Consider the following 47267-nt stretch of genomic DNA (forward strand, 5'->3'; position numbering starts at 1 on the left):
AAGTACAACCTCGTCACCGACCTCGGCAAGCTGCTCGACCCGATCGCCGACAAGATCCTCACCGGCGCCGCACTGATCGGCCTGTCCATCCTTCTCGAACTGCCCTGGTGGGTCACCATCGTCATTCTGGTGCGCGAGATCGGCATCACGGTGTTCCGCTTCGCCATGCTGCGCGACAGGGTCATCCCGGCGTCCCGCGGCGGCAAGCTCAAGACCATCGCCCAATCGGTGGCGATCTCGCTGGCCCTGTTGCCGCTCTGGCTGGTTCTGGGTGACTGGATCAACTGGGTCAACACCATCACCATGACCCTCGCCCTGCTGCTCACCGTCTACACCGGCATCGAATACCTCGTCGCCGCCCGCCGGGAGAACCAGCACGCCAAGCCGTCGAAGAATTCCTGACGTGCCCGCTGACCTGCCCGCGGATGCCGCAGCCGCGCTGGTCGCCGCCCTCACCTCCCGGCACCTCACCATCGCGGTGGCGGAGTCATTGACCGGCGGATTGCTCGTGGCCGACCTCGTGCGCATCCCCGGCGCATCCGCGGTCGTGGCCGGGGGAGTGGTGGCCTATCAGACCCCGCTCAAGCACGCCCTGCTGGGTGTGGACGAGACCCTGCTGGCCGAGCACGGCGCCGTGCACCCCGAGGTGGCCAGGCAGATGGCCACGGGCGTGCGCACCGCCCTGGCGGTGGCCGGTCGTCCGGCCGATATCGGCATCTCGACCACCGGGGTGGCCGGTCCGGAGGAGCAGGACGGCCAGCGCGTCGGCACGGTCTTCCTCGGACTGGCGTTCGGGGATAAGGTGCGGGCCATACCGGTCCACCTCACGGGCGACCGGGCACAGATCCGGGCGCAGACCGTTGCGCTCGCCATCGAAGCTGTGAGTGAGCTGATGGAATCTATAAAGCCGGAGATCGCGGAATAGTTCGTGTTACCGGCGGGTTACAGAACACATATTCACAAGAAAAGTCCAGTCATTCTCGGTAATCTCGAGGTGTCGGATGGATAGAGTACTGTTGGCCATCCGCCACACGAAACTGACCGGTTGAGTGGGCCCCAGCAGTCTAGACAGCACGAAGAAGGAGGTTCCGATGATTCTTGTTCGTCAGGAAATCGGCGATGTGCTCAGGGACTTCCGCCTGCAGAAGGGTCGCACCCTGCGTCAGGTTGCGAGCAAGGCAAGCGTGGCCCTCGGCTACCTGTCTGAAGTTGAACGCGGTCAGAAGGAAGCCTCCTCAGAGATCCTTGCTTCGGTCGCAGACGCGCTGGATACACCGATTTCGGTGATCATGCGTGAGGTCGGCGATCGCCTGGCCGTCATCGAGGGAATCGATCGTTTCCCCGACACCGTGCCCGACGAGCTGGTCGCCAAGTTCGACGCCAGCATGATGGTGCGTTGATCGGCCATCACCCCAACCCCCAGGGTAGTCAGCGGCTGAGGTTTCAGTCTCTGGCTACCACCCGAGCGTCAACCGAGTGAGCACAGCATGCGATTGAGCGAATTTCGTCAGGCCCTGAAAGACGAGTTCGGCGAAAGCTACGGTCGGGTGCTCACCCGGGACCTCGTCCTCGGTGCGCTGGGCCGCACCGCCGATCAGGCTCTGGCCGGCGGGGTCCCCGCCCGCGACGTCTGGTTGGCCCTCTGCGCTGAAACGGATGTCCCGCAGGCGCGGCGACACGGCGCCGGGCTTCCCCCGGCCCGCAGCTGAACCGGCCGATCCGGCAGCGACACAGGCAGCAAGACCATGAACCGAACACGGCCCGGCCCTCCAGCCGGGCCGTTCGGTGTTTCACGACGAGTTTCCGACACACCGCGCCAGCGTCGAATGTCTGTTCGGTTGTTGGTAGGCTCCTCCACAGTAGTAGTCGAAGACGGATTGTCCACCGTCGCCGTGCCGCCCGGCCAGTGTCGGGGGTGCTGCGTACAGTCGGCTTCGTCAACGACAACAGCGCAACTGCCTTGTCGAGGGCGATCACCGGGGTCCTCCCGCTGATCGAAACGACAGCCTATAGGCGCCACGCGCACGACCCAAAGGAGCACACCATGGCATCAGCAGCAGACCGCGAGAAGGCACTCGACACCGCCCTCGCCCAGATTGACCGCCAGTTCGGCAAGGGCTCGGTCATGCGCCTCGGCAGTGACGAGCGCGCACCCGTTGAGACCATCTCCACAGGGTCGATCGCTTTGGACGTCGCGCTCGGCATAGGCGGGCTGCCCCGCGGCCGCATCGTGGAGATCTACGGACCGGAGTCCTCGGGTAAGACCACGCTCACCCTGCACGCCATCGCGAACGCGCAGAAGAACGGCGGCATCGCCGCCTTCATCGACGCCGAGCACGCCCTCGACCCCGAATACGCCAAGAAGCTCGGCGTCGACATCGATGCTCTCCTGGTCTCGCAGCCCGACACCGGTGAGCAGGCGCTCGAAATCGCCGACATGCTGGTGCGAAGCGGCTCGATCGACCTGATCGTGATCGACTCCGTGGCCGCCCTGGTGCCGCGTGCTGAAATCGAGGGCGAGATGGGTGACTCCCACGTGGGTCTGCAGGCCCGCCTGATGTCCCAGGCCCTCCGCAAGCTCACCGGTGGTCTCAGCCAGACCAACACCACCATGATCTTCATCAACCAGCTGCGCGAAAAGATCGGCGTGATGTTCGGCAGCCCCGAGACCACCGCCGGCGGCAAGGCGCTGAAGTTCTACGCGTCGGTGCGCCTGGACATTCGTCGCATCGAGACCCTCAAGGACGGCACCGAAGCCGTCGGTAACCGCACCAGGGTCAAGGTCGTCAAGAACAAGATGGCGCCGCCCTTCAAGCAGGCCGAGTTCGACATTATCTACGGCGTGGGCATCTCCCGTGAGGGCAGCCTGATCGACTTCGGTGTCGATCAGGGCATCGTCAAGAAGTCCGGTGCCTGGTACACCTACGACGGCGATCAGCTCGGCCAGGGCAAGGAGAACTCGCGCAACTTCCTGCTGCGCAACGCCGATATGGCCAACGAGATCGAGACCAAGATCCTCAACAAGCTCGGCGTCGGCGCCGAGGGCAAGGCCGCGAAAAAGGCCTCCGACGACGCCGCCACTGCCGCAGCGGCCGCCGAGGCCGCCGCAACCGGAGCGGCCACCGGTACCGACGGTGCCAAGGTTGCCTCGATCGCGCCCAAGGGTGCCGCACGCAAGGGCGCCTAGCCGTCATGGTCCGCTTCGAAGCCTCCCCGGAACGCACGCCCGACCGTGCCGACCTGGCCCCGGTGACCTACCTGCCCGGGGCCAGCCCCGCCGAGCAGGCGGCAGACGCCGTGGACGAGGCCGCAGAGGAACGCGAGCACGCGGAGAAGCTGCTCCTGCAGCGCCTGCGGGGTCGTTCCCTCTCGGTCTCCGAGGCCGAGAAGCTGCTGCGGTCCACCGATATCGACGAGGAGGCGGTGCAGGAGATCCTCGAACGCTTCGCCGAACTGCACTACCTCGACGAAGAGAAACTCGCCGATCAGATCATGCACAGCCACCACGAGCGCAAGGGGTTGGGGCGTAGCGGCGTCGCCGCCGAAATGCGCCAGCGTGGGCTCGACGCCGAACTGATCGCGGAGAAGCTCGACGAGATGCCCGACGACGAGGCCGAACGTGCCACGGAACTGGCGCTCAAACGGGTGCAGCAGCTGGACCGGTTCGACGACGCCACGATTGATCGGCGGCTCACCGGCTTCCTGATGCGCAAGGGGTACGCCTCCTCGGTCGTGCGCGACGCCGTCAAGGCCGCGCTCGCGTCCCGTCGAGGCTCCGGTCGCACGTCAACGGTGCGCTTCCGCTGATCTGAGCGGCCCGGCGCAAGCGTAAGCTGAGGGAACTATGAGCAGCGTCACCGCACCATCCCTCGCCACCCCGTCATCCCTCGACCCGTCGCCGCACGCGACCACGGTGATCGCACCGTCGGCGGCGGCGAGGGATGACGCCGGCCGGGCCCGCACCTACGAGGTGCGCACCTTCGGCTGCCAGATGAACGTGCACGACTCCGAACGGCTCAGCGGCTCCCTCGAGGCGGCCGGCTACGTGTCGGCGGCGGGCGCCGAGGCCGACATCGTCGTGATCAACACCTGCGCGGTGCGGGAGAACGCCGACAACAAGCTCTACGGCAACCTCGGCTATCTGGCCTCGGTCAAGCGCAAGCACGCCGGCATGCAGATTGCCGTCGGCGGCTGCCTGGCCCAGAAAGACAAGGCCACGATCCTCGCCAAGGCACCCTGGGTCGATGTGGTGTTCGGCACCCACAACATGGGCTCGCTGCCCAGTCTGCTCGAGCGCGCCAGGCACAACGGCGAGGCCCAGTTGGAGATCCTCGAGTCCCTCGAGACGTTCCCGTCCACCCTGCCCACCAAACGCGACTCCAGCTACAGCGGCTGGGTCTCGATCTCGGTCGGCTGCAACAACACCTGCACGTTCTGCATCGTCCCGGCCCTCCGCGGCAAGGAGAAGGACCGCCGCCCCGGCGAGATCCTGGCCGAGATCCAGGCCCTGGTCGACGACGGCGCCATCGAGGTGACCCTGCTCGGCCAGAACGTGAACTCCTACGGCGTGGAGTTCGGCGACAGGCTCGCCTTCGGCAAGCTCCTGCGCGCGGCCGGCCAGATCCCGGGCCTCGAGCGCATCCGCTTCACCAGCCCGCACCCCGCCGCGTTCACCGACGACGTCATCGACGCCATGGCCGAGACCCCCGCCGTGATGCCCCAGCTGCACATGCCGCTGCAGTCGGGCTCCGACCGGGTGCTCAAGGCCATGCGCCGCTCGTACCGGTCCACCAAGTTCCTCGGGATCCTCGAGCGGGTACGCGCCCAGATGCCCGACGCGGCGATCAGCACCGACATCATCGTCGGGTTCCCCGGTGAGACCGAGGAGGACTTCCTCGAGACCATGCGGGTCGTCGAGGAGTCCAGGTTCGCCACGGCCTTCACCTTCCAGTACTCGATCCGGCCCGGCACGCCGGCGGCCACCATGGCCGACCAGGTGCCCAAGGCCGTCGTGCAGGACCGCTACGAGCGGCTGATCGCCCTGCAGGAACGCATCTCATGGGAGGAGAACCGCAAGGTGGTCGGCCGCGAGGTGGAGCTTCTCGTCGCCAACGGTGAGGGCCGCAAAGACGCCGACACCCACCGGCTCAGCGGGCGCGCGCCCGACAGCAGACTCGTGCACTTCGACGTGCCGGCCGGCTCTGACCTGCCCCGCCCCGGCGACGTGGTCACCGTCACGGTCACCCAGGCCGCCCCGTTCCACCTCATCGCCGATTCCCTGGACGGCACACCGCTCCGCATCCGCCGCACCGTCGCCGGGGACGCCTGGGACCGGCAAGAGGCCGAATCCTGCGGCGTGCCCACCCCGGCCGGCTCCACCGGTGGCGCCGTCTCCCTCGGTCTGCCGACCCTGCGCGTCGGCGGTCCGTCCGCGCCCAGCCTGAACCTGGCCAACCTCAACCAGCACGGCGGGGCCACCACTATTCCGATCTACCCGGTCGACGACGCGGAACGCTAGAACCCGGTGCTCGTTGTCATCGTCGGTCCCACCGGTACCGGCAAGTCCGAGTTGTCCCTGGACCTGGCCGAACGGCTGATCCGCTCCGGCCGGCCGGCCGAGATCGTGAACGCCGACGCCATGCAGCTCTACCGGGGCATGGACATCGGCACCGCCAAGCTGCCCATTCACGAGCGGCGCGGGGTGCCGCACCACCTCCTGGACGTGCTGGACGTGGCCGACGAGGCCACCGTCGCCCGCTACCAGGTGGAGGCACGAGCCGCCATCACCGGCATCGTCGAACGCGGGGCAGTGCCGATTCTGGTCGGCGGCTCCGGCCTCTACGTGTCCTCCGTCGTCTACGACTTCCAGTTCCCCGGCACCGACCCCGTGCTGCGCACCCGCCTCGAGGCGGAGCTGGTGGAGCAGGGACCCGGCCTGCTCTACGAGCGGTTGAAGGCCGTCGATCCGGAGTCGGCTGTACGTATCGGCGCGAGCAACGGGCGCCGCCTCGTGCGTGCGCTCGAGGTCGTCGAGCTGACCGGCGCACCGCACGTGGCCGTGCTGCCCGGCGACCCGGTCTATTGGATGCCCGCCGTCACGTTCGGGCTGCGTCTGCCGCGCGAGGTGCTCACCCCGCGGCTGGACGCCAGGGTCGACCGGATGTGGGCGGCCGGTCTCGTGGACGAAGTGCGCGGGCTCATCCCGGCCGGACTGGAAGGCGGTGTCACCGCCAGCCGGGCGATCGGCTACGCCCAGGCCCTCGGCCAGCTGCGCGGCACCCTGTCGCAGGCCGACGCCGTCGAGGCCACCCAACAGCTCACCCGACGGTACGCCCGCCGGCAGGTCAGTTGGTTCAAACGCGACCCGCACACGCACTGGATCGACGCCGACGACACCGACCGGGTCGACCAGGCCGACAGATACCTGCCCTGACGGTCGAGGCCCTGTCGAGTCCCTAAACTGAGGGCATGGGCATCGATCTCCACTTCACCAAGGGCCATGGCACCGGCAACGACTTCGTGCTGATTGCCGACCCCGACGGCCTTCTCGACCTCAGCCCGGAGCAGATCCAAGGCATCTGCGACCGTCGGTTCGGCGTGGGCGCCGACGGCATCATCCGCGCCGTGCGCTCGGCCAACCTCGACGCCGGTGCAGCAGCCCTGGCCGAGGACGAGCACGCCGAATGGTTCATGGACTACTGGAACGCCGACGGCACGGTGTCGGAGATGTGCGGCAACGGCATCCGTGTGTACACCCGCTTTCTGCTCGAACAGGGCCTGGTCGAACTCGGCCAGGGGGAGACCCTGCCGATCGGTACCCGCAGCGGCGTGCGCGACCTGCAGCGCAACGCCACCGGCTACCAGGTAGACCTGGGCCGCTGGCGCCTGGAACCCGGCGAAACCCTCGTGCGCGCCAAGAACCTCGCCGTAGCCAGGCCCGGCCTCGGCATCAACGTGGGCAACCCGCACGTCGTGGTGGCTCTGGCCGACGAAGACGAGCTGGAGAGCGCCGATCTCACGTTCATTCCCCAGCTGGATCCCGAGCCCGCCGAGGGCGCCAACGTGGAGTTCGTGCTTCCCCACGACCCGCTGGTCGTCGACGGTGTCGGCCGCATCCGCATGCGCGTGCACGAACGCGGCAGCGGCGAAACCCTCTCCTGCGGCACCGGTGCCGTCGCCGCAGCACTGGCGACCCGGCACTGGGCCGGCCAGGGCGCGCCGAATCAGTGGCGGGTGGAGGTGCCCGGCGGCGTTCTCGGCGTGCGGATGTTCCCCACCGAAGACGGCGAACACGTCTCCCTCTCCGGCCCGGCGGACCTCGTCTTCGACGGAACCCTCAAACTCGCCTGATCGCACCCCTGCGTTGCTCGGGCCGGATGCTGTGACTGGTCAGGCGGGTTTGTGCGCCTGCAGGATGCGGAAGCCCTTGTCGGTGGCGTAGCGGGAGACCTCGAGAGCGCCGGGCTGGCCGGCGCCGGGGAACTCCTCGGCGAGCCAGCGGTGCAACGAATCGGAGCCGAGGTTGCGCTGCACGACGAGCCAGGCATCCGTACCCGGCGCCAGACGCGGCAGCCAGCGCTCGAGCATCGAGTGCAGCTCGGACTTGCCCACCCGAATGGGCGGGTTCGACCAGATGCCCGCAAAAGTCAGCGTGTCGGGAACATCCGCCGGGAGGACGGCGTTGATGTTGGTGAGCCCCAACTTGGTGGCGTTCATCCGCACCAGTTCGAGGGCTCGCTCGTTGACGTCGACGGCCCAGACGGTGGCGGACGGGTCGGCCAGCGCCAGGTGCAGGCTGATCGGTCCCCAGCCGCAGCCGAGGTCGAGAACATCGCCGCCGCCGGAGGGCAGGGGCGCCTCACGCATGAGCACCTTGGTGCCGGTGTCGATGTGTTCGGGGGAGAAGATCGCGTTAGCGGTGGTGACCTCGCGGATCTGGCCGGCGATTTTTACGGTGATCTGCCGCAATTTCAGGTCGCTGCCCGGAGCTGACGAGAAATAGTGTTCGGAAGCCATACAACGAACTTATCGAAAGAAGAGGAACTAGAGTTAAAGCAATGACTGATATAAACGCTCCACACGATGGCGATGACGATGTAGTTGCGCGCGTGCTGGCCAGTGCCGAGAGCCGGTCGTCCGGCTACTCGTTGTTCGCGAGCGGATCCGCCCAGGCACTGCAGGCCCGCCCGGCCGGCGGCGGTTTCGACGGTAACGACCACGACGGCGAACAGACCGAGCGTGAAGACCGCAACGCCCTCCGCCGGGTCGGCGGCCTCTCCACCGAGCTTCAGGACGTCACCGAGGTTGAATACCGCCAGCTGCGCCTCGAAAACGTGGTGCTGATCGGCGTCTACTCCGCCCGCAGCCTGCTCGACGCCGAGAACTCCATGCGGGAGCTCGCCGCCCTGGCCGAAACCGCCGGAGCCACCGTGCTCGACGGCCTGCTGCAGCGCCGCGCCACCCCTGACCCCAGCACCTACCTCGGCAAGGGCAAGGCCCTCGAACTCGCGTCCATCGTGGCGGCGCTCGGCGCCGACACGGTGATCGCCGACTCCGAACTCGCGCCCAGCCAGCGCCGTGCCCTCGAAGACGTGGTCAAGGTGAAGGTCATCGACCGCACCGCCGTGATCCTGGACATCTTCAGCCAGCACGCCAAGAGCCGGGAGGGCAAGGCGCAGGTCGAACTCGCCCAGCTGGCCTACCTGCTTCCCCGCCTCCGAGGCTGGGGTGACTCGATGTCCCGCCAGGCCGGTGGCCAGGTCGGTGGCACCGGAGCCGGCATGGGTTCGCGCGGACCCGGTGAGACGAAGATCGAACTGGACCGCCGCCGCATCCACACCCGGATGTCGCGCCTGCGCAAGCAGATGCTTGAGATGAAGCCGGCCCGCGAGGCCAAGCGCGCCAACCGCAAGCGCAATGCCGTGCCGAGTGTGGCGATTGTCGGCTACACCAACGCCGGCAAGTCCAGCCTGCTCAACCGCATCACCAAGGCCGGCGTGCTGGTGGAGAACTCTCTCTTCGCCACCCTCGACGCCACCGTGCGCAAGTCCACGACGGCCGACGGCCGGCTGTACACCTTCACCGACACTGTCGGTTTCGTGCGCAACCTGCCCCACCAGTTGGTCGAGGCGTTCCGCTCCACCCTCGAGGAGGTCGCCGACTCCGACGTCATCATCCACGTCGTCGACGCGTCCCACCCCGACCCGGCCAGCCAGCTGGCGACGGTGCGCGAGGTCATCGGCGAGGTCGGGGCCAGCGACATCCCCGAGCTGGTCGTGTTCAACAAGAGCGACCTGGTCAGCGACGACGACCGTCTGGTGCTGCGGGGCCTCGCGCCCAAGGCGATCTTCGTATCGGCACGCAACGGCGAGGGCATCGACGAGGTGCTGCAGATTCTCGAAACCATGCTGCCCCGTCCGGAAATCCGTTTGGACCTGTTGATTCCCTACGACCGCGGTGACCTCATCCCGATCTTGCACGAGCAGGGCAAGGTTCTGGCGCTGGACTACTCCGAGACCGGCACCCAGGTCACGGCCCTCGTGTCGCCCGGCATCGAGGCGCAGTTCACCCCGTTCGTCGTCGCCCCGGCCATCGCCGGCTGACACCGAACCCCGCGAAGGCGGCCCCCGCATCCTGATTCAGGAGCAGGGGTCGCCTGCGGTCATTAAGGCGGCGGGCCGAGGAACGTAACAATCGGCCATGCAGAAGCGCGCGAGGAATCCGCGTTGTTAGAGTCATCTCATTCGTTGTCGGCAGGCTATTCTGCCCGGCATGGAGCGACAGCCGAGCCCGGCACCCGCCCGCGAGCAGCCGCCTGGTTTCCCTGGCGGTCCGCGGCCGCCAGGCCTTCGAAGTGAACCCACCATGCCGAATGAGGAACCATGACCGCGAGCCCAGACACAGCGCCGACGGACCCGGCCTGTCCAGAGAACACCCCGTTCTCCTTCGAGCTGTACCCGCCCAAAACTGATGCCGCCGCCACGGCGCTGCACACCACCATCGACGCCCTCGCCGCGGCCGGACCCGACTTCATCTCGGTCACCTATGGTGCCAGCGGCTCGTCACGCGTCTCGTCCCTAGACGTGCTGCGCTACATCCGCCGGACCACCCGGGTGGACCCGATGGCACACCTCACCTGCGTCGGCTCGTCGCACGCCGAGGCGAGCAGCCTGATCCGCGAGTTCCTCGACGCCGGCGTGCGCAGCTTCCTCGCCCTCCGCGGCGACCCGCCGGAGGGCCTGACCGAGAACGACGCCTTCCTCGGCGACCTGCACAGCGCCGGCGAGCTGGTGCAGCTGATCCACCGGGTGCAGGCCGAGCGGGTGCCGTACCAGGAGACCCCCATCCCGGGCCTGCCGCGGGCGCGGGCGGTGAAGACCGAGCGTGAGCACGTGCGTATCGCCGTGGCCGCCTTCCCGAACGGTCACCCGCGCTCCCGCTCCACCGCGCAGGACATCGACACGCTGCTGGCCAAACAGGCCGCGGGTGCCAACCTGGCCATCACCCAGCTGTTCTTCCATGCCGACCACTACCTCAGCTTCATCGAGCGGGCCAGGGAGGCCGGGGTCGAATTCCCGATCCTGCCCGGCATCATGCCCGTGACCAGCCCCGGCCGGCTCCGGCGCATCCTCGAGCTCTCCGGCGAGGAGCTGCCCGCCGAGCTCTCCATTCAGCTCGAGGTGGAACCCACCCCGGAGGGCCAGCGCGAGATCGGAATCGAGCACGCCACCACCCTGGCCAAGAAACTCATCGCCGGCGGGGCTCCCGGCCTGCACCTCTACGCCTTCAACCAGCACGAAACCGTGCTCGCGGTGCTCGACCGGGCCGGCGCGCTCGCACCGGCACAACCCGTCGTCTCCGCCCGCATCCCGCCGTCTACCCGCTCCGCGACCCCTCCCTCGACCAGCCCCACCAGCACCCCTGCCGGTATCTACTCCACGAAGGACTACAACTGATGACCACCACCGTCCCCGCCTTCCCCACCGGAACGATCCTCGGCTACCCCCGGATCGGCCGGCGCCGCGAGCTGAAGAAGGCCGTCGAAGCCTTCTGGGCCGGCCGCATCGACGCCGCCGAGCTCGAGACCATCGCTGCCGCCCTGCGCAGCACCACCCGGGAGCGCCTCGTGGGCCTGGGCCTCGGCCGCTCCGACTCGTCAATCCCCGAAAGCTTCTCGTTCTACGACCAGGTGCTGGATGCCGCGGTGACCGTGGGCGCCATCCCGGCCCGCTTCGCCGGCCTCGTCGACGCCGACGGCCACCTCGACCTCGCCGGCTACTTCACCCTGGCGCGCGGCGCCGGCGAGAACCTGCCCCTCGAGATGACCAAGTGGTTCGACTCCAACTACCACTACCTGGTGCCCGAAATCGGCCCGGAGACCAGGTTCCACCTGGCCAGCGACCGCATCGTGCGGGAGTTCGAGGAAGCCGTCGCCGCCGGCTTCCTCACCCGGCCGGTCATTGTCGGCCCGGTCACCTTCCTGCTGCTGGCCAAGCCGAGCGAAGCGGCCCCGGCCGGCTTCCACCCCCTGGACCGCCTCGACGACCTGCTGCCGGTCTACGCGGCCCTGATCGAACGCCTCGCCGCGGCCGGCGCGGAGTGGGTGCAGCTGGACGAACCGGGTCTCGTGAGCGAGAGCATCGACATCCCGCGGGACCGCGCCCTGGCCGCCCTGGCCCAGGCCTACGACACCCTCGGCGGGCTCGACACCCGACCGGGACTGTTCGTTGCGGCCCCCTACGGCAGCCTCGACGACGCCCTCCCGGTGCTGGCCAACACCCCGGTCGAGGCGATCGGCCTGGACCTGGTGCGCGGCACGGTGCCGGCCGGCATCCCCGGGCTGGAGGACACGACTCTGGTGGCCGGCGTCATCGACGGCCACAACATCTGGCGCGGCGACCTCGCGGCGGCATTCGACACGGTCGGCCAGCTGAGCAGGCTGAGCGAGAACGTCGCGGTTTCCACCTCCACCTCGCTGCTGCACCTGCCGCACGACGTCACCGACGAGACCAAGCTGGGAGCCGACCTCACCAGCTGGCTGGCCTTCGCCGACCAGAAGATCGGCCAGGTCGCCACCCTCGCCCGCGGCCTCTCCCACGGTCAGGCAGCCATCCAGGCCGACCTTGACGCGGCCACCGCGGCACTGGCCCAACGTCGCGTGTCGCCCGGCGTGCGTGATGGCGCCGTGCGCGCCCGGCTCAACACGCTCACCCCGGCCGACTTCAGCCGGGGGGACTACGAGAGCCGGGTCGCCGCCCAGGAAGCCGTGCTCGACCTGCCGCCGCTGCCGACCACGACCATCGGTTCGTTCCCGCAGACCACTGAGATCCGCCGCGCCCGAGCCCGCCTGGTCTCCGGTGACCTCGCGCCGGCCGACTATCGGGAGCTGATGCGCGCCGAGATCGGCCGGGTCGTGCAACTGCAGGAAGACCTCGGCCTCGACGTGCTCGTGCATGGCGAACCCGAGCGCAACGACATGGTGCAGTATTTCGCCGAGAACCTCGACGGCTTCACGGTGACCGAAAACGGTTGGGTGCAGTCCTACGGCAGCCGGTGTACCCGACCGTCCATCCTCTGGGGCGACGTGTCCAGGCCGGCGCCCATCACCGTGGAATGGTCCAGCTACACCCAGAGCCTGACCGAGAAGCCGGTCAAGGGCATGCTCACCGGGCCGGTCACCATCCTGGCCTGGTCGTTCGTGCGTGACGACCAGCCGCTGGGGGAGACCGCCCGCCAGGTGGCGCTCGCCCTCCGCGATGAGATCGGCGACCTGGAAGCCGCAGGCATCCAGGTCGTGCAGGTCGACGAGCCCGCGCTGCGGGAACTGCTGCCGCTGAAGAAGAAGGACCACGCCGACTACCTCGACTGGTCGGTCGGCTCGTTCAGGCTCGCCACGGCGGGCGTCGCGGACCAGACGCAGATCCACACCCACCTCTGCTACTCCGAATTCGGGGTGGTGATCGACGCCATCCGCAACCTCGACGCCGACGTGACCAGCATCGAGGCCGCCAGGTCGAAGATGGAGGTCGTCGCCGACCTGCAGACCAGCGGGTTCGACCACGGCATCGGGCCGGGCGTCTACGACATCCACTCACCGCGCGTGCCCGGTGTCGCCGAGGTCACCGAGCTGCTCGAGCGGGCACTCGAATCCATCCCGGCCCGCCAGATCTGGGTGAACCCGGACTGCGGCCTCAAAACCCGTGGTTATGCCGAGACCGTCGACTCGCTGCGCAACATCGTAGACGCCACCCGCGCCGTTCGGGCCGCACTGGTCTGAACCGACAGCTGACGCAGAACAGGCCCGGTCCCTTGGGGGACCGGGCCTGTTCCGTGTGTGGAACCGGGCGGGGATCAGACCGAGCGCAGCACCGCGACGACCTTGCCGAGGACCTCGGCGTAGTCGCCCAGAATCGGCTCGAAGTTGGTGTTGCGGGGGAGCAGCCAGGTGTGGCCGTCGCGCTGCCGCAGCACCTTGACCGTGGCTTCACCGTCGAGCATCGCTGCCACGATCTCGCCGTTTTCAGCTGTCTTCTGCTGACGGATGACCACCCAGTCGCCGTCGCAGATGGCGGCGTCGATCATCGACTCACCGACCACCTTGAGCATGAACAGCTCGCCCTTGCCCACCAGCTGGCGGGGGAGCGGGAAGATCTCATCGATCTGCTGGTCGGCCATGATCGGGATACCGGCGGCGATACGGCCGACGAGCGGCACCATCGCCGCGTCACCCACCTGAATGCCGGACTGGTAGTCGTCTGCGGCGCCGGGGGTGACGTCGTCACCGGACTGGGGCAGCTCGATGAGCACCTCGAGCGCGCGGGGGCGGTGCGGGTCACGACGCAGGTAACCGCTCAGCTCGAGCTGGTGCAGCTGGTGGGTCACGCTCGACAGTGAGGACAGGCCGACGGCATCACCGATCTCGCGCATGCTCGGCGGGTAGCCGCGGTCGCGGACCGAACGCTGGATGACGTCCATCACCGCGCGCTGTTTGTCGCTCAGGCTCTTGCGGCGTCGCGTGCCGCCCTTGTCCCGAGGTGTGCTCTGTTGTGCCACGTTGTCGCTCCTCTGGTTAGTCGGTCGGGGCTGGTGCTGGTGCTGGTTGAAGGTGTCACTGGCCGGCTGCGGGAAGCCCGCCGGCGGCAATGTCGGAGGTGTCTGTTTGAGTACAGCTACCCGATCGAAACTGTAGCCACTGAGCAGCGATTCGTAGACACGCATTCGAGTGTGTTGCGGAATATCTCTCCATAATATCCGGAAACAGGGTTGATTGTTCGAACACTCGAAGATATATTCGGAACATAGATTCGCATCTGGCCCTCCCGGCCGAGGGCCAGATGCGTTACCAGGAGGTTTGACATGAGCGCAGCATACGCAGTGCAGCCCGGCTCGATCACCCGCGCCACGGCCACCCGCACCCCTTCCACCGGTACCGCCGGCATCCCACCGACCACGCACCTGCGCCTGACCCGCCGCGGGCGCGCCGTGTTCACGACCCTCGCCGCGGTGCCCCTGGTGCTTGGCGCCATCGGCATCGCCATCAACGGCGGCATGGCCGCCGCGGAGGGCACCGCCGGTGTCGGCGCCGTCGCGTTCGAATACGTCACCATCGAGGCGGGCCAGTCGCTGTGGCAGCTGGCCGAGTCGATCGCCCCCGCGCAGGACCCGCGCGACGTGATCGCCGACATCGTCAACCTCAACCAGCTGCCGTCCGAGGCAGTGCAGCCCGGCCAGCGCCTCGCCCTCCCTGCCAACTACTGACCTGCCGACTACTGACCTGCCGACTACTGACCTGCCGACTACTGACCTGCCGACTGCTGATCTGCCGGCTACTGAGCCGGCAGCCGGGATTCGGCCCAGATCGGGGCGGCTCGCGGCGCAACTAAGCTTGTTCGGGTGACCAGCCTCGACGACCTGCCCCTGCGTGACAACCTCCGCGGACACATCCCCTACGGCGCCCCCCAGTTGCACGTGCCGGTGGCGCTGAACGTCAACGAGAACACCCACCCGATTCCGCCCGCTGTCGCTGCCGACATCGCGGCGGCGCTGGCCACGGCCATCCTCACCGTCAACCGGTACCCGGACCGCGAGTTCACCCAACTGCGTGACGACCTCGCCGGCTACCTCGGTCACGGCCTCACCCGCGACAACATCTGGGCGGCCAACGGTTCCAACGAGGTGCTGCAGCAGGTGCTGCAGGCCTTCGGCGGGCCGGGGCGTTCCCTGCTCGGCTTCGCGCCAACCTACTCGATGTACTCGATCCTCGCCTCCGGCACCGATACCCGGTGGATCCCGGGCGGCCGGGACGCCGCCTACGAACTCACCCCGGCGACCGCCGCCCGCTGGGTGCGGGAGACCTCGCCAGACATCGTCTTCCTCTGCTCGCCGAACAACCCCACCGGCACGCCGTTGTCGCTGGAAACCATCGCCGCCGTCTACGACGCCACCCCGGGCATCGTCGTCGTCGACGAGGCCTACGCCGAGTTCGCCCCCGACGGCACCGAGAGCGCCCTCACTCTGCTGCCCGGCCGGGAGCGGCTGCTGGTGTCGCGCACCATGAGCAAGGCCTTCGCGTTCGCCGGTGTGCGGCTCGGCTACCTGGCCGCCGACCCGGCGGTGACTGATGCCCTGCGCCTGGTGCGTCTGCCGTACCACCTGTCCGCGCTCACCCAGGCCGCCGCCGTCGCTGCGCTCGCCCACACCGGGGAGATGCTCGCCATGGTCGACGACATCCGGGTGCAACGTGACCGTCTGGTGCGTGAGCTCACCGGGCTGGGCTACCGGCCGCTGCGGAGCGGCAGCAACTTCGTGCTCTTCGGCGGGGTCGCCGACCCGCACGCCACCTTCGAGGCCCTCCTGGCCGACGGCATCCTGATCCGCGACGTCGGAATCCCCGGCCACCTGCGCGTCTCGGCCGGCACCGAGGCCGAGACGAGCGCGTTCCTGACCGCCATCGCACGGCTCGCTCCGATAGCCGAATAAACTAACGCCATGAGCAACGTCACGCCCTCGCCTCGCCGTGCCCACCTGCAGCGCGAAACAAGCGAATCGAGCATCGACCTGTCGATCGACCTCGATGGCACCGGGGTGAGCGACATCCACACCAGCGTGCCGTTCTACGACCACCTGCTCACGGCGTTCGCGAAGCACTCGCTGACCGACCTCACCGTGCACGCCAAGGGCGACACCGAGATCGACGTGCACCACACCGTTGAAGACATCGGCATCGTGCTGGGCCTGGCCATCAAGCAGGCGCTGGGTGACAAGTCCGGCATCTCCCGCTACGGCGACGCCCTGGTGCCGCTGGACGAGGCACTCGTGCAGGCCGTCGTGGACATCTCCGGCCGGCCCTACCTCGTGCACACCGGCGAGCCCGCCGGATTCGAGTTCCACCTCATCGGCGGCCACTTCACCGGTTCCATGGTGCGGCACGTCTTCGAAGCCATCGCCTTCAATGCCGCACTGACCGTGCACGTCACCGTCGTGGGCGGCCGCGACCCGCACCACATCGCGGAAGCCGAGTTCAAGGCCTTCGCCCGTGCCTTCCGCCAAGCCAAGGCCTACGACCCGCTGGTTTCCGGCATCCCCTCCACCAAGGGCGCCCTATGACCTCGGTTGTCGTTCTGGACTACGGCACCGGCAATGTGCACTCGGCCGTCAAGGCGCTCGAGCTGGCCGGGGCCGACGTCACGCTCACCGGTGACCGCAAGCTCGCGCTCGAAGCCGACGGACTCCTCGTGCCCGGCGTCGGATCGTTCAGCGCCGTCATGGCCGCGTTGAGCGACGCGCACGGCGGCGACATCATCGACAAACGCCTCTCCGGCGGGCGGGCGGTGATGGGCATCTGCGTGGGCATGCAGGTCATGTTCGAACACGGCGTCGAGCGCGGCATCAACACCGAGGGCCTCGGCGAATGGCCGGGCACCGTCACCGCCCTGCCGGCCCCAGTGCTGCCGCACATGGGCTGGAACACCGTCACTCCCGATGCCGAGTCGGTATTGTTCCGTGGGCTGGAGGAGGAACGGTTCTACTTCGTGCACTCCTACGCCGCCCAGGACTGGTCGCTCGATGTCATGCCGCCATTCCCGGTTCCACGGCTCACCTGGGCCGAACACGGCAGCCGGTTCCTGGCCGCGGTCGAGAACGGCCCGCTGACGGCCACCCAGTTCCACCCGGAGAAGAGCGGCGACGCGGGCATCCGCCTGTTGAAGAACTGGCTCGGCACGCTCCGCGACTAGACATCCCCAGCCGACCGCTCCCTTCGCGGTCGCACGAACACGAAAAAGGTCATCAGCACATCATGAGCGAGTTCAACAAGACCCCGAAGCTGGTCCTCCTGCCGGCCGTCGACGTCGCCGACGGCAAGGCCGTGCGCCTCACCCAGGGTGAGGCCGGCACCGAGACCAACTACGGCGACCCGATGGATGCCGCCCTCGACTGGGCCAACCAGGGCGCGGAGTGGATCCACCTCGTCGACCTCGACGCCGCCTTCGGCCGCGGCAACAACACCGGCGTGCTCAAGAAGGTCATCAAGCAGCTCCGCGGCGTGAACGTCGAACTCTCCGGAGGCATCCGCGACGACAAGTCGCTCGAAGCCGCGCTGAACACCGGGGTCAAGCGCATCAACCTGGGCACTGCGGCCCTGGAAAACCCCGAATGGGCCGCCAGTGTGATCGCGCAGTACGGCGACGCCATCGCCGTGGGGCTGGATGTGCGCGGTACCACGCTGGCCGCCCGTGGCTGGACCAAGGACGGCGGCGACCTGTGGCAGGTGCTCGAACGCCTGGAGGAAGCCGGCTGCACGCGCTACGTCGTGACCGACGTCACCAAGGACGGCACCCTCAAGGGACCGAACATCGAACTGCTGCGCGAGGTCATGGAGCGCACCCACCGCCCCGTCATCGCGTCGGGCGGCATCGCCAGCCTCGACGATATCGTGGCGCTCCGCGAACTGGTGCCCCTCGGCCTGGAAGGTGCGATTGTGGGCAAGGCCCTCTACGCCGGCGCCTTCACCCTCGCCGAGGCGCTGGATGTCTCCGGCGCGTAACCTCGGCTCGACAGGCCTGCCGGAGGAGTCCCGAGACTCCGCCGCCGGCGCTGCCGACGACCCGGCCGCTGATTCCGCCGGCCAGCCCTGGGCCGGCCGCGCGCTGGACGACACCGAGTACGCCGACGACGACGGCCTGGCGCCCGCCGCGCTGATGCAGGCCCTCGCCAGATTCCGGGCGCGTGAAACCGGCGAGGAAAGCGTCATCGACGCCGTGCGGGCTGCCCGCCTGCTGATCCCGCTCGTCACCGCCCTCGGCGCGGATGCGGATGCCCCGCACACCGAGGGTGCCGCCGCGGCCGGGGACCGGGGCCCGCACGGGCTGCGGGTGGACAAGACCCAGGAGCTGTCGATCATCACCGTGGCCGGCCCCGACGGCCGGGCCGTGCTCCCGGTGTTCTCGTCGGCCGCGGCCATGCGGGCCTGGAACGCGCTGGCTCGCCCGGTACCGGCGGATGCCGTGCGGGTGGCGTTGGCAGCGGCCCAGGAGAACACCGACCTGGTGGTCATCGACCCCACCGCCGACACCGAGTTCGTGGTGCGCCGGCCGGCGCTGTGGGCGATCGCCCAAGACTCGCCGTACACCCCCAGCTACGCCAGCCGGGTGGTCGCTTCGGCGTTCGACGAGTCCATCGCGAGTGAACTCTCGGTGCTCTCGGTCAGCCTCACCGCCGGCGACCCGCAATCCACGCTCGCCGGTCCCGAGCTGGTCGTGCGCCTCGAACTCGTCGACGGGCTCAGCCGGGCTGTGCTCGACGCCACCCTGGCCCGCCTCGCGGCACGTTGGGCTGCCAACGACGTGATCGCCACCGGGGTGGACTCCCTGCGGGTGCAACTCGTCGCCTCCGCCTAGGCCCGGCCCGCCCGCGCTCATTCGCCCGCAGCATCCGCCATCGGCTGGGCCAACTGTTGCCGCAACGGACAATTGCACCCGGTGTGTCGGGTGCAATTGTCCGCACGGGCAACAGCTGAGGGCGGCATCCGAGCCGATGTCGGTGGTATCGGCAAGGATGGGGAGATGACGGAGATCCTCCAGCGCCTCTCGCCGGCCACCCGCACGTGGTTCTCCGGCGCGTTCGCCGCTCCCACCGAGGCGCAGCTGGGCGCCTGGGACGCCATATCCCGCGGCTCGCACACCCTGGTGATCGCCCCCACCGGGTCGGGCAAGACCCTGGCCGCGTTCCTCTGGGCGCTCGACAAGCTGTACTCCGCGTCGACCCACGACGTGGTTGCCGCCGGCGACGAGGGCCAGGATGCCGCTGTGCCCGCGACCGCGCCGGCCGCCGGGCCCACCGGAACCCGGGTGCTCTACATCTCACCGCTCAAGGCGCTCGGCGTCGACGTTGAACGCAACCTGCGCGCCCCGCTGGTGGGGATCGGCCAGGCCGCGGAACGACTGGGACTGCCGCCGGTACACGTGAGCGTGGGCGTGCGGAGCGGTGACACGCCCGCCGCGGACCGTCGAGCGCTGGTGAAAACACCGCCGGAGATCCTCATCACCACCCCCGAATCGCTCTTCCTGATGCTCACCTCCGCCGCTCGCGAGTCGCTGCGCGGCGTGGACACCGTGATCATCGACGAGATCCACGCCGTCGCGGCCAGCAAGCGCGGCGCGCACCTGGCCGTGTCCCTGGAACGCCTCGACGCCCTGCTGGCCACGCCCGCGCAGCGCATCGGCCTGTCCGCCACTGTGCGGCCGGCCTCGGAGGTGGCCCGGTTCCTGGCCGGCGTCGCCCCGGTGGAGATCGTGGCCCCTAAGAACGAGAAACGGTTCGACCTGCGGGTTGTGGTGCCCGTCGACGACATGACCCAGCTCGGCGCCGTGGCCATGCCCGAGGGCTCCACCTCGGCCGCCCCGCAGACAGGGTCGATTTGGCCGCACGTGGAGGAGGCGATCGTGGACGCCGTGCTCGAGCACTCCTCCTCGATCGTGTTCGCCAACTCCCGCCGCCTGGCCGAGCGGCTCACCGCCCGGTTCAACGAGATCTACGGCGAGCGGCTCGCCGCCGCCGAGGAGGCGGAGCTGGTGCTCGCCGGCGCTCCCGGGGGTGTCGGCCCGGACGGCGGCGCAGCATCCGCCGGCCCGGCGGTCGCGCAGCCACCGCGCGCGCCCGCCGAGTTGATGGGCGGCAGCGGGCAGAGCGAGGGCGCGGAGCCGTTGCTCGCCCGCGCGCACCACGGCTCGGTGAGCAAGGAACAGCGCGCCATGATCGAGGACGACCTCAAATCGGGCCGGCTGCGCTGTGTCGTGGCGACCTCCAGCCTCGAGCTCGGCATCGACATGGGTGAGGTCGACCTGGTGGTGCAGGTGGAATCGCCTCCGTCGGTGGCCAGCGGCCTGCAGCGGGTGGGCCGGGCCGGCCACCAGGTGGGCGAGATCTCCCGGGGCATCATCTTTCCCAAGCACCGGGCCGACCTGATCCACGCCACCGTCGCCGCCGAGCGGATGGTGTCTGGCATGATCGAGTCCCTGCAGGTGCCCGCGAATCCCCTCGACATCCTCGCCCAACAGACCGTTGCCGCCGTGGCCCTGGAACCCGTCGACGCCGAGGAGTGGTTCGACGCCGTGCGCCGCAGCGCCCCGTTCGCCACCCTGCCGCGCTCGGCGTACGAGGCCACCCTCGACCTGCTCGCCGGCCGGTACCCGTCAGACCAGTTCGCCGAGCTGCGTCCGCGCATCATCTGGGACCGCGACAGCGGCCTCCTCACCGGCCGGCCCGGCGCGCAGCGGCTGGCCGTCACGAGCGGCGGCACGATCCCCGACCGTGGGCTGTTCGGCGTCTTCATGGTCGGCGGTGACTCGTCCACCGGCCGCCGGGTCGGCGAACTCGACGAGGAGATGGTCTACGAGTCCCGGGTCGGCGACGTGTTCGCGCTCGGGGCCACAAGCTGGCGCATCCAGGAGATCACCCACGACAGGGTGCTCGTGCTGCCCGCCTTCGGCGAGCCGGGCCGGTTGCCGTTCTGGAAGGGCGACGGCCTGGGCCGGCCCGCCGAGCTCGGCGCGGCCATCGGCGCGTTCCTCCGCGAGGTGTCCGCGCTCAGCTCGGCCAAGGCCCGCGCGCGCTGCCTGGCCGTGGGCCTGGACGAGCGGGCGGTGACCAACCTGCTGGTCTTCCTCGACGAGCAGCGGGCCGCCACCCGCTACCTGCCCACCGACCAGACCCTCGTCGTCGAGAGGTTCCGCGACGAGCTCGGCGACTGGCGGGTCATTCTGCACTCACCGTTCGGCCTCACCGTGCACGCTCCCTGGGCCCTCGCCGTGGGCGCGCGGGTGCGCGAACGCTTCGGCATCGACGGCGCCTGTGTCGCCAGCGACGACGGCATCGTGGTGCGCATTCCCGACACCGAGGCCGAACCGCCCGGCGCCGACCTGTTCGTCTTCGACCCCGACGAACTCGAACAGCTGGTCACCGACGAGGTCGGCGGCTCGGCCCTGTTCGCCTCCAGGTTCCGCGAGTGCGCCGCCCGCGCCCTGCTCTTGCCCAGATACCGGCCGGGCAGCCGGTCGCCGCTCTGGCAGCAACGCCAGAAGGCCTCCCAACTGCTGGACGTGGCGCGCGAATACCCGTCGTTCCCGATCATCCTCGAGACCATCCGCGAGTGCCTGCAGGATGTCTACGACCTGCCCGCACTCGTGGGCCTGGCCAAGCAGGTGGCCAGCCGGGCCATCAGGCTGGTGGAGACCAGCACCGACACGGCCAGCCCGTTCGCCAACGCTCTGCTCTTCGGCTACGTCGCCGCGTTCATGTACGAGGGCGACTCGCCGCTGGCCGAACGCCGCGCCACGGCCCTCTCGATCGACTCCGGCCTGCTCGCCGAACTGCTCGGCCGGGTGGAACTGCGGGAGCTGCTCGACCCCGTCGTGATGGAACGCACCGACGCCGAACTGCAGCGCCTGGCCCCCGACCGCCGCGCGCGCGGCCTGGAGGGCGTGGCCGATCTGCTCCGCGGACTCGGCCCGCTCACCGTCGCCGAGGTCGCCGCCCGGCTGCAGGCTGCCGCCGACACCGCCGCGTCAACCGCGCCGGCGCCCGCGCCCGCCGCTGCGGGTGAACCGGCATCCGCCGACGCCGATACTCCCGAACCGCCGGCCGCGGGGGAGGCCGAAGCGCGCGCCCACCTCGAGGCCCTCACCACAGCCCGCCGTGCCCTCAAGGTGGGCATCGCCGGAGAGGAACGCTGGGCGGTGATCGAGGACGCCGGCCGGCTGCGCGACGCCCTCGGCGTGCCCCTGGCCCCCGGCATCCCCGACGCCTTCACCGAAACCCTGAAAGATCCGCTCGGCGACCTGGTCAGCCGCTACGCCCGCACCCACGGGCCGTTCACCACCGCCGATGTCGCCGCCAGGTTCGGCTTCGGCACCGCCATCGCCCTGGGCGCCCTGCGCCGGCTGGCCGACGCCCGCAGGATCGTCGAGGGCGAGTTCCGCCCGCACGGCAGCGGCAGCGAATGGTGCGACGCCGAGGTGCTCCGACGGCTGCGGCGCCGGTCGCTCGCCGCCCTGCGGCACGAGGTCGAGCCCGTCGACCAGGCCACTCTGGGCCGGTTCCTGCCGGCCTGGCAGCACGTGGGCGGCAAACTGCGCGGCGTGGATGGCGTCGTGTCCGTGATCGAGCAGCTCGAGGGTGCCCGCATCCCGGCCTCGGCCTGGGAGACCCTGATCCTGCCCGCCCGGGTCGCCGACTACAGCCCGGCCATGCTCGATGAGCTCACCAACGCCGGCGAGGTGCTCTGGGCCGGCGCCGGCACTCTCGCGGGTAACGACGGCTGGGTCAGCCTGCACCTGGCCGATACCGCGCCGCTCACCCTGCCCTTGCCCACCGAGCTGGAGACCACGCCGCTGCAGCGCGAGATCCTTGCCACGCTGGGCAACGGCGGTGGCTACTTCTTCCGGCAGTTGGCCGATTCGGTGGGCAGCCAGGACGACGGCGAACTCGTCGACGCGTTGTGGGATCTGGTCTGGTCGGGGCTGGTGAGCAACGACACCTTCGCCCCGGTGCGGTCCCTGGTGTCCGGCGGCAAGACGGCGCACTCCACCCGCCGGGCGGCACCGCGCGCCCGGCTGCACCGCGGCCGGGCCATGCCCAGGGCCAGCATGCCCAGCCGGCAGGGCCCACCCACGGTCTCCGGGCGCTGGTCGATCGTGCCGGTCGCCGACACCTCGGCCACCCGCCGCGCGCACGCCCTGGGCGAGACGATGCTGGAACGCTACGGGGTGGTCACCCGCGGCGCCGTGATGGGTGAGAACGTGCTCGGCGGGTTCGCCCTGGTGTACAAGACCCTGAGCGGTTTCGAGGAGATGGGGCGCTGCCGCCGCGGCTACTTCGTGGAGGGCCTCGGGGCGTCCCAGTTCGCCACCGCCGGCACCATCGACCGGATGCGCGGTTACGTCGACCAGCGCGAGCGCGCCGAGCGCGGCGACAGGTCGGCGCCCACCGCGGTGACCCTGGCCGCCACCGACCCGGCCAACCCCTACGGGGCCGTGCTGCCGTGGCCGGCCCTGCCCGAGGGCACCGGGCATCGCCCCGGCCGCAAAGCCGGCGGCCTGGTGACGCTGATCGACGGCGAGCTGGTGCTCTACGTCGAGCGCGGCGGTAAGTCCCTGCTGGTCTTCGACCCGGCGGCCGGAGATCAGGCTGATGCCGCTGCGACCGCTCCGGACGCGGGGATAGCCACGCCGGGCGCGATGACACCGATCGTTCCGTCGGCAGCGAAAGCGGCCAAGGCGCCATCGGTGGCGTCGGCGGGCAAGGCCGCCCGGCCCGGCACCCCGCACGAGCCCGCCCCCGAAGCGGTGCTGGCCGCGGCCCGGTCGCTGGCCGCGACCGTCACCGCCGGCCGGGTCGCCAAGCTCGCCGTCGAGACCGTGAACGGTGAGTTCGTGCTGAGCACCCCGGCGGGCGACGCGCTGCGCGCCGCTGGGTTCACCGAAACGCCCCGGGGGTTGAGGCTGAATGCCTGAGGGCGACACCGTCTACCGCAGCGCCCGCAGCCTCGACGAGGCCCTGCACGGGGCGACGCTGACCCGGTGCGACATCCGGGTGCCGGCGTTCGCCACGGTCGACCTCACCGGGCAGCGTGTGCACGAGGTGCTCAGCCGTGGCAAGCACCTGGTGGCGCACGTGGGGGAGACCAGCATCCACTCGCACCTCAAGATGGAGGGCACCTGGCACCTCTACCGGCACGGCACAGCGTGGCGGCGGCCGGCCTTTCAGGCCCGCATCATTCTGGAGACCGCGGACTGGGTGGCCGTGGGCTTCGAACTAGGCACCCTGGAACTGTTCCCCACGACGGAGGACGAGCAGCACCTCGGGTACCTCGGCCCCGACCTGCTCGGGCCGACCTGGGACGCCGCGGAGGCCGTGCGCCGGCTCCGTGCCGCCGGCGAGGCCGGGGACGGTGCGGCGGGGGAGCGGCCGGTGGCGGTCGCCCTCGGCGACCAACGCAACCTGGCCGGGCTCGGCAACGTGTACGTCAACGAACTGTGCTTTCTGCGCGGGCTGCTGCCCACCCGGCCGATCAGCCAGGTGGCCGACCTCGACGGTCTGGTGGCGCTCGCTCACCGGCTGATCACCGCCAACCGGGACCGCTCGGAGCGCACCACCACCGGCAACCTGCGCCGGGGCATGCGTACCTTCGTCTACGGGCGCGAACGGCAGCCCTGCCGCCGCTGCGGCACCCGCATCCGCTCCGCGGAGCTGGGCCGCAGCGAACTCGAACAGCGGGTCACCTACTGGTGCCCGCGCTGCCAAACCTAGCCAGCCCAACCCAACTGGTCCCCGTCCGGACAATTGGTCCCGGCGCACCGGGACCAATTGTCCGAAGCGGGACCAGTTGCTCTCGTGGGGAGCTAGTTGACCGGGCCGGTGAACTTCTCGCCCGGGCCCTGGCCGATCGGGTCGGGGATGGCGGATGCCTCGCGGAACGCCAGCTGCAACGAGCGGAGGCCGTCGCGCAGGCTGCGCGCGTGCATGTCTGAGATGTCGGGGGCGGATGCCGTGATCAGGCCGGCGAGGGCGGTGATCAGCTTGCGCGCCTCATCCAGGTCGATCTGGGTGTCGGGGTCGTCGGCGAGGCCCACCTTGACCGCCGAAGCGCTCATCAGGTGCACCGCCGCGGTCGTGATGATCTCCACCGCCGCCACATCTGCGATGTCCCTCGTAGCCTGGCCGGACTGGTCCTGGTCGTAATTGTCGCTCACTGGTTTCCTCTGCTATACTTACCCGGGCTCCGAGATGAAAGTCTCGGTACGAAAGTGGATAATCTCCCACCCGCGCTTGACCGCTTCATAAAGGTTACCGGGTAGTTTGCACTCCGCCGTCGCTTGCTGGTTACCAGCTCGCACGGCAGATAGGGTGCCGCACGTGATTGATGAGTGACGGAACAAGTAAAAGTTCTGGAACTTGGGAATTGCGCGCGCGATTGTCTACTCTTCGTCTCCGGACGACATCCGTTGTCAGGCTGTAGCCACGATGCTTGAGTAGAGGAGAGACGCATCAGCGATCCCCGTACAAATGACCGTATCCGCGTCCCCGAAGTCCGTCTCGTTGGTCCCAACGGCGAACAGGTAGGGGTCGTGGCGATTGATGTCGCCCTGCGCCTGGCACAGGAGGCTGACCTCGATCTGGTCGAAGTAGCCCCCACGTCCAAGCCGCCGGTCGCGAAGATCATGGATTACGGCAAGTTCAAGTACGAAGCTGCGCAGAAGGCCAAAGAAGCCCGGCGCAACCAGGCGAACACGATCCTCAAAGAGGTTCGTTTCCGTCTCAAGATTGATAAGCACGACTACGAGACCAAGCGCAAGCGCGCCGAAGGCTTCCTGAAGGCCGGCGACAAGGTCAAGGCCATGATTCTGTTCCGTGGCCGTGAACAGTCCCGTCCCGACCAGGGTGTACGTCTGCTTCAGAGATTTGCCGAGGATGTTGCGGAGTTCGGTTCTGTGGAATCGAGCCCGACCATCGACGGTCGAAACATGGTCATGGTGATTGGCCCGCTGAAGAACAAATCAGAGGCCAAGGCAGAGGCCAATGCACATAGAGCTGCAGATAAAGCAGCCAAACAGGAGGAAAAGAATGCCTAAGCAGAAGACCCACTCTGGGACAAAGAAGCGTTTCAAGGTCACTGGCTCCGGCAAGATCATGAAGCAGCAGGCCGGACTTCGACACAACCTCGAGGTCAAGAGCACGCAGCGCAAGTCACGCCTGAACCAGGACCAGGTTCTCGCCAAGGCCGACGTCAAGGCCATCAAGAAGCTTCTCGGCCACTAGGCCCCGTACCCCTAAAGGAATTAGAAAATGGCAAGAGTAAAGAGGGCCGTCAACGCCCACAAGAAGCGTCGCGTCATCCTCGAGCGCGCTGCCGGTTACCGCGGTCAGCGTTCGCGCCTGTACCGCAAGGCCAAGGAGCAGGTCACTCACTCCCTCGTCTACAGCTACCGTGACCGTCGTGCACGCAAGGGTGACTTCCGTCGCCTGTGGATCCAGCGCATCAACGCTGCGTCCCGCGCGAACGGCCTGACCTACAACCGCCTCATCCAGGGCCTCGCCCTGGCCGGCATCCAGGTTGACCGTCGCATCCTCGCCGACCTCGCCGTCACCGAGCCCGCCACCTTCGCGGCCATCGTTGAGAGCGCCAAGGCGGCACTGCCCGCTGACACCTCCGCACCCAAGGTTGCGAAGTAGTCACACCCTGCTTGTAAACGGGAGCGATCGCCAGTGGCGGCCGCTCCCGTTTTGCATGCCCGGCGGGGCATTCTCTGGCCGGGGTGTGCGGCACCTAAACTGGGAGCATGCTAGATAACCCCCGATCTCCTCGCGTGCGTGCCGTCGCGAAACTTGCGAACCGAGCCGCCCGCTCCGAGACGGGACTGTTCCTCCTCGAGGGTCCGCAGGCCGTCTCCGAAGCCCTCACCTTCCGCCCCGAACTCGTCGTGGAGCTGTACGCCACCCCGACGGCCCTGGAGCGCTACACCGAAATCGGCGACGCCGCCGTGGCCGCCGGGGTCGACGTCGAGTTCGTCACCGAGCAGGTGCTCGAGACCATGGCCGACACCGTCACCCCGCAGGGATTCGTCGCGGTGTGCCACCAGTTCCCCACCTCGATCAAGAAGATCTTCGCCAACGAGCCCAAGCTCATCGCGATCCTCGAAGAGGTGCGCGACCCGGGCAACGCCGGCACCATCATCCGGGCAGCGGATGCCGCCGGCGCGGACGCCGTGATCTTCACCGGCCGCAGCGTGGACCTGTACAACCCCAAGGTGGTGCGGTCGTCCACCGGGTCGATCTTCCACCTGCCGGTCGCCGTGGGCGTCACCCTGGCCGATGTGCGTGAGCGTGCGAAGTTCGCCGATATGCAGATCCTCGCCGCTGACATCAAGGGCGACGACCTGCTCGAGGCCCGCAACAGCGGCCTGCTCGCCGCCCCCACCGCCTGGCTCTTCGGCAACGAGGCGCGCGGTCTCACCGAAGAAGACCTGGCTATGGCCGACAAGGCGATCAGCGTTCCGATCTACGGACACGCGGAATCGATGAACCTCGCGACGGCCGCTTCTGTGTGCCTGTATGAAAGCGCGTTCTCGCAGCGGGCATAGCATCTTTCCCGGTCGGGCGTCTATTACGTTTGGGTTACCGACCGGGTTAAAGCCCCCGCAAGGGTGGTCCGTCAGGCCCTCGCGGGCCTAAGTTGGTGGGTATGGAGCCAACAGACGCATCACCGGCGACGTCCAACATCACAGTGCGCCGGGGGGAACCTCTGGTCGTCATGACGGACGTCAACAAGCACTACGGGGACTTGCACGTTCTGAAGAACATCAACGCCACGGTCACCAGGGGTGAAGTGGTGGTGGTCATCGGCCCCAGCGGGTCGGGCAAGTCCACGCTGTGCCGGGCCATCAACCGGCTCGAGACCATCGACTCCGGCTCGATCACCATCGACGGCAACGAACTGCCCGCGGAGGGCAAGGCCCTCGCCCACTTGCGAGCCGATGTGGGCATGGTGTTCCAGGCGTTCAACCTCTTCGCCCACAAGACGGTTCTCGAGAACGTGACGCTCGGGCCGATCAAGGTGCGTGGCATGAGCAAGGCCGACGCCGAGAAGAAGGCCATGGGGCTGCTCGAACGGGTCGGCGTGGCCAACCAGGCCAAGAAGATGCCCTCCCAGCTCTCCGGCGGCCAGCAGCAGCGCGTGGCCATCGCCCGGGCCCTCGCCATGGACCCGAAGGTGATCCTCCTCGACGAGCCTACGAGCGCGCTCGACCCCGAGATGATCAACGAGGTGCTCGACGTGATGGTGAACCTGGCCAACGAGGGCATGACCATGATCGTGGTCACCCACGAGATGGGCTTCGCCCGCAAGGCCGCGGACCGGGTCATCTTCATGGCCGAGGGCGACATCGTCGAGGAAACCACTCCGGAGAAGTTCTTCACCAACCCCCAGAGCACGAGAGCGAAAGACTTCCTCTCCAAAATACTTGCCCACTAATCGGTCGGCGAGACACACAGCACACAGGAGGAAACCATGAGACGCAACAAGGGTCTAATGATCTCTGCCATCGCCCTGGTCGGCGCGTTCGCGCTGACCGGCTGCACCGACTCCGGTGCGGGCGCGCCGACGGCGGCACCCGTTGAGGAAGATGTCACGTTCGAAGAGGGCACCACCATGGCCGCCCTCAACGAGGCCGGCGAGATCACCATCGGCACCAAGTTCGACCAGCCCCTGTTCGGTCTCAAGGGCCCGGATGGCGACCCGGTCGGCTTCGACGTCGAAATCGGCAAGCTCATCGCCGCGAAGCTCGGCATTGAGGCGTCGGGCATCACCTGGACCGAGACCGTCTCCGCCAACCGCGAGCCGTTCATCCAGAACGGTGACGTCGACCTTGTCGTCGCCACCTACACGATCAACGACGCGCGCAAGGAAGTTGTCTCCTTCGCCGGCCCGTACTACGAAGCCGGACAGGACCTGCTCGTCCTGGCCGGAAACGAGTCGAAGATCACCGGTCCGGAAGACCTCGCTGACAAGAGCGTCTGCACCGTGAGCGGCTCGACGTCGGAGAAGAACATCGCCGCGTACACGACCAACATCATCGCGACCGACACCTACTCCAACTGCCTCGGCCCGCTGCGCAGCGGCGAAGTTGACGCTGTCACCACCGACAACGTGATCCTGGCCGGCCTCGCCGACCAGAACGCCGGTGAGTTCGAGGTCGTCGGAAACCCGTTCACCCAGGAGCCCTACGGCATCGGCCTGGCCAAGGACGACACCGAGTTCCGCAACTTCATCAACGACGTCCTCGAAGAGGCGTACGAAGACGGTTCCTGGGCTGAGGCCTGGGAGGCCACCGCTGGTTCCGTGCTCGAGACGCCGGAACCCCCGGCCGTCGACCGCTACTAACCACCGCACCATCCGATCGGGGCGGCCGCACCGGCCGCCCCGATCGGCAGTTTCAGCCGAAATACAACGACCTCAACGGTCTCGAACACACACAGAGGAGGTGAGTCTTGGACGCTGTCATCGAAAACCTGCCGCTCTTTCTGGAAGGCTTCAGAAACACACTTGGCTTGCTGATTTTCTCCGGCATCGGCGCGCTCATCCTGGGTATCGTCGTTGCCTCGCTGCGCATCTCGCCGGTCGCGTCCTTCCGATCGTTCGCGACCGTGTACACGGAGCTCGTGCGCAACACCCCGCTCACCCTCGTTCTGTTCTTCTGCGCGTTCATCCTGCCGTACCTGCAGTTTTCCCCTGGGTACTTCCAGCTCGCCCTGATCGGTCTCACCGTCTACACCTCGCCGTTCGTGGCCGAGGCTCTGCGTTCGGGTATCAACGGCGTTCCCGTCGGCCAGGCTGAGGCGGCCCGCAGCGTCGGCCTCACTTTCGGCCAGTCGCTCAGCTATGTGATCATGCCCCAGGCCGTGCGGATGGTGATTCCCCCGCTGATCAACGTCTTCATCGCCCTCACCAAGAACACTTCGGTCGCTGGAGCGTTCTTCGTCTTCGAACTCTTCGGCGTCGGCCGCCGGGTCACCAACGACCGCGGCGACGAGGTCATCGCGATTCTGCTCGCGGTCGCGTTCTTCTACCTGATCATCACGGTCACCCTCGGTCAGATCGCTGCCCGGGTGGAAAAGAAAGTGGCGGTGCTGCGATGAGCTCAGTTCTCTACGATGCGCCGGGGCCCAAGGCACGCGCACGGTCGCGAGCGATTTCAGTAGTCGGCGTCGTACTGGTTCTTGCCCTGCTGGCCTGGTTGATCTGGGCGCTCGGAACGCCGAAGGCCAGCGCGAACGGTGCGATCCAGCCGGGCATGTGGGACGCCACGAGGTGGGACGTGTTCTCTGACCGGCAGGTCTGGCTTGCGCTGGGCCGCGGTGTGCTGGCCACCCTGCAGATGGCCGGCGTCGCCGCGGTCATCGCCCTGGTCCTCGGAGTCGTGTTCTCCTTCGGTCGGTCCGCCGACCACAAGGCCATTCGCATCCCGACCACGATCATCCTCGAATTCGTGCGTGGTCTGCCCGTCCTGTTGATGATGCTGTTCATCCTTCTCGTCTTCGCCACGGGCGCCTACTGGGCCGGTGTTGCCGCGCTGGGACTCTATAACGGTGCGATCATCGGTGAGGCGCTGCGGGCGGGTATCCAGTCCCTGCCTCGCGGTCAACGCGAGGCCGGCCTGGCAATCGGACTCACGCCGTTGTCGACCCGGTTCCGCATCGAGTTTCCCCAGGCGTTCCGCCAGATGCTGCCGATTATCATCGCCCAGTTGGTGGTGCTGCTCAAGGACACCTCGCTGGCTTTCATCGTCGGCTACAGCGAACTGCTGCGCGAGGGCGTGCGCAACCTGCCGAACTACTTCGGCGAGCGGTACCAGTTCTCCTTCTTCCTCGTGGTCCTCGTCATCTACCTCGCGATGAACATGTCGCTGTCGTGGGTCGCTCGGATCATCGCCCGCCGTTCGGGGCCGAAGGCCGGCAAACTCATCGACCCGTTGCTGCCCGAGCCGATGCCTGACACCTCCCTGAGCGCCGCAGCCGGCGGCGGCGCCACCGGCGGAGGCGACTCCGGGCGCTGAGCCGACTGGCCACCCACCCGCCGCCCGCCCGCCACAGCGGGTGGGCGGCCGGGCACTAAACTTGGGTCTCGTGTCTGCCCCCACTGAAATAACCGAACCCGTCGTCACCGCGGCCGTCGATGCCGCCCTCGCGGCCATCGAAGCCGCGACTGACTCCGCCGCCCTCAAGGCCGTGCGCTCAGCGCACGTCGGCGAGGCCTCGCCGTTGGCCGCGCTGAACGCCCTCATGCGCAGCGTGCCCGGCGACCAGAAGGCCGCCGCCGGCAAGCTCGTGGGCCAGGCCCGCGCCCGGGTGAACCAGGCCCTGGGCGCCCGCGAAGCCCAGATCGTCGAAGCCGAGGCCACCGCCCAGCTCGCCGCCGAAGCCGTGGATGTCACCGCCGCGGCCTCCACCTGGCGTGCCGGCGCCCGTCATCCGCTCACCCTGCTGCAGGAGCGCGTCTCCGACGTGTTCGTGGGCATGGGCTGGGAGGTCGCCGAAGGCCCCGAGCTCGAGAGCGAATGGTTCAACTTCGACGCGCTGAACTTCGACGAGGACCACCCGGCCCGTGCGATGCAGGACACCTTCTTCATCGACCCGCCCGAGGCGCACCTGGTGCTGCGCACCCACACCTCGCCGGTGCAGATGCGCGCCCTGCTGGGCAACGAGCCGCCCGTCTACCGGATCTCGCCCGGCCGCGTCTACCGCACCGACGAGCTCGACGCCACGCACACCCCGGTGTTCCACCAGATCGAGGGCATTGCCGTAGACAAGGGCCTCACCATGGCTCACCTCCGTGGCACGCTCGATCACTTCGTCAAGGCACTCTTCGGCGAGGAGGCCAAGGTGCGCCTGCGCCCCAACTACTTCCCGTTCACCGAACCCAGCGCCGAGCTCGACCTGTGGCACCCCACCTTCAAGGACGGCGCCCGTTGGATCGAATGGGGCGGCTGCGGCATGGTCAACGCCAACGTGCTCCGCTCCGCGGGCCTGGACCCTGAGGTCTACTCCGGATTCGCGTTCGGCGTCGGCGTCGAACGAGCACTGATGTTCCGCAACGATGTGAAGGATATGCACGACATGGTCGAAGGCGACATTCGGTTCAGCCAGCAGTACGGGATGACCGTCTGATGCGCGTTCCCCTGAGCTGGCTCGGCGAATTCGTCGACCTCGAACCCGGCACCACCCCCGAAGCCGTGCACGCCGCCCTGGTGAGCGTGGGCCTGGAAGAAGAAGAGATCCACCGCTTCGAGCTGACCGGACCCATCGTGGTGGGCCAGGTTCTCGAGTTCGTCGGTGAGGTGCAGACCAACGGCAAGACCATCAACTGGTGCCAGGTGCGCGTCGCCGCGGATGGCGAACTCGCCGCGGACGGCGGCCCCGCCATCCACGGCATCGTCTGCGGTGCGCACAACTTCGTCGTCGGCGACAAGGTCGTCGTGACCCTGCCCGGCGCCGTGCTGCCCGGCCCGTTCCCGATCGCGCCGCGCAAGACCTACGGGCACGTCTCCGACGGCATGATCGCGTCGGCCCGTGAGCTGGGCCTCGGCGACGAACACGCCGGCATCCTGGTGCTCGGCGACCTCGGCCTCGACCCCGAAATCGGCGCGGATGCGATCAGCCTGCTGGGCCTGGACGACTCCGCCGTGGAGATCAACGTCACCCCCGACCGTGGCTACGCGTTCTCGATCCGCGGGGTGGCCCGCGAGTACTCGCACGCCACCGGCGCCGCTTTCCGCGACCCCGCCCTCGCCGTGACCGCGACACCGTCCACCGAGGTCTTCCCGGTCACGATCGAGGATGCCGCGCCCATCCGCGACCGCGTCGGCGCGAGCGTGTTCGTCACCCGTGTCGTGCGTGGCGTCGACCCCACCAAGCCGTCGCCGGCCTGGCTGATCGCCCGGCTCAAGCTGGCCGGCATCCGCTCGATCTCGCTGGTCGTGGACATCACCAACTACGTGATGATCGAACTCGGCCAGCCCATCCACGGGTACGACCTCGACCTGCTCACCGGCGGTCTTACCGTGCGCCGCGCGCAGCCCGGCGAGAAGCTCGTCACTCTCGACGACGTCACTCGCACGCTGAACGCCGAAGACCTGCTGATCACCGACGAATCCGGCCCGATCGGCCTGGCCGGCGTGATGGGCGGAGCCACCACAGAGATCGGTGCCGGCACCACCAACGTGCTGATCGAAGCCGCGAACTTCGACCCGGTCTCGATCGCGCGCACCGCCCGCCGGCACAAGCTGCCCAGCGAGGCATCCCGCCGGTTCGAACGCGGGGTCGACCCCGAGGTCGCCGCCGTGGCCGCCGCCCGCGTGGTGCAGCTGCTCGTCGAACTCGCCGGGGGAGTGGCCGACGGACTCGGCTCGCTGCACGACGCCACCCCGGAGCGCACCCCGATCGACCTGCCCACCGGCTTCGTCTCCGGCCTGATCGGGTTGGAGTACACCCGCGAGGAGGTGCGCACCTCGCTCGCCGAGATCGGCGCCTCCATGACCGAGACCGAAACCGGTCTGGCCGTGCTCGCGCCGAGTTGGCGCCCGGACCTCACCGACAAGTGGACCCTCGCCGAGGAAGTCGCCCGCATCGTCGGGTACGACCGCATCCCCTCGGTGCTGCCCGTCGCGCCGCCCGGCCGCGGCCTCACCCGCACCCAGCAGCTCAAGCGGTCGGTCGCCACGGTGCTTGCCGCCACCGGCCACACCGAGGTGCTCGCCTACCCGTTCGTCGCCGAGAAGGCCAACAACCTGTTCGGCGACCCCGTCAGCACGACGGTCGCGCAGATCAAGGTGGCCAACCCGCTCGACGGTGAGGCGCCGTTCATGCGCACCTCGATGCTGCCCGGGCTGCTGCAGATCGCGCACCGCAACCTGTCGCGCGGCTCGACCGACCTGGCGATCTTCGAGCTCGGCTCGGTCTTCCGCCCGGTCGCCGGCGTCAGCTACGGCAGCGCCATCGTGCCGCCGGCCGCGGTTCGGCCCAGCGCCGACCTCGAGGCCAAACTGAACGCGGGCATCCCGCCGCAGCCGTTCACCGCCGGAATCGTGCTGCTCGGCAACACCGTGCGGCACCAGCCCGGCCAAACGCCCATCGCCGCGTCGTGGCGGGACGCCCTCACCGCCGTCGCGCAGATCGGCCTGGCCGTCGGCCTGCCGATCCTCGTACGTCAGGGCACACACCAGGCCATGCACCCCGGCCGCACCGCCGAGCTGTTCGTGGCGACGGATGCCGGCGAGCAGCCGGTGGGCTTCGCGGGAGAACTGCTCCCAGCGGTGGCCAAGGACGCCGACCTGCCCGCCGTGGTCGCGGTGGTCGAACTCGACCTCTCCGCGGTCTTCGCGCAGGTGACCGGGGAACTGCAGGCCACCATCATCGGCACCAAGCCCGCCGCCACCCAGGACCTCTCGCTCGTCGTAGACGCCCAGGTCGCGGCCAGCGCCGTGCTCGAAGCCGTGCGCGAGGGCAGCGGAGCGCTGCTGGAGCGCATCGACCTGGTCGACGACTACCGCGGAACGGGCATCCAGGCCGGGCAGAAGTCGCTCACCTTCGCCCTGCGGTTCCGGGCTCCGGACCGCACGCTCACCGCAGCAGAGGCCAGCGACGCGAAGCTGGCCGGCGTGCAGCTCGCCGCCGCGCGCTTCGGTGCGCAGCTGCGCGAATAGCCCGCAGTATCCGCTCGCCGAGTTGCCCCGTTTCGGTCGAATCGTCCCCGCACAGCGGGGCGGCTCGGCCGCAGCGGGGCAATTCGCGATTGTAGAGCTTCGCGGGCACCCGGGTAGGTTTGATCCATGGTCTTTTCGGTAGCTGTTGCGGGCGCGAGCGGGTATGCGGGCGGTGAGCTGCTGCGGCTCCTGGCCGCGCACCCTGATTTCGAGGTGCGCACGGTCACCGCGCACAGCAACTCCGGGCAGCGCCTGGTCGATGTGCAACCGCACCTGCGCTCGCTGTCCCACCTCGTGCTCGGCGACACGGATGCCGCCACCCTGGCCGGCCACGACGTCGTCTTCCTCGCCCTCCCGCACGGCGCCTCCGGGGCACTGACCGCCCAGCTCAGCCCCGACACCCTCGTGGTGGACTGCGGCGCCGACCACCGGCTGGAGAGCGAGGCCGACTGGGCCGCGTTCTACGGCGGCGACTACTTCGGCGCCTGGGCCTACGGCGTGCCCGAGCTCCCCGTCGCCGGCGGCCGGCAGCGCGAGCGCCTGGTCGGTGCGCGCCGCATCGCCGCTCCCGGCTGCAACGCCAGCACCGTGGCCCTCGCCCTGGCCCCCGGCATCCTCGCCGGCGTGATCGAACCGGCCGACATCGTCGCCGTGCTCGCCGTGGGCCCGTCCGGCGCCGGCAAGAGCCTCAAGGTGCCCAACCTCGCCGCCGAGATCCTCGGCTCCGCCAATCCCTACGCCGTCGGCGGCAGCCACCGGCACATCCCCGAGATCCAGCAGAGCCTGCGCTGGGCCGGCGCGCACGGCCCCACGGTGTCGTTCACCCCGATCATCGTGCCGATGTCCCGCGGCATCCTCGCCACCGCAACGGCCCGGCTGGTGCCGGGCACCAGCGCCGCGGCTGTGCGCCACGCCTGGGAATCGTTGTACGCCGAGGAACCGTTCGTGCACGTGTTGCCCACCGGCCAGTTCCCGCGCACCGCCGACGTGCTCGGCGCCAACACCGCCCTGATCGGCCTCGCGGTCGACGAGGCCGCGGGCCGGGTGGTCACGGTCACCGCCGTCGACAACCTGGTCAAGGGCACCGCCGGTGCCGCCATCCAGTCCGCCAACATTGCCCTGGGGCTCCCCGAAACCACGGGCCTCAGCACGAATGGAGTTGCCCCGTGAGCGTCACCGCCCCCGCCGGATTCGCCGCCGCCGGCGTCACCGCCGGCCTCAAGAAGTCCGGTGGCCTCGACCTGGCCATCGTGGCCAACCTCGGCCCGCTCGCCAACGCCGCCACGGTGTTCACCAGCAACCGCTGCAAGGCCAACCCGATCATCTGGAGTCAGCAGGTCATGCGGGACGGCCGGGTCAGCGCCATCGTGCTCAACTCCGGCGGCGCCAACTGTTACACAGGCACCATCGGCTTCCAGACCACCCACGCCACCGCCGAAGCCGTCGCCGAGCAGCTCGCGGTCTCCGCGGGCGACGTGCTGGTCTGTTCCACCGGCCTGATCGGCGAGCAGCTCGATCTCGGTAAGGTCACCGCTGGTGTCTTCGACGCTGCCCTCGCCCTCAAAGACGCCGCCGCATCCACCGCCGACGCCGGCCTCGCCGCCGCGCAGGCCATCATGACCACCGACACCCGCCCCAAGCAGGCCACGCAGGTGTCGCCCGCCGGGTGGACCATCGGCGGCATGGCCAAGGGCGCCGGCATGCTCGCACCCGGCCTGGCCACCATGCTCGTGGTGATCACCACCGACGCCGTCCTCTCCTCCGCCCAGCTGGATGCCGCGCTGCGGGAAGCCACCAGGGTCACCTTCGACAGGCTCGACTCCGACGGCTGTATGTCCACCAACGACACCGTGAGCCTGCTGGCCTCCGGCGCCAGCGGCGTCGACGCTGACCCCGACGAATTCGCTCGCGCGCTCACCGAGCTGTGCCGCGACCTCACCCTGCAGCTGCAGGGCGACGCCGAGGGCGCCTCGCACGACGTGGCCATCACTGTGCGCAACTCGGCATCCGAGACCGAGGCCGTCACGGTGGCCCGCGCGGTGTCGCGCAGCAACCTGTTCAAGGCCGCGATCTACGGCAACGACCCCAACTGGGGCCGCGTGCTGGCCGCTGTCGGCACCATCTCCGAAGCGGATGCGGCGTTCGACCCGTACGGCATCGACGTGGCCATCAACGGCATCCAGGTCTGCACGGCGGGGGAGCCGGACGAGCCGCGCGAGCTCGTCGACCTCACCCCGCGCGCCGTCTCGGTGGTCATCGACCTGCACGCCGGCACCGCTGGCGCCACGATCTGGACCAACGACCTCACCCACGACTACGTCGAAGAGAACAGCGCGTACTCCAGCTGATGAGCACCGAGACCCCCGGCACGCCCGCCATCCCCACCCTCGACGATGTCGACAACACCCCCGCGGAAGCCAGCGTCAAGGCCGCGACCCTCATCGAGGCGTTGCCGTGGCTGAAGAAGTTCCACGACCAGATCATCGTGGTGAAGTTCGGCGGCAACGCCATGGTCAGCGAGACACTGCAGCGCGCGTTCGCCGAAGACATGGTGTACCTGCGCTACGCGGGCATCCGCCCGGTCGTCGTGCACGGTGGCGGTCCGCAGATCTCGGCCATGCTCGCCCGCCTCGGCATCGAGAGCGAGTTCCGCGGCGGCTACCGGGTGACCACCCCCGAAGCCATGGATGTGGTGCGTATGGTCCTCACCGGCCAGATCAACCGTGACCTGGTCAGCCACATCAACGAACACGGCCCCCTGGCTGCCGGACTCAGCGGCGAAGACGCCGGCCTGTTCCGCGGCCGCCGCCGCGGCGTCGTCATCGACGGCGAGGAGGTGGACCTGGGCCTGGTCGGCGACGTGATCGGTGTCGACCCCGAGGCCGTGCACGCGCAGCTGAACGCTGGCCGCATCCCGGTCGTCTCGTCGATCGCGCCCGACGTCGATGTGCCCGGCCAGTCCCTCAACGTGAACGCTGATGCCGCGGCCGCCGCCCTCGCCGTGGCGCTGGGCGCCGCCAAGCTGGTGATCCTCACCGACGTCGCCGGCCTCTACAGCGACTGGCCCAACCGGGACTCACTGGTCTCGATCATCGACGTCGACGCCCTCCGCAGCCTGCTGCCCGATCTCGAATCGGGCATGATCCCCAAGATGACCGCCTGCCTGAACGCCGTCGAGGGCGGCGTCGCGAAAGCGGCGATCATCGATGGTCGAGTGCCGCACTCGATCCTTCTCGAAGTTTTCACCGGCAGCGGCATCGGTACAGAGGTGGTTCCCGCATGACCTGGCACGAACGCTACGCCGCAGCAATGATGAAGACACTGTCACGCCCGTTGGCGGTGCTCGTGCGCGGCGAGGGCTGCTACGTCTGGGACGAGAACGGCACCAAGTACCTCGACTTCCTGGCCGGCATCGCGGTCAACTCGCTCGGCCACGCGCACCCCGACATGGTCGCCGCCGCCCAGCAGCAGATCGGCACCCTCGCGCACATCTCCAACTACTTCGCGTCGCCGTCGCAGATCGAACTGGCGGAGCGCCTCAAACGCCTCACCGGTGCCGGCGACGCCGGCCGGGTCTACTTCTGCAACTCCGGCGCCGAGGCCAACGAGGCCGCGTTCAAACTCGCCAGGCTCAACACCGCCGGCGGTCGCCGCACGCGTATCCTCGCCCTGAACGACTCGTTCCACGGCCGCACCATGGGCGCGCTGGCCCTCACCGGCAAGCCGCTCATGCGTGCCCCCTTCGAGCCCGTGCCCGGTGGCGTGCAGCACATCGAGACCAGCATCGCTGCCCTCGAACGTGAACTCGACGACACCGTCGCCGCCCTGTTCCTCGAACCTGTCAAGGGTGAGGCCGGCGTCATCGACCTGCCGGAGGGCTACCTGCAGCGCGCCCGCGAACTGTGCACCAAGCACGGCATCCTGCTCATCCTCGACGAGGTGCAGACCGGCGCCGGCCGCACCGGCAAGTGGTTCGCCTACGAGCACTCGAACGTGGTACCGGATGCCGTCACCATCGCCAAGGGCATCGGCGGGGGAGTGCCGATCGGTGCCCTGGTCACCTTCGGGGCCACCTCCGATCTGTTCCAGCGCGGTCAGCACGGCTCCACCTTCGGCGGAAACCCGTTCGTGACGGCCACCTCCAACGCGGTGCTTGGCGTCATCGAACGTGACGACCTCGTCGGCAACGCCGCCCGCCGGGGAGAGCAGATCCGGGAGATCATCGCCCGGATCGACTCGCCCCTGGTCGAGGAGGTCCGCGGCCTGGGCCTGCTCCTCGGCATCGGCCTGACCGAACCGGTGGCCCTGCAACTCGCCGCCGCCGCCCACGAGGCCGGCTTGATCGTGAACGCCGCGAACGAATCCAGCATCCGGATTGCACCCCCGCTGATCGTCGGCGACGCCGAGCTGGTCGACTTCGAAGAACGCTTCCGGGTCGCCCTGGCCGCCGTGACCAGTTCGGGGCTGCTCGCCGCCACCAGATAAGGTGGAGGAATCCCGCATAGCACCGAAGAAACCAGCGAAAGTGACCCCGTGACCCGCCATTTCCTGCGCGACGACGACATCTCACCGGCCGAACAGGCCGAGATCCTCGATCTGGCCCTGGAACTGAAGCGAGACCGATTCGCGGTCCAGCCCCTGGCCGGACCGAAAACCGTCGCCGTGATCTTCGACAAGTCGTCCACCCGCACCCGGGTCTCTTTCGCGGTCGGTATTGCCGACCTCGGCGGCAGCCCGTTGATCATCAGCACCGCGAGCAGCCAGCTCGGCGGCAAGGAAACCGCCGCGGACACCGCCCGGGTGCTCGAACGTCAGGTCGCCGCGATCGTGTGGCGCACCTACGGCCAGGCGGGCCTCGAAGAGATGGCGCTGAACACCACGGTGCCCGTGGTCAACGCGCTCTCCGACGACTTCCACCCGTGCCAGCTGCTCGCCGACCTGCTCACCATCCGTGAGCACCGCGGCGACCTCGCCGGGCAGACCCTCACCTTCCTCGGCGACGGCGCCTGCAACATGGCCCAGTCCTACCTGCTCGCCGGCGCGACCGCAGGCATGCACGTGCGCATCGCCTCGCCGGCCGGCTACACGCCCTCCGCGCAAGTCGTCGCGGACGCCGAGGCGATCGCCGCCCGGACCGGTGGTTCGGTGGCCCTGTTCACCGACCCGGCCGCGGCCGTGGCCGGCGTCGACGTGGTCATCACCGACACCTGGGTGTCGATGGGCAAGGAAGAGGAAAAGACCACCAGGCTCGGTTCGCTCGGCGGTTACCGCGTCGACGCCGCCCTGATGGCCCTGGCCGCTCCCGACGCACACTTCATGCACTGCCTGCCTGCCGACCGTGGCTACGAAGTCACGGCCGACGTCATCGACGGCCCGCAGAGCATCATCTGGGACGAGGCGGAAAACCGCCTGCACGCCCAGAAGGCGCTGCTCGTCTGGCTGCTCGCGCACAACGCGCGCTAGCTGCACGCCGAACCGCACCACCAATAAACTTGAATCACGAAGAACTTATGAAGGAGAACCATGGCTGAGCGGGTTGTACTGGCATATTCGGGTGGCCTTGACACCTCGGTGGGCATCGGCTGGCTGAAAGACGCCACCGGCAAAGAGGTCGTCGCCCTGGCTGTCGACGTCGGACAAGAGGGCGAGGACATGGATGTCATCCGGCAGCGCGCCCTCGACTGCGGCGCCGTGGAGTCCATCGTTGTCGACGCCAAGGACGAGTTCGCCAACGACTACATCGTTCCGGCGCTCAAGGCCAACGCGTTGTACCAGAAGCGGTACCCGCTGGTCTCCGCGATCAGCCGTCCGCTGATCGCCAAGCACCTCGCCGCCACCGCCCGCGCACTCGGCGCCGACAGTGTCGCGCACGGCTGCACCGGCAAGGGCAACGACCAGGTGCGCTTCGAAGCCGCCGTCACGGCCCTGGCCCCCGAGCTCACCTCGCTCGCACCGGTGCGCGACTTCGCCCTCACCCGCGACAAAGCCATCGAATACGCCGCGCTGCACAACCTGCCCATCGCGCAGTCGAAGAAGAGCCCGTACTCCATCGACCAGAACGTCTGGGGTCGCGCCGTCGAAACCGGCTTCCTGGAAGACCCGTGGAACGCGCCGATCGAGGACCTCTACACCTACACGCAGGACCCGTCAATCCCGCGCGAGGCGACCGAGATCATCATCACCTTCGACCAGGGTGTGCCCGTGGCCGTCGACGGCAAGCCGGTCACCCCGCTCGAAGCCGTCGTGCTGCTGAACAAGCTCGCCGGCGATCAGGGTGTGGGCCGCATCGACATCGTCGAAGACCGTCTCGTGGGCATCAAGAGCCGCGAGGTGTACGAGTCCCCGGCCGGTATCGCCCTCATCACCGCGCACGAAGAGCTTGAGAATGTCACCGTCGAGCGCGACGTCGCCCGCTACAAGCGCGGCGTCGAAGCCAAGTGGAGCGAGCTCGTATACGACGGCCTCTGGTTCTCCGGCCTGAAGAAGTCGCTCGACGCGTTCATCGACGACACCCAGAAGTACGTCTCCGGCGACATCCGCCTCAAGCTGCACGCCGGCAGCGCCGTCGTCACCGGTCGGCAGAGCAAGCAGAGCCTGTACGACTTCGACCTGGCCACGTACGACACCGGCGACTCGTTCGACCAGTCGATGGCGAAGGGCTTCATCGAGCTGTGGAGCTTGCCGAGCAAGATCGCGGCCCGCCGCGACCAGGCCGCGAAGTAGGTCGCGGTATGACCGGCGACAAGAGCATGAACCGTGCGGGCGAGGCGGGCGCCCTGTGGGGCGGCCGCTTCGCCGGCGGACCGTCGCCGGAGTTGGCGCGCCTGAGCAAGTCAACCCACTTCGACTGGCAGCTGGCCGGGTACGACATCCGCGGGTCGCGCGCCCACGCGCGCGCCCTGGCCGCTGCCGGCTACCTCACCGAACACGAACTGGCCGGCATGCTCGCCGGCCTGGACACCCTCGACGAGGCCGTGAATGACGGCCGGTTCCAGCCGGCTTCGACCGACGAAGACGTGCACTCTGCCCTCGAGCGCGGGCTGATCGACATCGTCGGCACCGAGCTCGGCGGCAAGTTGCGCGCCGGCCGCAGCCGCAACGACCAGGTGGCCACCCTGGTGCGGATGCTGTTGCGCGACCACGCCGCCGTCATCGCCGGCTTGCTCGTGGACCTCATCGATGCCCTCGCCGCCCAGGCCGAGGCCAACGAGACCGCCATCATGCCCGGCCGCACCCACCTGCAGCACGCCCAGCCGGTGCTGCTGGCCCACCACCTGTTCGCGCACTGCTGGCCGCTGGTGCGCGACCTCGAACGGTTCGCCGACTGGAACAAACGGGCGAACTTCTCCCCGTACGGCTCCGGAGCGCTGGCCGGCAACACCCTCGGCCTCGACGCTGGAATGATCGCCACCGAGCTGGGTTTCGGAGCCATGGTGGAGAACTCCATCGACGGCACCGCCAGCCGTGACCTGGTGGCCGAGTTCGCCTACATCACCGCGCAGATCGGCATCGACCTGTCCAGGTTGGCCGAGGAGATCATCCTCTGGAACACCCGCGAGTTCGGCTTCGTCACCCTGCACGACTCGTACTCCACAGGGTCGTCGATCATGCCGCAGAAGAAAAACCCCGACATCGCCGAGCTCGCGCGCGGCAAGTCCGGCCGGCTGATCGGAAACCTGACCGGGCTGCTCACCACCCTCAAGGGCCTGCCGCTGGCGTACAACCGCGACCTGCAGGAAGACAAGGAACCGGTTTTCGACTCCATCGAAACCCTCGAGGTGCTGCTGCCCGCCTTCACCGGCATGATCGCCACGATCACCTTCCACACCGAGCGTATGGCCGAGTTGGCGCCGCAGGGCTTCTCCCTGGCCACGGATGTCGCGGAGTGGCTGGTCAAACGGCACGTCAGTTTCCGGGACGCGCACGAGATCACCGGAACCCTGGTGAAGGTCGCCGAGGCCCAGGGCCTCGACCTGCACGAGATCGACGACGCGGGCCTGGCCGCGATCTCCCCGCACCTTGTTCCCGAGGTGCGCGAGGTGCTCACGATTCAGGGTTCGGTGAATCGCCGTGACGGCCAGGCCGGCACCGCACCGGTGCGGGTCGCCGAGCAACGCGCGGCCCTCGTCGCCCGGGTGCACGGACTGGCCACCGCGCTCGCGCGCTGAGCCTGCCGCCAACGCGCCCCGACCGTGTGAAGCCAGCGAGAATCGGATGCCCGTCGACCGTAACCTGTTCACCCAGGCCGCGATCGACGTGGCTCCGCTCCTGCTGGGCGCTCTGCTGCGGCACGGCGACACCGTGCTGCGGATCACCGAGGTGGAGGCCTACCTGGCCGGCACCGACCCCGGTTCGCACGCCTTCCGGCGGCGCACGCAACGCAACAACAGCATGTTCGGGCCACCTTTGCACCTGTACGCCTACTTCACCTACGGCATGCATGTGTGCGCCAACATCGTCTGCTCACCCGAGGGCGAGGCGTCGGCGGTGCTGCTCCGTGCCGGAGAAATCGTGTCCGGCCACGACTCAGCGCGGCTCCGGCGTGGGCCGAAGGTGGCCGACCGGGACCTGGCCCGCGGCCCGGCCCGGCTCACCCAGGCGTTGGGAATCGGCCTGCACCAGGACGGCGCCGACCTGACCGAAGACCCGTTCGGGTTGACCCTGGCCGATCCGGCGCCGGCGGCGCTCACGGGCCCCCGCACCGGAGTGAGCGGCCCCGGCGGCGGCACCGAGTTCGCCTGGCGGTTCTGGATCCCGGGGGACCGCACGGTGTCCGCCTACCGACGCCATCCCGGCGCACCCACCGCACTCAATTGACTCACCCCAGTCCCGGCCAGTTACTCTGGCCATCCCGCAAAAAGTGACACAGAAGGAAGCATCAATGCCCACACGCACCGCCCGCACAGCCTGGACCGGAACTCTCGAGGAGGGCGCAGGCCAGGTCGAACTGACCAGCTCGCAGCTCGGCACCTACGACGTCTCGTTCCCCCAGCGCGCCGCAGACGACGCCAACGGGATCACCAGCCCCGAAGAACTGCTCGGCGCTGCCCACTCCGCCTGCTACTCCATGCAGCTCTCCGCCGAACTGGCCGAAAGCGGCGGAACCATCGAGGCCCTGGACGTGGCCGCGGACGTCACCCTCGGTGCCGACCCCGCCGGCGGCTTCCGGCTCACGAGCATCCACCTCACCGTCAGCGGCGAGGTCACCGGCATCGACAGCGCCACGTTCCTCGCCGCCGCAAACGCGGCGAAGGCGAACTGCCCGGTCAGCAAGGCTCTCACCGGTGTGGAGATCACGCTCGACGCCGTGCTCGAGGACTGACTGCCCCGCAAATACTCAGCCGTCTCACAAAGCCCGGCCCGCAGGATCACCTGCGGGCCGGGCTTTGTTCGCATCCGGATGGTTGGCCGGCTCGAGGTCAGGACTGGGCGAGGCTCACCAGAATGGCGCAGGCACACGCCCAAATCAGGCTGGCGAAGGTGCCGATGATGAATCGTTCGCGCGCCTCAGAGGAAGCCAGCTCGGTGAATCGGCCGACCCCCTTGATGGCCACGACCACGGCGAGGGCCTCGGGGAAGCCGGCCAGAATCGCACCGGCGACGGCTAGACGTTCCAGGATGCCGATGGTGAGGCCGCCGCGCAGCACCTCGTGCACCGCCGCCGGCGGTGTCGCGGCGCCGACAGCCTGAGCATCGGTCGCGGGCGCGGTGTCGGCGCCGACCAGAATGCCGCCGTGGCTGCCGGGGGCCACCGAGTTCTTCGTGGCCAGCTGCAGGGCGAGAACGGCCACCGGGCCGCCGCCGATCACGGCCAACGCCAGGGCGGCCAGACCGATGACCACCCCGAAGACCACGGGAGCCTCACCGAGGGGGAGGGCCGCGAGCAGCAGAGCGCCACCCAACGCGCCGGCGGAGGCGATCGCGAAGGGCTGCTTGCCCAGCCGGAACGCGAGGATGGCCAGGATCAGCGAGGCCATGGTGACCAGCAGCAGCAGCACCCAGTACAGGTAGAGCACGACAGAGAGGGAGTTCAAGATATTCATCGGCGGGAGACGTCCGTTTCGCTGGTGTCGCGGTCGAGGTTGTGTAGCAGCCTAACCAGTGCGGGGTGCGCGGCGCGTTCCACTTTCCACTGCGCGCTCTTCACCCGCTGGCTCACCGCGGCCGTGGAGATGCCCAGGGTGCGGGCGATGTCGGTCTGCGCGAGCCCGCTCTCCAGCAGGTCAACGGCCTCCCATCCTTCACCGGTGCGGCGTTGGCGCAGCAACAGCAGCATCGTCACCAACGCTTCAACGTCCGCGCCCGTCGTTTCCGGCAGGTCCTGGGCGGGCGGAGTGTCCAACGCGAACCGGGCTTCGGACCGCTTGGCCCGGGTGACCGCTGCCCTCGCGGCGATGAAAGCGTCGCCCGTGGCCTGGCGGGTGCTGGCGGGAAGCGGGGTGCGCACGGGCCCGATGCCCACCCCGATGCTCCAGAATCCGGTGCGATGCAGGTCGAGCACCACGGCAAAGGCATCGGCGGCCGAGTCGACCAACAGCTGGATCTCATCGCCGGAGGTCTGGTCTGGGGGCAGGGTGAACGCCTCGGCGTTTTGCTGCACCAGCTCGGCGATCATGTCGCTGGCCCGATCCCGGTCATGGCGACTGTCGATTTGATCTGCGGTAATCACAAACATGGGTTAAGCCTCCGTCCTAATCACAGCCTAATCAAGGTTCCAGGATTAATCCAGCTCAATTCACCTTGAGGGCTTGATCAGCTGCCCGTGTCGGATGCCGCACTTCAGGGATCCGGCCGTGTGCGCTGGTAATCTTGCTTCGTGTCAGACCCCAGCATCCTTGCCCAGCAAGCCAACGATCCCACCTTCGACGACGTCTGGGAGGAAATCACCTGGCGCGGCCTGGTTCAGGTCTCTACCGACGAGTCGGCCCTCCGCACCCTGCTCACCGGGGCGCCGATCACCTACTACTGCGGCTTCGACCCCACTGCCGCCAGCCTGCACCTGGGTAACCTCGTGCAACTGCTGCTCATGCGCCGGCTCCAACTGGCGGGGCACCGGCCGCTCGGACTCGTCGGCGGATCCACCGGCCTCATCGGCGACCCGCGCCCCACGGCCGAGCGCACGCTGAACACCCCGGAGGTTGTCAACGAGTGGGTCGGCTACCTGCAGGCTCAGGTCACCCGGTTCCTCAGCGCCGAGGGTGACAACGCCGTCACCCTGGTGAACAACCTCGACTGGACGGCGCCGCTGTCTGCCATCGACTTTCTGCGCGACATCGGCAAGTACTACCGGGTGGGCACCATGCTCAAGAAGGATGCGGTGAGCGCCCGGCTCAATTCCGACGCCGGCATCAGCTACACCGAGTTCAGCTACCAGGTGCTGCAGGGCATGGACTACCTCGAGCTGTACCGCAGCCACGGGTGTGTGCTGCAGACCGGGGGCAGCGACCAGTGGGGCAACCTCACCAGCGGCACCGATCTCATTCACCGTGCCGAGGGCACGAGCGTGCACGCGATCGGCACCCCGCTGATCACGAACACCGACGGCACCAAGTTCGGCAAGAGCGAGGGCAACGCCGTGTGGCTCGACCCCGCGCTCACGAGCCCGTACGCCATGTACCAGTTCTGGCTGAATACCGACGACGCCGACGTGGTCGCCCGGTTGAAGGTGTTCACGTTCCTCACCCGCGCACAGATCGAGAAGCTCGAAGAGGCTGTGGCCACCGAACCGTTCAAGCGGGAGGGTCAGCGCACCCTAGCCTTCGAGGTGACCAGCCTGGTGCACGGTGTTGCGGCAACGGATGCCGCGATCCAGGCCACCCAGGCCCTGTTCGGTCAGGGCGAGCTCGCCGACCTCGACCCGGAGACCCTCGAGGCGGCCCTCCGGGCGCTGCCGAACACCACGACTCTGCCGCAGGCGCAGGTGATGCAGCTCCTGGTGGACACCGGACTCACCAAGAGTCTGGGGGAGGCTCGCCGAGCGATCGGCCAGGGCGGGGTGTACCTCAATAACGTGAAGGTCACCGATGAGGCGGCCACAGTGGAGGGATCAGTTCTGCCCGGGGGAGTGGCCGTGCTCCGACGCGGCAAAAAGACCCTCGCCGGCGTCTTCGTCGAGTAGTCGCCGGTTCGCCCCCGTTGTGTGACCGGCAGGTTACGGCGGCATTGCGGGTGGGTGTCGATTTGCGACACGCCCGGGATGCTGCCGGGATTGCGGGCCCCCAGGAACCCGCGTAATGTCATCTCTTGTCACCCCACAGGTGCGGAAAGCCGAAGAGCTTCCCGGCCTCAAGCGGGACCACTTCCAAGTGATGGCGGCGAATTCATTCGATCCGGCGCACTTGATGGCGTTTGATCGGTTCCAAATCTGGAGCAGGTCGTACGACACGAAAATAGAATTACATCGAAGTGCCTCAGTGCAATGGTCAATTGGCCGGCGGCTGGGTGCGTCCGATCCTTGAGAACTCAACAGCGTGCACAATGTCAAATGCCAAAAACCTCGTGGTTTGGATCCGTTTC

At 68.6% G+C, this 47267-nt stretch carries 45 protein-coding genes (1 of these 45 running past the window's edge); 40 read left to right on the forward strand and 5 right to left on the reverse strand.

All coding sequences use genetic code 11. The annotated features are described in order from the left end of the window. The 9 genes from pgsA to dapF all read left to right on the forward strand — a co-directional run. On the forward strand, positions 1–402 hold the 3' portion of the coding sequence (gene pgsA, locus ACEN2M_RS12365) for a CDP-diacylglycerol--glycerol-3-phosphate 3-phosphatidyltransferase (protein WP_441648434.1). 201 nt of this gene lie to the left of the window's left edge; the window shows 402 of its 603 coding nt (coding positions 202–603); its start codon lies beyond the left edge, outside the window; the stop codon is at positions 400–402. A gap of 1 nt (position 403) precedes the next feature. Continuing rightward, positions 404–925, forward strand: a complete 522-nt coding sequence (locus ACEN2M_RS12370) for a CinA family protein (RefSeq protein WP_441648435.1) — start codon at positions 404–406, stop codon at positions 923–925. A gap of 166 nt (positions 926–1091) precedes the next feature. Further along, a complete protein-coding gene (locus ACEN2M_RS12375; protein WP_110126242.1) occupies positions 1092–1400 on the forward strand; it encodes a helix-turn-helix domain-containing protein in 309 nt (102 codons plus the stop codon). An 87-nt stretch (positions 1401–1487) separates the two neighbouring features. Further along, a complete protein-coding gene (locus ACEN2M_RS12380; RefSeq protein ID WP_441648436.1) occupies positions 1488–1709 on the forward strand; it encodes a DUF3046 domain-containing protein in 222 nt (73 codons plus the stop codon). 335 nt (positions 1710–2044) lie between these two features. Next, positions 2045–3187, forward strand: a complete 1143-nt coding sequence (recA, locus tag ACEN2M_RS12385; protein ID WP_441648437.1) for a recombinase RecA — start codon at positions 2045–2047, stop codon at positions 3185–3187. 5 nt (positions 3188–3192) lie between these two features. Beyond that, positions 3193–3807: a regulatory protein RecX gene (locus ACEN2M_RS12390; protein ID WP_441648438.1), complete on the forward strand. Its 615-nt coding sequence runs from the start codon at positions 3193–3195 to the stop codon at positions 3805–3807. A gap of 37 nt (positions 3808–3844) precedes the next feature. Continuing rightward, positions 3845–5518 carry a tRNA (N6-isopentenyl adenosine(37)-C2)-methylthiotransferase MiaB gene (gene miaB, locus ACEN2M_RS12395; protein ID WP_441648439.1) on the forward strand — a complete coding sequence of 558 codons (1674 nt, stop codon included), beginning with the start codon at positions 3845–3847 and terminating at the stop codon, positions 5516–5518. Positions 5519–5524: 6 nt separating this feature from the next. Next, on the forward strand, positions 5525–6433 hold the full coding sequence (miaA, locus tag ACEN2M_RS12400) for a tRNA (adenosine(37)-N6)-dimethylallyltransferase MiaA (protein ID WP_441648440.1): 909 nt from the start codon (positions 5525–5527) through the stop codon (positions 6431–6433). A 35-nt stretch (positions 6434–6468) separates the two neighbouring features. Beyond that, complete coding sequence (gene dapF / locus ACEN2M_RS12405) at positions 6469–7350, forward strand: diaminopimelate epimerase (RefSeq protein ID WP_441648441.1); 882 nt, start codon at positions 6469–6471, stop codon at positions 7348–7350. A 39-nt stretch (positions 7351–7389) separates the two neighbouring features. Here the strand turns inward: dapF and ACEN2M_RS12410 are convergent, their stop codons facing one another. Further along, positions 7390–8016, reverse strand: a complete 627-nt coding sequence (locus ACEN2M_RS12410) for a class I SAM-dependent methyltransferase (protein ID WP_441648442.1) — start codon at positions 8014–8016, stop codon at positions 7390–7392. 41 nt (positions 8017–8057) lie between these two features. Here ACEN2M_RS12410 and hflX point away from each other — a divergent pair, with 41 nt between their 5' ends. The 3 genes from hflX (at position 8058) to metE (ending at position 13276) form a co-directional block, all read left to right on the forward strand. Further along, positions 8058–9602: a GTPase HflX gene (gene hflX / locus ACEN2M_RS12415; RefSeq protein ID WP_441648443.1), complete on the forward strand. Its 1545-nt coding sequence runs from the start codon at positions 8058–8060 to the stop codon at positions 9600–9602. A gap of 279 nt (positions 9603–9881) precedes the next feature. Beyond that, complete coding sequence (locus tag ACEN2M_RS12420; protein ID WP_441648444.1) at positions 9882–10955, forward strand: methylenetetrahydrofolate reductase; 1074 nt, start codon at positions 9882–9884, stop codon at positions 10953–10955. Further along, a complete protein-coding gene (gene metE / locus ACEN2M_RS12425) occupies positions 10955–13276 on the forward strand; it encodes a 5-methyltetrahydropteroyltriglutamate--homocysteine S-methyltransferase (protein WP_441648445.1) in 2322 nt (773 codons plus the stop codon). Before ACEN2M_RS12420 ends, metE begins: the two co-directional genes overlap by 1 nt. A gap of 74 nt (positions 13277–13350) precedes the next feature. On the opposite strand, the gene lexA is transcribed toward metE, so the two are convergent. Then, positions 13351–14052 carry a transcriptional repressor LexA gene (gene lexA / locus ACEN2M_RS12430; protein ID WP_441648446.1) on the reverse strand — a complete coding sequence of 234 codons (702 nt, stop codon included), beginning with the start codon at positions 14050–14052 and terminating at the stop codon, positions 13351–13353. A 303-nt stretch (positions 14053–14355) separates the two neighbouring features. Here lexA and ACEN2M_RS12435 point away from each other — a divergent pair, with 303 nt between their 5' ends. The 8 genes from ACEN2M_RS12435 to ACEN2M_RS12470 all read left to right on the forward strand — a co-directional run bounded on the left by ACEN2M_RS12435 (position 14356) and on the right by ACEN2M_RS12470 (position 24804). Next, positions 14356–14757: a LysM peptidoglycan-binding domain-containing protein gene (locus tag ACEN2M_RS12435; RefSeq protein ID WP_441648447.1), complete on the forward strand. Its 402-nt coding sequence runs from the start codon at positions 14356–14358 to the stop codon at positions 14755–14757. A 135-nt stretch (positions 14758–14892) separates the two neighbouring features. Continuing rightward, a complete protein-coding gene (locus tag ACEN2M_RS12440; protein WP_441648448.1) occupies positions 14893–15978 on the forward strand; it encodes a histidinol-phosphate transaminase in 1086 nt (361 codons plus the stop codon). A gap of 9 nt (positions 15979–15987) precedes the next feature. Continuing rightward, positions 15988–16605 (forward strand): imidazoleglycerol-phosphate dehydratase HisB, encoded by a 618-nt coding sequence (hisB, locus tag ACEN2M_RS12445; protein WP_441648449.1) that lies wholly within the window; start codon positions 15988–15990, stop codon positions 16603–16605. Further along, positions 16602–17234: an imidazole glycerol phosphate synthase subunit HisH gene (gene hisH, locus ACEN2M_RS12450; RefSeq protein ID WP_441648450.1), complete on the forward strand. Its 633-nt coding sequence runs from the start codon at positions 16602–16604 to the stop codon at positions 17232–17234. The genes hisB and hisH overlap by 4 nt, the downstream gene beginning before the upstream one ends. 62 nt (positions 17235–17296) lie before the next feature. After that, entirely contained in the window at positions 17297–18043 is a 747-nt protein-coding gene (gene priA, locus ACEN2M_RS12455) for a bifunctional 1-(5-phosphoribosyl)-5-((5-phosphoribosylamino)methylideneamino)imidazole-4-carboxamide isomerase/phosphoribosylanthranilate isomerase PriA (protein WP_441648451.1), read from the forward strand. After that, complete coding sequence (locus tag ACEN2M_RS12460) at positions 18027–18896, forward strand: SseB family protein (RefSeq protein WP_441648452.1); 870 nt, start codon at positions 18027–18029, stop codon at positions 18894–18896. The genes priA and ACEN2M_RS12460 overlap by 17 nt, the downstream gene beginning before the upstream one ends. 165 nt (positions 18897–19061) lie before the next feature. Beyond that, positions 19062–24008, forward strand: a complete 4947-nt coding sequence (locus tag ACEN2M_RS12465) for an Lhr family ATP-dependent helicase (protein WP_441648453.1) — start codon at positions 19062–19064, stop codon at positions 24006–24008. After that, complete coding sequence (locus tag ACEN2M_RS12470) at positions 24001–24804, forward strand: DNA-formamidopyrimidine glycosylase family protein (RefSeq protein ID WP_441648454.1); 804 nt, start codon at positions 24001–24003, stop codon at positions 24802–24804. Before ACEN2M_RS12465 ends, ACEN2M_RS12470 begins: the two co-directional genes overlap by 8 nt. A gap of 92 nt (positions 24805–24896) precedes the next feature. On the opposite strand, the gene ACEN2M_RS12475 is transcribed toward ACEN2M_RS12470, so the two are convergent. Continuing rightward, positions 24897–25247: a DUF1844 domain-containing protein gene (locus tag ACEN2M_RS12475; RefSeq protein ID WP_441648455.1), complete on the reverse strand. Its 351-nt coding sequence runs from the start codon at positions 25245–25247 to the stop codon at positions 24897–24899. A 294-nt stretch (positions 25248–25541) separates the two neighbouring features. Here ACEN2M_RS12475 and infC point away from each other — a divergent pair, with 294 nt between their 5' ends. The 19 genes from infC to ACEN2M_RS12570 all read left to right on the forward strand — a co-directional run bounded on the left by infC (position 25542) and on the right by ACEN2M_RS12570 (position 44073). Then, positions 25542–26126 (forward strand): translation initiation factor IF-3, encoded by a 585-nt coding sequence (gene infC, locus ACEN2M_RS12480; RefSeq protein ID WP_084020755.1) that lies wholly within the window; start codon positions 25542–25544, stop codon positions 26124–26126. Continuing rightward, on the forward strand, positions 26119–26313 hold the full coding sequence (rpmI, locus tag ACEN2M_RS12485; RefSeq protein ID WP_066594389.1) for a 50S ribosomal protein L35: 195 nt from the start codon (positions 26119–26121) through the stop codon (positions 26311–26313). The genes infC and rpmI overlap by 8 nt, the downstream gene beginning before the upstream one ends. Before the next feature lie 27 nt (positions 26314–26340). Beyond that, positions 26341–26727: a 50S ribosomal protein L20 gene (gene rplT, locus ACEN2M_RS12490; RefSeq protein ID WP_220605350.1), complete on the forward strand. Its 387-nt coding sequence runs from the start codon at positions 26341–26343 to the stop codon at positions 26725–26727. A gap of 107 nt (positions 26728–26834) precedes the next feature. Further along, entirely contained in the window at positions 26835–27635 is an 801-nt protein-coding gene (locus tag ACEN2M_RS12495) for a TrmH family RNA methyltransferase (protein WP_441648456.1), read from the forward strand. Positions 27636–27796: 161 nt separating this feature from the next. After that, positions 27797–28525 carry an amino acid ABC transporter ATP-binding protein gene (locus ACEN2M_RS12500; RefSeq protein WP_441648474.1) on the forward strand — a complete coding sequence of 243 codons (729 nt, stop codon included), beginning with the start codon at positions 27797–27799 and terminating at the stop codon, positions 28523–28525. 36 nt (positions 28526–28561) lie between these two features. Beyond that, positions 28562–29434 (forward strand): glutamate ABC transporter substrate-binding protein, encoded by an 873-nt coding sequence (locus ACEN2M_RS12505; protein WP_441648457.1) that lies wholly within the window; start codon positions 28562–28564, stop codon positions 29432–29434. A gap of 107 nt (positions 29435–29541) precedes the next feature. Then, positions 29542–30189, forward strand: coding sequence for an amino acid ABC transporter permease (locus tag ACEN2M_RS12510; protein WP_441648458.1), 648 nt, complete (start codon positions 29542–29544; stop codon positions 30187–30189). Further along, on the forward strand, positions 30186–31106 hold the full coding sequence (locus tag ACEN2M_RS12515; RefSeq protein ID WP_441648459.1) for an amino acid ABC transporter permease: 921 nt from the start codon (positions 30186–30188) through the stop codon (positions 31104–31106). The genes ACEN2M_RS12510 and ACEN2M_RS12515 overlap by 4 nt, the downstream gene beginning before the upstream one ends. Before the next feature lie 70 nt (positions 31107–31176). Next, positions 31177–32217, forward strand: a complete 1041-nt coding sequence (pheS, locus tag ACEN2M_RS12520) for a phenylalanine--tRNA ligase subunit alpha (protein WP_441648460.1) — start codon at positions 31177–31179, stop codon at positions 32215–32217. Beyond that, on the forward strand, positions 32217–34751 hold the full coding sequence (pheT, locus tag ACEN2M_RS12525; RefSeq protein ID WP_441648461.1) for a phenylalanine--tRNA ligase subunit beta: 2535 nt from the start codon (positions 32217–32219) through the stop codon (positions 34749–34751). Before pheS ends, pheT begins: the two co-directional genes overlap by 1 nt. Positions 34752–34877: 126 nt before the next feature. Next, entirely contained in the window at positions 34878–35921 is a 1044-nt protein-coding gene (gene argC, locus ACEN2M_RS12530) for an N-acetyl-gamma-glutamyl-phosphate reductase (RefSeq protein ID WP_441648462.1), read from the forward strand. After that, positions 35918–37099: a bifunctional glutamate N-acetyltransferase/amino-acid acetyltransferase ArgJ gene (gene argJ, locus ACEN2M_RS12535; protein WP_441648463.1), complete on the forward strand. Its 1182-nt coding sequence runs from the start codon at positions 35918–35920 to the stop codon at positions 37097–37099. The genes argC and argJ overlap by 4 nt, the downstream gene beginning before the upstream one ends. Continuing rightward, positions 37099–38034 (forward strand): acetylglutamate kinase, encoded by a 936-nt coding sequence (argB, locus tag ACEN2M_RS12540; protein WP_441648464.1) that lies wholly within the window; start codon positions 37099–37101, stop codon positions 38032–38034. Before argJ ends, argB begins: the two co-directional genes overlap by 1 nt. Continuing rightward, positions 38031–39236 (forward strand): acetylornithine transaminase, encoded by a 1206-nt coding sequence (locus tag ACEN2M_RS12545; RefSeq protein ID WP_441648465.1) that lies wholly within the window; start codon positions 38031–38033, stop codon positions 39234–39236. Before argB ends, ACEN2M_RS12545 begins: the two co-directional genes overlap by 4 nt. A 48-nt stretch (positions 39237–39284) precedes the next feature. After that, entirely contained in the window at positions 39285–40214 is a 930-nt protein-coding gene (argF, locus tag ACEN2M_RS12550; protein WP_441648466.1) for an ornithine carbamoyltransferase, read from the forward strand. 60 nt (positions 40215–40274) lie between these two features. Then, positions 40275–41474, forward strand: a complete 1200-nt coding sequence (locus ACEN2M_RS12555; protein ID WP_441648467.1) for an argininosuccinate synthase — start codon at positions 40275–40277, stop codon at positions 41472–41474. An 8-nt stretch (positions 41475–41482) separates the two neighbouring features. Continuing rightward, the gene (gene argH, locus ACEN2M_RS12560) at positions 41483–42919 is read left to right on the forward strand and encodes an argininosuccinate lyase (RefSeq protein ID WP_441648468.1); all 1437 of its coding nucleotides are present in this window, start codon (positions 41483–41485) and stop codon (positions 42917–42919) included. A gap of 46 nt (positions 42920–42965) precedes the next feature. Next, positions 42966–43568, forward strand: a complete 603-nt coding sequence (locus ACEN2M_RS12565) for a DNA-3-methyladenine glycosylase (RefSeq protein WP_441648469.1) — start codon at positions 42966–42968, stop codon at positions 43566–43568. Between the two features lie 64 nt (positions 43569–43632). Continuing rightward, entirely contained in the window at positions 43633–44073 is a 441-nt protein-coding gene (locus ACEN2M_RS12570) for an OsmC family peroxiredoxin (RefSeq protein ID WP_441648470.1), read from the forward strand. Positions 44074–44170: 97 nt separating this feature from the next. Here ACEN2M_RS12570 and ACEN2M_RS12575 read toward each other — a convergent pair whose 3' ends face one another. Beyond that, positions 44171–44794: a hypothetical protein gene (locus tag ACEN2M_RS12575; RefSeq protein ID WP_441648471.1), complete on the reverse strand. Its 624-nt coding sequence runs from the start codon at positions 44792–44794 to the stop codon at positions 44171–44173. Beyond that, positions 44791–45426: a DNA-binding protein gene (locus tag ACEN2M_RS12580; RefSeq protein ID WP_441648472.1), complete on the reverse strand. Its 636-nt coding sequence runs from the start codon at positions 45424–45426 to the stop codon at positions 44791–44793. Before ACEN2M_RS12580 ends, ACEN2M_RS12575 begins: the two co-directional genes overlap by 4 nt. Positions 45427–45567: 141 nt before the next feature. Between ACEN2M_RS12580 and tyrS the strand changes: the two genes are divergently transcribed. After that, positions 45568–46869, forward strand: coding sequence for a tyrosine--tRNA ligase (tyrS, locus tag ACEN2M_RS12585; RefSeq protein WP_441648473.1), 1302 nt, complete (start codon positions 45568–45570; stop codon positions 46867–46869). The last annotated feature ends 398 nt before the right edge of the window (positions 46870–47267 follow it).

Origin of the sequence: Cryobacterium sp. W22_MBD10_FK3, assembly GCF_052113745.1 — a bacterium.
Taxonomy (GTDB): domain Bacteria; phylum Actinomycetota; class Actinomycetes; order Actinomycetales; family Microbacteriaceae; genus Cryobacterium.

Bases quoted from the DNA above. Each gene is read 5' to 3' on its own strand.
- ACEN2M_RS12375 (WP_110126242.1), top strand. From the start codon at position 1,092: ATGATTCTTGTTCGTCAGGAAATCGGCGATGTGCTCAGGGACTTCCGC.
- ACEN2M_RS12380 (WP_441648436.1), top strand. From the start codon at position 1,488: ATGCGATTGAGCGAATTTCGTCAGGCCCTGAAAGACGAGTTCGGCGAA.
- recA (WP_441648437.1), top strand. From the start codon at position 2,045: ATGGCATCAGCAGCAGACCGCGAGAAGGCACTCGACACCGCCCTCGCC.
- ACEN2M_RS12390 (WP_441648438.1), top strand. From the start codon at position 3,193: ATGGTCCGCTTCGAAGCCTCCCCGGAACGCACGCCCGACCGTGCCGAC.
- miaB (WP_441648439.1), top strand. From the start codon at position 3,845: ATGAGCAGCGTCACCGCACCATCCCTCGCCACCCCGTCATCCCTCGAC.
- dapF (WP_441648441.1), top strand. From the start codon at position 6,469: ATGGGCATCGATCTCCACTTCACCAAGGGCCATGGCACCGGCAACGAC.
- ACEN2M_RS12410 (WP_441648442.1), bottom strand. From the start codon at position 8,016: ATGGCTTCCGAACACTATTTCTCGTCAGCTCCGGGCAGCGACCTGAAA.
- hflX (WP_441648443.1), top strand. From the start codon at position 8,058: ATGACTGATATAAACGCTCCACACGATGGCGATGACGATGTAGTTGCG.
- ACEN2M_RS12420 (WP_441648444.1), top strand. From the start codon at position 9,882: ATGACCGCGAGCCCAGACACAGCGCCGACGGACCCGGCCTGTCCAGAG.
- metE (WP_441648445.1), top strand. From the start codon at position 10,955: ATGACCACCACCGTCCCCGCCTTCCCCACCGGAACGATCCTCGGCTAC.
- ACEN2M_RS12435 (WP_441648447.1), top strand. From the start codon at position 14,356: ATGAGCGCAGCATACGCAGTGCAGCCCGGCTCGATCACCCGCGCCACG.
- hisB (WP_441648449.1), top strand. From the start codon at position 15,988: ATGAGCAACGTCACGCCCTCGCCTCGCCGTGCCCACCTGCAGCGCGAA.
- hisH (WP_441648450.1), top strand. From the start codon at position 16,602: ATGACCTCGGTTGTCGTTCTGGACTACGGCACCGGCAATGTGCACTCG.
- priA (WP_441648451.1), top strand. From the start codon at position 17,297: ATGAGCGAGTTCAACAAGACCCCGAAGCTGGTCCTCCTGCCGGCCGTC.
- ACEN2M_RS12460 (WP_441648452.1), top strand. From the start codon at position 18,027: ATGTCTCCGGCGCGTAACCTCGGCTCGACAGGCCTGCCGGAGGAGTCC.
- ACEN2M_RS12465 (WP_441648453.1), top strand. From the start codon at position 19,062: ATGACGGAGATCCTCCAGCGCCTCTCGCCGGCCACCCGCACGTGGTTC.
- ACEN2M_RS12470 (WP_441648454.1), top strand. From the start codon at position 24,001: ATGCCTGAGGGCGACACCGTCTACCGCAGCGCCCGCAGCCTCGACGAG.
- rpmI (WP_066594389.1), top strand. From the start codon at position 26,119: ATGCCTAAGCAGAAGACCCACTCTGGGACAAAGAAGCGTTTCAAGGTC.
- rplT (WP_220605350.1), top strand. From the start codon at position 26,341: ATGGCAAGAGTAAAGAGGGCCGTCAACGCCCACAAGAAGCGTCGCGTC.
- ACEN2M_RS12495 (WP_441648456.1), top strand. From the start codon at position 26,835: ATGCTAGATAACCCCCGATCTCCTCGCGTGCGTGCCGTCGCGAAACTT.
- ACEN2M_RS12505 (WP_441648457.1), top strand. From the start codon at position 28,562: ATGAGACGCAACAAGGGTCTAATGATCTCTGCCATCGCCCTGGTCGGC.
- ACEN2M_RS12515 (WP_441648459.1), top strand. From the start codon at position 30,186: ATGAGCTCAGTTCTCTACGATGCGCCGGGGCCCAAGGCACGCGCACGG.
- pheT (WP_441648461.1), top strand. From the start codon at position 32,217: ATGCGCGTTCCCCTGAGCTGGCTCGGCGAATTCGTCGACCTCGAACCC.
- argC (WP_441648462.1), top strand. From the start codon at position 34,878: ATGGTCTTTTCGGTAGCTGTTGCGGGCGCGAGCGGGTATGCGGGCGGT.
- argB (WP_441648464.1), top strand. From the start codon at position 37,099: ATGAGCACCGAGACCCCCGGCACGCCCGCCATCCCCACCCTCGACGAT.
- ACEN2M_RS12545 (WP_441648465.1), top strand. From the start codon at position 38,031: ATGACCTGGCACGAACGCTACGCCGCAGCAATGATGAAGACACTGTCA.
- ACEN2M_RS12555 (WP_441648467.1), top strand. From the start codon at position 40,275: ATGGCTGAGCGGGTTGTACTGGCATATTCGGGTGGCCTTGACACCTCG.
- argH (WP_441648468.1), top strand. From the start codon at position 41,483: ATGACCGGCGACAAGAGCATGAACCGTGCGGGCGAGGCGGGCGCCCTG.
- ACEN2M_RS12565 (WP_441648469.1), top strand. From the start codon at position 42,966: ATGCCCGTCGACCGTAACCTGTTCACCCAGGCCGCGATCGACGTGGCT.
- ACEN2M_RS12570 (WP_441648470.1), top strand. From the start codon at position 43,633: ATGCCCACACGCACCGCCCGCACAGCCTGGACCGGAACTCTCGAGGAG.
- ACEN2M_RS12575 (WP_441648471.1), bottom strand. From the start codon at position 44,794: ATGAATATCTTGAACTCCCTCTCTGTCGTGCTCTACCTGTACTGGGTG.
- ACEN2M_RS12580 (WP_441648472.1), bottom strand. From the start codon at position 45,426: ATGTTTGTGATTACCGCAGATCAAATCGACAGTCGCCATGACCGGGAT.